Genomic DNA, 51,746 nt, shown 5'->3' with positions numbered 1-51,746 from the left:
CTCACGAGCGAGGAATCGGACAGGCTGGCGATGCGGATGGCCACGTCGATGCCTTCGCCGATCAGGTCGACGAGGCGGTCGTTCAGGTTCAGCGACACCGTCACGTCGCGGTGCTCGGCGACAAACGAGGGGATCAATGGCGCCACGTGCTGGCGCCCGAAGCCGGCCGGTGCGGAAATGAGCAAATGGCCGCTGGCCTTCACGCTGCGCTCGGCCACGGCCGCTTCCGCCTCTTCCAGTTCTCCCAGGATGCGCTGGCAATCTTCCAGGAAGGCGGCGCCTTCATTCGTCAAGGCCAGCTTGCGCGTCGTGCGCTGCAGTAATTTGACGCCCAGGCGCTGCTCCAGCGCATCGAGGCGCCTGCCTATCATGGCCGGGGCGATGCCTTCCGCGCGCGCGGCCGCCGACAGGCTGCCCTTGGCCACCACTTCCACGAAGGTCGATATTTGTCTGAACTGGCCCATATGCTGTGCTCGCTATCTCGTCACTTGTGATAAAAACGCATAGATGAAGTGATTTTTAATCTCGTTTCCATGCCTTATAGTGCAATACTATAGAACAAACGCGCCGCCCGGCAGAGTGTTTTTACGCCTTTGTCCCGCTTGTCCGCGCAGTCATTCAGCTTATACTTGGATCACCAGATACCCTTTGCTACTATTTATTAAAAACCGGAGAACTTCATGACGCAGAACACGATCGCACTTCCCGAAGGCATGCAAATCACGGGTGACATCCAGCCCGGCTACGAACAGATTTTGACGCCGGCAGCGCTGGCGCTGGTGGCCAAGCTGACGCGCGCATTCGAGCCGCGCCGCCAGGAGTTGCTGGCCGTGCGCGTGGAACGCGCCAAGCGCCTCGACGCGGGTGAACGTCCTGATTTCCTGCCAGAAACCGCGCATATCCGCGATGGCGACTGGAAGATCGCGCCGATTCCGAAGGCGCTGGAATGCCGCCGCGTGGAAATCACCGGTCCCGTCGAGCGCAAGATGGTCATCAACGCCTTCAATTCCGGCGCGGACAGCTACATGACGGACTTCGAAGATTCGAACACGCCGAACTGGGATAATCAGCTGACGGGCCAGATCAATATGTTCGACGCCGTGCGCAAGACGATTTCGCTGGAGCAAAATGGCAAGTCGTACAAGCTGAACGACAAGATCGCGACCTTGGTTGTGCGTCCGCGCGGCTGGCACCTCGATGAAAAACACGTGCTGGTCGACGGCAAGCGCATTTCCGGCGGCATTTTCGATTTCGCCCTGTTCATGTTCCATAACGCCAAGGAACAGCTGGCGCGTGGCGCCGGCCCGTATTTCTACCTGCCGAAGATGGAATCGCACCTGGAAGCGCGCTTGTGGAACGACATCTTCGTCATGACGCAAAACGAGCTGGGCTTGCCACAAGGCACGATCAAGGCGACTGTCCTGATCGAAACCATCCTGGCAGCGTTTGAAATGGATGAAATCCTGTACGAACTGAAAGAACACAGCTCGGGCTTGAACGCGGGCCGCTGGGATTACATCTTCTCGTGCATCAAGAAATTCAAGCTGGACAAGGATTTCTGCCTGGCCGACCGCGCGAAAGTCACCATGACGGCGCCGTTCATGCGCGCCTACGCCTTGCTGCTGCTGAAAACCTGCCACAAACGCGGTGCGCCAGCGATTGGCGGCATGGCAGCCTTGATCCCGATCAAGAACGATCCTGAAAAGAACGACATCGCTATGGGCGGCGTGCGCAACGACAAGGCGCGCGACGCCACCGACGGCTACGACGGCGGCTGGGTTGCCCATCCGAGCCTGGTCGAGCTGGCCATGGGCGAGTTCACCAAAGTGCTCGGTGACAAGCCGAACCAGATCGAGAAACAGCGTCCCGACATCGATGTGAAAGCGTCGGATCTGCTGAACTTCCAGCCGGAAGCACCGATCACGGAAGCGGGCTTGCGTTACAACATCAACGTGGGCATCCACTACCTGGGTAGCTGGCTGGCTGGCAACGGTTGCGTGCCTATCCATAACTTGATGGAAGATGCGGCCACGGCCGAGATCAGCCGCTCGCAAGTGTGGCAATGGATTCGTTCCAGCAAGGGCGTGCTGGAAGACGGCCGCAAGGTCACGGCCGACATGGTGCGCGCCATGATTCCGGAAGAACTGGCCAAGGTGCAGCGCGATGCGCCAGGCGGCAACGGTCCGACCTATGTGCGCGCGGGCCAGATTTTCGAGGAAATGTCGACGTCGGAATCGTTCGCTGAATTCCTGACCTTGCCGCTGTATGAAGAAATCTGATCCTGATCAAATAGATTGATAAAAAATCCCGGCGATACCTGATGGTATCGCCGGGATTTTTCTTTTTAGAAACAGAAGTTTAAAAGCTGTTTTTCCACATACGCAGTGCGGCAAATGCTTCCACGGGCGAAGCGTCGCTGGCCAGTTTGCCTTCCACCTTCAGGCTGGTCAAGATGGCCGGTTCGCGGTAGCGCAGGAAGGGGTTGGTGGCCTTTTCCATGGCTATGGTCGACGGCACGGTCGATAAGCCTTGCTGGCGCTTTTCCGTGTCGATGGCGATGCGTTCCTGCAGGGCAAGGTTGCCCGGTTCGACGGCGTTGGCGAAGCGCAGATTGGACAAGGTGTACTCATGCGCGCAAAATACCTCGGTATCGTCGGGCAGGGCGGCCAGCTTGCCCAGCGAGTCGGCCATCTGGCCCGGCGTGCCTTCGAACAGGCGGCCGCAGCCGCCGGCAAACAGGGTGTCGCCGGAAAACAGCCACGGCGCATCGCCTTGCTCCGAGCGCTGGCGTACATAGGCGATATGCCCCTTGGTATGGCCGGGCACGTCGATGACGGTCATCTGCAAACCCAGCTCTGGCACATAGGCGACATCGCCTTCGCCAAGCGCTTGCGTGATGGTTGTGATAGCCTCATTGCGCGGGCCGAAGACGGGCACGGCGAAATGCTGCAACAATTCAGGTACGCCACCCGTGTGGTCGGCGTGGTGGTGCGTGAGTAAAATGGCGGACAAGGTCAGCTGATGTGCTTGCAGCGCATCGAGGATGGCCATCGCATCACCAGGGTCGACCACGGCGGCGTGGCGGCCGTCATGGATCAGCCACAGATAATTGTCGGCAAAGGCGGGCACGGCAAGTACCGATAAAGCGTGTTCAGGGGAGTGTGTCATGAGCAAAAGAGAAAACTGAATGGACAGTGTAGCATCCGAAAAATCCATTATAGCGCTTGACGGCTGGCTGCAGACCCCAGCCGGTCTGTATGTGCGCGCCTGGGAGCAGCAATGCCTCGACAGTCTGACCGTCGACATCTTCGGATTTAACGCCGTGCAGATCGGCTTGCCCCAGCTCGACGCGCTGGCGGCCAGCCGCATGCCGAACAAATGGCTGCTCGATGCACGCCTGCCGTCGCGCCCGCCGCAAGAGAGCCGTTTGACCCTGGTGTCGGCCTTCGACGAGTTGCCGTTCGATTCGCAAAGCCTGGATCTGGTGGTCTTGCCGCACGTACTCGAATTTGCCGCCGAGCCGCACCAGGTCTTGCGCGAAGTCGAGCGCGTGCTGATTCCCGAGGGGCGCGTGATCGTCTGCGGCTTCAATCCGGCCAGCCTGTGGGGCATGCGCCAGGGCCTCGGAAGAGTCACGGGGCGCCATTACCTGCCGCGGGCAGGCGAGCTGATCTCTATGCCGCGCATGAAAGACTGGTTAAAATTGCTGAACATGGGCGTCAGCGAAAGCCACTTCGGCTGCTACGCACCTGCCTGCAGGACAGAAAAATGGCTGCGCCGCAACGCCTTCATGGACAAGGCCGGTGCGCGCTGGTGGCCATATCTGGGCGCAGTGTATATAGTGCAGGCGATCAAGCGTGTCAAAGGGATGCGTTTGATCGGTCCGGCGTGGACCAAGAAACCGGCGACGGCGCCCGCAGGCGCACCGGTCACGAATAAAAGGCGGGAACAGCAAGATGGATAAGGTTGAGATTTACGCCGATGGCGCATGCAAGGGCAATCCCGGCACGGGCGGCTGGGGCGCACTGATGGTGGCCGATGGTGCCAAGAAAGAAATTTACGGCGGGGAACTCAATACGACGAATAACCGCATGGAATTGAAGGCCGTGATCGAAGCCTTGACGGCGCTCAAACGGCCTTGCCAGGTGGTGTTGTATACCGATAGCCAGTACGTGCAAAAGGGCATCAGCGAATGGATCCACGGCTGGAAGGCACGCGGCTGGAAAACGGCGGCCAAGGCGCCCGTAAAAAATGTCGACCTGTGGCAGGCCCTCGACACAGCCCAGGCCGTCCATGAAGTGGAATGGCGCTGGGTGCGCGGCCACAATGGCCATCCGGGTAACGAGCGGGCCGATGAGCTAGCCAACCTGGGCGTGGAAACCGTGCGCGCGTAAGAATACCCAAGGTTGCCAGTAGTCATCGCAGGGTACAGGTTTGCTATACTGTGCCCTTCGCTTTTTGCTTTTACGAATGAATCCGCCATGCGTCAAATTGTTCTCGATACTGAAACCACCGGCCTGAACCCGCGCACGGGCGACCGCATCCTGGAGATCGGGGCGGTCGAATTGAACAACCGCATGTTGACGGGGAATAATTTTCACCATTACATCAATCCCGAGCGCGATTCGGAAGAGGGCGCGCTGGCCGTCCACGGTTTGACGACGGAATTCCTCAGCGACAAGCCGAAATTCGCGGAAATCGCGGAAGAATTCCGCACGTTTATCGCCGGCGCCGAATTGATCATCCACAACGCCCCGTTCGATATCGGCTTCCTCAACGCTGAATTCAAGCGCCTGAACCTGCCGCCCGTGCATGAGCAAGTGCATGGCGTGATCGACACCCTGGTGCAGGCGAAGGAAATGCATCCGGGCAAGCGCAATTCGCTCGACGCCCTGTGCGACCGCTACGGCGTCTCGAACGCCCACCGCAAGCTGCACGGCGCGCTGCTCGACTCGGAATTGCTGGCCGACGTCTACCTGGCCATGACGCGCGGTCAAAACAGCCTGAGCATGGAAGAAGAAGTGGAAGTGGCCGCCGACGGCGCCGCCCTGGAAATCGTGCCGCTCGCCGACGTCATCTTCCAGACTGCCACGGCCGACGAGCTCGCCGCCCACGAAGCCACCATCGCCGGCCTCGACAAGGCTGCCAAAGGCCAGTGCATCTGGAGTGTCGTCACCGCGCCACCAGCGGCCGCCTGAGAAAAAAAGCGGGGCATGCTAAATTTCCTGTCGCCAGCCCTTGCAGATGCCGCAACACCTATGCGATAATTCGCCTCGCTTCGGGAGGTTAGCTCAGGGGTAGAGCACTGCATTCACACTGCAGGGGTCGCAAGTTCGAAACTTGCACTTCCCACCAAGAATACGCAATACAATCAAGTACTTATATTAAAGCCGACACATTTATGTGGTCGGCTTTTTTATTGGGTGTAAATTTTGGGTGTAATTTACTTCGCCACCACCAGTGCCGATAACTTATCCAGCGCCAGGCGCTGAGCATCAACCTGCAAGTGTGCGTAGCGCTGGGTTGTTTGCACATTGGCATGGCCGAGAATTTTGCTGATGGTGTACAGGTCCACGCCCAGGCCCAGCATGATGCTTGCGCAAGAATGGCGCAGGTCATGGAAATTCACATGAGGCATGCCAGCCTTCACGCGCGCGCGGCGCCAGGACGATTGCACGCCGTACAACGTCATTTCCAATGGAAAATATTTCAGCCATGGCCGCAAGGCCGGGATGATCGGCACCACGCGCATGCGAAGTGTTTTAGTATTGCTGGCGGGGAAGGTGATCGAATCTTTTCCAATATGCTCACGCTGAATCTGGAACAGTTCACCGCGGCGCGCCCCAGTCAGCAGTGCTGCCCATATCGCGGCCTGCGCAATCGGCGTGCAGAAGGATGCGATCTTCCTTACTTGCTCAACCGTGAGAAACACCTCGCGTTTGTTATTGACTGCCACGTTATCGATCCGCAAGCCATAGTTTTCAGGAATGAGGCGCTGGCGCCATGCCAGCTGCAATCCTTTTTTTGCACAGGCCAATGACCGGTTCACCGTTGCTGGCGCATAGGCAGGCTCCAGTTTGCCGGATTTCTTATTTGGTATGAGCTTGCTCATGTCACGGATGACATGATCGGCAAACTCCTGGGCCTGGCTTGCTTTGTAGCGCTCCGCCCAAGGTCCAAGCCGTTTCGCATGATGCTTCGACGTGTCGCTACTACGCAAACTGGCGGCGTGCTCGACGTAGAGTGCGAGGATGAAGGCCATGGGCGGGTCGCCGGGAATGTGCACCTGCTGGCTTTTCGGAGCTCGCGCAACCGCTGCGCGCAGCTCTGCCTCAGCTAACTTGGCATCACTCGTAGTTGCGCCTTCCGGCAGCTTTCTGTGAATTCTTTTGCCATCGACCATGATGCCGACGTGCTTCCTGCCTTTTTTGTCGTCCCAGATGGACATTGGTTGTTCTCCTTTAACCAGTTCTTGCATTCTTCAAGGTCGTAGCGCTTGGAGCGCGCGCCGACCGGTGTATATGGCAATCCTGCCTGCTCGAGGCGGCGGATCGTAGATTCGCTGACGCCGAGCGCAGCGCAGATCTGTTGCCTGTTCAGTTCGCCGGCCGTGTTGGCAGTACGCTTGCCGCCAGCCTTGCCCAGCGCCGCCACAATTTCGGCGATGTGGCGCATTTCAACATCGCTCATGTTCATGGTGCGCTCCCGGCCGCCACGTCAGCAGCGTGTTCCAGGGCGGCTTGCTCGCGGCCAGCAGCGACCAGCACGCGGAACACGTCGCTGTTGCGCAGCAGCGCGCCCGGCTCATTTAAACCCCACAGGACAGGCAGCGCCGAGATTTGATCCATCAGCCGCCCGATGATCGGCTGAGGCGCAGCAGCTGGCAGCGGCGAATGCTTCGGCTTGGCCGCCTGCTTGGCGCGGATCGCCTCGACCTGCGTCCAGACCCTGGCCAGCTCCGTCTCGCCGGCGGCGTGCATGTCCAAGCCCTGGGCAAGGCACAGCGCGGCCAGGGTGACCGTGACGCCGCCGACTTCCTGCGCTCGCTCGCCGACCGGGCGGCCGAAAACGTAATCGACCAGCTGGTGCGCCTCGCTGGCCGTACAGCCGCACGCTTGCACCAGTTCCAGCGATTCTTCCAGGAAGCGGTGATTGCGCTCGGCGCCATCGGCCGAAATTTCGGCGCCGAAGCACGCCATCATCCAAGGCTGTACGCGGCCCTGGAATGAATCGATGGGCGTTGCACGGACAGGCGGATTGCGTTGCTCGTTGTTGATCATTCTGCATGCTCCAAAAAAGTTATTTCGTTGGGCTGGCGCGGCGTCGCGTCGCCCATCAGGTAAATCACGGACGACACGCCGCCGCCCAGCACCTGGGCACCCATGGCGCGCAAGTGGTGCTGCTTGCCGTCGAACAGCACGGGCTGGCAGGTGTGGATCGCGCGCAGCACGGCGCGGTCCAACTTGTAGGCGGCCTCGGCCGGAGTTTCCGGCGCGGGCGCTGGGGTGCGGCTGCTCATTGCGCCGCCGACGCGCGGCGCGCGAACCATGCCACTGGGCCATCGTTCTCTTCGTCGTACAGCGCGAGCAGGAACCAGCCTGGGCCTGGCGCCGTGGGCTGCCAGTCGACTAATGCGCTCGGATCGCCATCACCTTCCAGGTAACGCTCTGCCAAGTCGGGTGCGTCGCCGTCCATCCAGACGCGTTGAACCTCCAGCCCCTGGACGTCTATCCATTCCTTGAATTTGGCGGCATCGCCTTCGTCAAAGGGTGGCAGATCAGGATGCTCATACCAGCCTTGAGCATCGCGTATGACTGGTGCTGCTTCAATTATCTTTTTCATATCCGCCTTTCAGGTTGTCGCGGCCAAGACGCCCGCAATGGTCGCCGCCACGTAAATTAGGATCAGGGCCGCCGCCACGCGCGCGGCGCCGTGGCTGCGTTCGCTGTTCGGCACTTCGTCGTTGTCGGTCATGGCTTCACCTTTACGGCTCGCCCACCGCGCCACCGCCAGCCTGGCGCAATCTGGCCGTAGCGCCACATGCCCATGCGATCGCTGGTGGTCATGCGCGGCCACGGCTTGCCGCCGCACTCCCATTCCGGCCCTTCCCAGTAATCCCCTGGCAAACGGGCGTGATCGTAATGGCGCTCCCAGCCGATGCGTGAATCATGGCCATCCCACTCGCCATCGAAGTCTTGCCAAGCAACCTCTGGAATGCCGCCAATGCGCTGCCAGAGGCCGTATTCGGCGGGGCGGTGCTGGCGCAGCCACTTGGAGCGCTTCCACGAGAATGGCTCGTCAGCCAGGCCTTGCTCGCCCGATGGGGCATATTTCGTCGTATCGCCATGGCTGCGCAGCAGCTGGACGGCGCGCTTTGCCTGCTTCTTATAGATGCGCGGGTTCATGGCGTCACTCGCTTGAAGGTGATGGCCCAGCACCACGGGTTCGCATCCCAGTCTCCGCCGGTCGATTCCCACAGATCGCGCCAGACCGTGCGCTCGGTTGCGCGACCGCTGGCGCCAGACCCTTTGCACACGATGTCGTAGCGATCCTGCGATTCCGCCAGTGCTTCCATATCAATGCCCTCGGCAACTATGTCGGCATCACTGATATCCTGCAGGCGCTCGACGCGCACCGACACGATTTCCAGCTGGATCCGGCTGGCCCAGCGCGGCATGTGTATCGATGGCCGCCATTTGTTCGGCTTGCGCGTGGCCGGCAGTACGGGCAGCGCCACCTGGTCCGCGCGATACACGGCCGATTCGAAGTAGCCGTCATCGTCAATGGCGAATGTCTCGCGCACCCAGATACGATCTCCTGGCACGCCGTGCGGGCAAGCATCATCGAAAATGCCAGGATGCTTCTGGAAGCTATCCTCGACGCGCATCATCGACTGCGCTGCATTCGAAGGCCACCAGTGCTTGCCAGGCTCCCCAGGAATCGGCACTGGCTGCGGCTTCATGACTCGCCGCGTCTGCGTCTTGCTGCCGTCGAGTACGGCGCGCACCATGGCGCCGTTCATGAGAATAGGGCGCTCTTTGCTCATGCTAATATTGCTCCATGATAAAAATTACTAGACAAAATTGGTATGGTTGGCTCACTGCTTTGCTCCTCTTGGCAACTTTGCTTTGTGGCTTTGCGCGCGCAGTTGAATGTAAAGGTTTTGGTTCGGGCGAGGCTGCCGGGTGGATGCAGGCAATTGGGGCAGTCGTCTCCATATGGGCTGCTATCTGGCTTGCTGGCAAAGGCGAGCGGGAGCGCCATAGAAAAGAGCGCATCGTTGCTATATTGGCTGCAGCCGAACACTGGACCCTTCTGAGGAAACTTTCCGACGAAATTCAACGATTCAATGAATATTTTGTCATTACAGTTGGCGGCGGCAGTATTACAGAGGGTGCTCTCCGAGAGCTTGTGGCTTGGAGCAAAAGCTGCCACAAGCTTTCCTCCGAAGATATTTTGAAACTGTCTGGCTTGGGAAGCGACTGCGCTGAGAATATTGCAAGGGTCAACGCTGACATCTTTGCCGTCGGTGTGGCGACTCAAGGAATCTTGGATACCTTCAATCCTGAACCAGATATCATGCAGCATGAGTTCCGCTTGCTCAAGCTTCACGTAATTATCAGCAGAGCCAATACTCATATGACTGCAGCAATGAGCGAAATCAGCGCTGCGGTTAGGCCCAAGCTGTCGGTGGAGCCAGAGTGAGATCATTTCACGTCACTTTCCGCCAGCACCTCGCGTGCGCCGTTCGACGCTTGCGCGCTGACCACGCAGGCACCTTCCATTGTCTCCAGCAGCCGAGCGACCCGGTTGTAGCCGATCCGCAGGTGGCGCTGCACTAGCGAGATCGACGCGCGCTGGTGCGTGCGCACGACCTCGACGGCCTGGTCGTACAGCGGATCGGTCGCGCTGCCGTCGCCAGGCGGCACGGCTGCTGCTTCGCCATTCAGCTGCAGCGCCGGACGCTGCTGGCGGACAGGGGCATCGCCCGCTGCCGCCCGTGGGCTCGGTTCCATGATCTCAGCGGCGGCTACCAGGAACAGGTCGGCGGATTGTGAGCCGCCAGGAAGTTCCTTGGCCAGCGTCAGCGCCGATTTAATCGCGCCTTCGGCGGTTTGCTCCATTTGCTCGCGCACGCGGGCAACGGCCGGCTGCACGGTGCTTTCATACAGCTCGTTGAGCACATCGCGATAACGGTTGCGCAGCTTGTACAGATCGGCAGTCAAGTTCACGGCGCGCTCGGTCTTCTGCTGGCCGGCAGCAGCCGGGCCCGACGCCTGCGTCTCCACGTCGGCCTCGCCACCCAGCGCCTCGACCAAGTCGGCCAGCATCTTGGCCAGCTCGCCCGCCATCAGGGCGAAATCGCTGTCGAAGCGCTCGTCGTCGTTGCGCGTGGTACTTTCTTTGATAATTTCCAGCGGCTTGACTGACTTGATGGCCAGGCTCTCGTCCAGCACGAAGCTGATCTTGTCGCTCCAGGTCATGGCCAGGCGGGTGCACTGCTTGCCGGCGGCGATGTGGCGACGGATATCGTCCGCTTCCAGTGTGTGGCGCTTGTATGCCACCTGGGCCTTGCTTTCGCCTGTGGCGCGCATGATCGCGTCCTGGTCGACCGTGAAGCCAGCCGGATCATCGCCCGTTTGCAGCCATTCCGTCATGGCACCGACCGGCGAGCGCTGCACGCGCAGGCTTTCCAGCGGCAGCTTGTCGACGGATTTGAGCAGCAGCTTGATCACTTCATCGGCCTTGGCCGGGCTGGCCGCGTCCACCACCAGCCAGCCGTTGACCGAGTCGATCCACACGGCCGTGGTGCTGAGAATGGCGAACGCGCGCGGTAGCAGCTCGTCGGTGACGCGCTCTTTCAGTTCCTTCATGGCTTTCTTGCCGGGCGCGAAGCCTTGGGCTTCTTCCATTTCCAGTGCGCGGGCGGCGGCCACCTGGTTGATCACTGTCGATGGCAGCAGCTTCTTCTCGGTTTTAAGTTGCAGCAGGAACTGGCCGCTCACGGCGTGCACCAGCGGCGCGCCGGCGCCGCGAGGTGCGGCCCAGCCCTGGCGTACCAGGTCCATGCTGGTGGCCGGCGTGAACTGGTGCGGCGCCAGCGCCTGCTCGAGCAGGGCGGCCGTCATGGCCCAAGCGGCGGGCAAGCGGTAAATCTGCAAATTCTTGAAAAACATGGCGGCTGCTCGCTTAATCGTTGTAAGGGAATGTAGTGTCGAAGTCTTCGGCTTCCGCGTTTGCGTCGATGATCAGGCGGGTCTTGGCCGTGTACATCTGGAACAGGCGCTTTTCGAAATTGAAGAGCGGTCCGACGAAAATCTTGTTCTTGATGTCGGTGCCACCGAGGCTGAGCGCCCACACCTCACCGTCTCCCCGGATGCGCAGGTGGATGGCGCAGGACGAGTGCCGCCTTTGGTTTGGGTCTTCATCGATTGAAACATCCAGGTAGTCATCACAGTTTTCGCTGCGGTTGATGTTCAGTGTGAATTTCTCGCCGCGCAGCTCATGCGCGTTCCACGCGTCTTTCTTGCTTTCGATGAACTCATCCAGCAGCGCTTGCAGCGTGATGGAGTCCGGCACCGGCTCCAGCAGTTCGGCAATATCCTTGTCCAGTTTCTCGGTGAATTCCGTGGACATGACAGCGCCGACGCGTTTCTTAATAATGTCGCCTACCAGTTGGCGATATGACGGCAGGTCGATTGTGTCCAGGTCGATTTCGATCAGGGTGCCAATCTTGGCCTTGAGCGCTTTGCCGAAGTCGCTGTAATCACGCAGGTGCTCGTTGATGCCGGCGGTGACGGCCGCGCCGATTTGCTTATGAATTGCTTCCTCGATGGCGCCGGATGCGACCACCTTGTCAAACGCTGCCGCTACCGCCTCTTTCAACTGATCCATGATCTTCTCCGTTGCTGCTGCTGGCTTTCATGTGAATGCCAGCAGCTGGTTAATTACGTTTTCCAGGTCCTGCCTGGTGTATTTGGTCAAAATCCGGGACAAGATCACGTCGATGGTCGCGCTATACAGCGCCTCGAACTCGATCTCGTCCATCTGCGAAAACGAAATGCTTTTCGCCTCCAGACGTACTTCGCCCTTGAGGTTCACCGTCGATTCGAAGAAGCCGGCCAGGATCGCTATGTCTTTCCGGAAGCGCTCCTTGTTCTTCGCCACTGGCTGGCCCTGGTAGGTCAGGCCGCCGCGGGGTTCCCACTGATCAAAGGCGAAAGTCACCAGGGCGAAGTATTTTTTGTGAAACTGGTAGTTCCGCACCTTCTTGAAGTCGGCGTGCATCAGCGCGCCGGCCTTCATCTTCTGGATGAAATCGGCCGCCGCCTCGTCGTGCGGCACGAGGATGTTGGCCATTTTCATGAGCACGATTTCTGTCAAGGCGGTGCTCCCGCGTGGTGCCGGGCCATCACACCGCTGGCGCCAGGTCAGCCGCGTCGATCACGATGCCGCGGCAATACGGCTCGCCGTCTTCTACGATTTCGAACGTGGCGTGCGGCACGTCGGTGCGGTAAGTCCAGCTGTAGCCGTCTTCCTTGGCCCACAGGGCATCCACGGCGCGCACCTGCGGCGCCCGGGCGAAATAATCCTTGAGTGCATCGTCGTCGTGCTGGATATCCTCGCGGAACGGCAGCAAGCCCTTGGCGTCGATCAGCGCGATGGTCGGGGCTTCGCGCTCGTCGTTCACGAAGCCACGGAACTCCATCAGGTCGTCGCTGGCGCCAAAGATCACGATCAGGCCGGCGGCCTTGGCCTGCTGCTCTTCTTCCTTGACCATTTCGCGGCCGTATTCGCGGCCCGTCAGCAGGCCGGCCAGCAGTTCCTTGCTCAGCTTGACCGGCGCCAGCTCGACGGCCGGCGTGCCCTTGTTCGTGTACGGGTGCTTGTCGGTATGCGGCTTGATGTGCGCGTAAAAGTGCTTGCCGATGGATTCGGCGCCGGCGAAGGCGGCATAGTCGGTTGCCGTGACGTTGGCGTAGTGGTACACGTCCGCCGGCGCGCCCTTGCGGAAGAACTGCACGGCCAGGGTCTCGGTCGCCGGGCAGTGGCCGATGGCGGCAATCTGCGAGGATTGAATGGCTTGCAGGGTGATTTGTGGTGCTGCGACTGCTGTATTCATTGGTTTCTCCTGGTGGTGGGCGAGGTGGTGTTTATGCTGCTTTGGTGTTCAGGGCAGCGTACTCAGCGGCAAAGTCGAACTTGGCCAGGCGTTCGATGGCCTCGGCTGCCGTCAGGCCGAACTGCTCGAACATCACATCGAGGATGTCGCTGTCGGATGGGTAGAGGTCATCGGCAGCGGCGTCGAGCAGGTCAGGTGCTGGCGCTGGGCGGCTCGGGGCTGGGACAGGTGCGGCGGCGGCCGGCGCGCGGCGGGCGACAATAGGGGCGGTAGGTTTGGACGCTGCAACTTGGGCGACCGGCTCGGCGGCGCGCTCGGCAGCGATCAGCGAGGCTTGCTCTGCCAGCCGGCGCTGCGTGTCGGCTGCCGCGCGTTCGCGCTCGACCTGCGCTGCCTCAGCTGCCAGGCGGTCCGATTCGACCTGGGCCAGCCGGATCGTCTCGGCGGCTGCCTTTTCTGCCTTGACGCGCTCCTCTTCCCGGATCCGTGCCCGCTCGGCTTCGGCCTTCGCTTCCTCCGCGCGCTTGTGGTCCGCGATGCGGGTGGTGATGACGAGCTGGAAGTCTTCCATGGGCTTGCCGATGATGTTGGCCATGTCCATGAACAGGAAACCGTAGGTAGCGGCGTGTTCGCGGCACCAGGCCTGCTTGGCGCGGTAGTCGGCGGCTTGTGTGTTGGCGGCGATCTTGGCATTGGCCAGCGTGGTGCTGACGGCATCGCGCAGGCTGCCCAAGGTGCGCTTGTTTTTCATGGCGCCTGCAAAATCCGGCTGGGGCTGCTGCAGGCGCAGCGGCGTGATTTCGGTTTCGAGCGCGGCGATGTGGGCGGTGAAGGCGTGCCGGCCTTCGTTCAGGATGGTTTCTTTGATCTGTTCCTTGCGGGTCTTGACCAGCTTTTCCAGCTCCAGGCGTTTGGCGCGGAACTGCGCTTTGATGTGGTCGACCGTGCGCATTACTTCGTCAATGGTCGCGGTCTGTGCCAGGGCAGCAGCCTTGGCCAGTTCCAGCTTATCTTCAGCCTCGCCGCAATACTTGACGGTGTTTTCGGCATTGGCGAAGTCTTCGTCGGTTTCCAGTTTGGTGTTGATTTTGGCAATGAACTTTTCGGCGGCGGCCTTGTACGCCACCAAGTTGCTGCTGACGACTTTACCTTCGGTCTGGACGACCAGGGCGGGCAGGGCGGCGATAGGCTCGGCCGCTGGCTTCTCGGCAATGTCCACCTGTGTGTAATTGGCGACGTCGATATCGAACTGCTCCCAGCCGGCGACGATACGCGCGAACCAGGCGGTGTCCGGATACACCCACATCCAGACCATGTTTTCATCGGTGCCGTCGGACGTCATGAACAGCCACTTCTCGGCGCCGGTCACCATCAGCTGCTGTTGGACCTGCGGCTGGTGCTCTTCTGGCAGCACGTTGGCGCGAACCGATGCCGCCAGCTCGGTATTCCATTGCTTATGCTCAAAGCCGATGGTCTCGGCCATGTTCAGGCCGTCGCACGAGGCGCTTTCGCGGCCCAGCGACAGGGTGGCTGGATAGAGTTCGTCGCCGATGATGCGTTCGGCGAACGGGCGTGCCAGCGCTTCGACCTCGTGGCCATAGTCCAGGATGTTTTCCTGCACCCAGTCGCTAAATTCCTTGGCCAAGCCGGTGGCCTTCATGCGCACCAGTTCGCTGCGGGTGACTTTTTTTGACAGGCCGAGCATCGCGGCCGCCTCGCTGGCGCCGTGGTGGTCGAAGCGGAAAGCGTGCCAGTCGTCGCTGCCCTGGAGCAGGTTGTGGATTTCGCGGGTGAGTGTGTTTTCGCGTTGCATGATGTGTCCTCGGTGGTTTTATTGTTGGTTGTGGCGATTAGTCGTTTTCGTGCGCCCAGCTGTCGATTGTCATTTTTTGCGCCTCGGTGAAGGTCGCCCGGGTGCTGAGCATGGCAATCAGCTGCGCCGGCGTTTTCTTCTTGCTGTGGATGGTCTGGCGCCATTCCGGCGTTTTTTGCTTGAACAGTTCGTCAGTGCATTCCGGTAGCTGATCGATGGTGCGGTCATCTGCAGCTGGCGCTGCCGGCGTGATGTCGCGCATTTCGCGGTTCGTTTCTTCAAGCTCGTCGGGCGTATAGACGCCCAAGATCACGTCAGGGGCGTACAGCCGGCTCCAGCGCTTCACAGCGAGGTAGGCCAATTGCTGGCGCGGGTCGGTCGCCCAGAGCGGCGAATTGCGCACGGTGGCCTGGACCAGCAGCAGTTCGAGATAGCGCGGCTCGCTTTCGCCGCGCAGCGTCGCCCAAATGCGCACGCCGCAGCCTTCTTCGTCTTGCATGGGATAATCCGGAACGCGGTATTGATAAGCTTTTTTGTAGTCTTTATCGCCTGGCTTGCCCTTGGCAGCCGCCTCGCAGACGCGCGTTTTGCCAATGATTTTTTCCCACGTCCCGAACCATTCGTAATTGAACCGGTCGCGGGTGACGCCGCTGGACTGGATGGCCGCGTTCACCAACTGCCCTTCGTATCCGAGCGTGCCGTTCACCAGGTGCGTCTTTTGCGCCACTGCGAAGGGATTCATCTTCCACTGCATGGCCTGCATGACGACAGCAGCGCAGTCGGCCGAACTTCCCTTGAGGTGATCCGGGATGGTTGAGCGGCCCTTGGCCATGATGTCGGCCAGGCGCATGATGCTGTCCATGCTCGCAACATCAAGGATCAGGGAGGCGCTGCTGGTGCTTGCGACGGACAGGTCACCCTGACCGTACTGCGCTGTTTGCAGGGCCGTTTGACCCTCTTGGGTTGCTGCATTCATGACTTTTTCCTTGTGAGTTTTATGATTTCTGCCTTCAACAGCGCCAGGCGGACGGCGTAGACGATGGCGTGGCCGGCATGCCAGTTGCGCAGGGCCTGGCTGGCCACGTCGATCACGGCTTGGCTGACGACGTCCACTGCGCCTCCCGGCGGGCGCGGCCCAGGCGCTGCACGCGCGCGGCGGATGCGTCCAGGTCGATCAGCGCTTCGATCTGTGCAGTGATCAATTCCTTGCGCATTTCTTCGAGGCCGGCCAGTTCGCGGCGCACGCCGGCCAGGCGCATCTTGTTCATGCTGTGCTGGTGCTGCGCCTGGTAGTGGCGGTGGGCGGCCAGCAGGCGATGGAAGAGGGCGATCATGGCGCGACTCCATCCGAGTAAAAGCCGCTTGCGCAGGTTTCCAAAAACTTGCGGCCATTTGCGGAGACTCGCGGCGCGCCAGATTCGGCGCTATCGAGAATGTCTTCGAGCCAGTCGTCCTGTTTGCTCGTCAGGCACAGTTCAAAATTCCGCTGCATCTGGCGCACCTTCGCGATAAGGGCCAGCAGATCGTCGGTGGCCACGGTTTGCTTTCCGCTTCCATCGGGATCGCAAACCGCAACTGCCCGGGCGCACATCGCAACATCGAACCAGCCGATGTGGCACTCGTTCACGTCGCCAATCCCCAGCGAGGCGGCCAGCCATGCGTAAGCAGCATCCCGCGTCATTTCGCCGCTTTGCCACATGGGGTTAAACGCGTCCTTTGCTTGTTTCCGCGCTCGACGCAAGCGCGCATCGGCGAGCGTGCCCAGCGGGATTGCCGTAAAAGGATGCAGGCCCACGTAGCTGTCGCATTCCTTGCACGTGCATTTGTAGACCCAGGGCCACTCGCCAAACTGGCGGCCGGCGTAAATCGCGCTGTTATTGATTAACTCGACGGGTGCCCCGCAGTTCGGGCATTCGGTCGGTGCTGGCAATGGGTTCTTGACACGCGCCACGGCGCGGCGCGATGGGTTTTGTGGCGTGACCGGGCCACTGCGAGGTTTGAGCATGCCAATCTCGATCAGCGCCTTTTGCATGGCGCCGATCATGGCCGCACCATTGCCGTGACGCCCAGGGCGCCGTCGTCGTAGGCGGCATCGATCAGCGCGGCCAGATTGCCGATGGCGGCGAAGCTGTGCACCGTGCTGGCGGTGCGGATGGTGATGATGTAGCTCATGCTGCACCTGCTGGGTGCATTGCAGCTGCGATGCCGGCGTCCTCGCCGACCACGTAGCGCCCGGTCGTGCGGCCGCAGAACGGGCAATGACTGGCGACGCAAGGCATTTCTTTGCCCTTGGCGCTTGTGAAACCCTTGCCTGTGCCACGGATGCGGAACGGGATGTTGATCGTGCTGAGCAGCCCCATGTCGTCCGTCATGGCAAAGCCGGTGGCTTGGCATTCGACTTGGATGTCGCTGCCGGCCTTGGCCACGATGAATGGCGAGCTGGCCAGGTTCGTTTCGATTCTTTTGACGCAGTCGCAATTCATTGTTCTGCTCCTCTGGTTAATTGGTTGCTGGCGACCCGAGAAAATCCGTCGGGCGTGTGATTCCTGCGGCTGGTGGGCCGCCAACACATGACCATCGAGAATCCCTCGTGGGACGCCGACACCAGGTGATTAATCTGGCCGTACCTGCTCGGCAATCACCCCGGCAGATTCGATGGTCATGTCTTGGCCGCCGGTTACGCCGGCGAAACGGGCCAGGGCGACTGGCCGGGGTGAAATTAGGCTGCCGACACCTGCGAAGGGCGGAAGCGCTGGCTTTGCGTCGAGCCGTCCAGCAGCACTTCCAGGAAGTCGCCGCGCGCGCCTGGGTGCGTCTGCACGAACTTGCCAGGGCGCGCTGCCGGGTCGGTCTTCGTGCCTTTCACATTCACCTTCTGGTTTTCATTGAAATTCGACATGCTGTATTTCCTTCAAGGTTGGTTGCGGCGCCGGGCTTCCCCGGGCGCCTGATCCTCACGAAGATCAATCGGGGCATGCTGATCCCACAGGGCATTTATCCGGCCCGCCGGCCTGTCCCGCCTTGAACTACGGCGCGGGCGACCGCTAAACCTTTGCCAACTCGGCAGACCAGCCCAGCTCGCGGCCATAAAACGTGCCGGTGCAAGACGCCATACGCGCATCTACTCGCGCCAGCTCATGCGCCTGATTCGGACTTCCTGCCCAGGCTGTTGCCTTAAAATTCCCATCCTCAAACTTGATCGACACGTTGTACTTGCGCAGCGTTGCGCGCGCCGGTGGGGCGGTGAACAGGCCGGGCAGGGCGTCACGGGCGCTCATGGCGATTAGCCGCGCGCTGGGATTGCGATTGCCGGGATCACTTCGCCGTGGGCGACGAGGACCGCTTCGAGTGCTGCGAGTTCGGCGGGGCTCATGCTGCACTCCGGGCTGCATCACGCTTTGCAACAAATTCACCCAGCGAGCGACCGTCGGCCACAGCTTGGTCATACACAGCACGGCTGATGCGGTTTTCCACGAAGAGGCGCGTGCATGCCTTGATGTCACCTTTGGCGGCATTGGCCTTGATCAGTGCGATTGCTTGGGTGCGGGACATGTCGTACTCCTGTGTTTGCTTTCGATGAATGAAGTATTACACATATTGTGTATTCATAGCAAACAGTTTGTGTAATTATTTTTTGTGTCGGGAGACGATAGGATTTGACGGACGAAAAAAAGCCTCGAAACGTCGAGGCTGGTATGTTTGCTTAGAAGGGCAGTTCGGGTGGCGGTGGCGGCCGGTAGGTTTGCCATTCGATCTCGTCAGCGTTGATCTGGTTGATCAGCGGCCCAATATCGAAGGTGGCGTAGCTGCGGGAGAAGCCGCCGACACGTTGCGATAGCAGCAGGATGGGGAGGGTAGGGAAGAACAGTTGCGCACGCACCAGCGCGGCCGGTCCAGTGCTGGGCCAGGTGTGTTCTGGCTCGACCTGGACCACGGCCAACTGGATTTGCTTAATCTTGATGATGGCGGCGCATAGTTGCATTTATGCATTATGCTTTGAATATTGCCAATTTGGAAGTTATTGGGAATGCGAGGGCATTAATGAGCCCGCGCACGGCGGCTGCCTTAAAGAAAATTCGACAGAAAGTTATCGCACGCCGCCATGAGAGGAACATGCACCTTGCTTATCTTTTGAATGGGAAATCCATCCATCTTTGCAGGTAACGGTGTCGCTGTCATCAATGCCGCCACCGCCGCAGCCGCTCAATGCGACAGAGGCGGCCAAGGCGAAGCTAAGGAAAAGGGCGTTCATTTCGTCCCGGCCTTGCCAGTCTCGGGATTGGTATTGCCCTTCGTCGACCAGTTATTTGCCGAGGTGTCATCCTTGGTCGAGCGGTCATGTCCTTTGACGACCGTGCCATCTTTCTTTGTATAGCCGCCGACATGTTCGTGCGATGCTTTTGCACCCGTTCCAGTTGCGGCTTTGGCGCTGTGGCCAGATGGACTTGCGTGGCCGGCCGAATGTCCACCCCGTGCGAAGGCTGGCAAGGAAAGAGTTAGGGAAACTGCCAGTGCTGCAACCAATATTGCTTTCATTTTTATTCCTGGTGCGGCATAGAGGCGTGCCGTTTCGCTCATCAAGTATATGTGAAATTAGCAATAGGAAATATATTCAATAATTGCGGTGACAGGCGGAAAAAAGCCCGCGCGAGGCGGGCTGATATTCAGGGCTTGGCAGCAGGCGCCGGAAGCACTTGAGGCGGGGCGGTAGTCGTCGGCGGCGCTGGCTGTGCGTAGATCACGACCGGCGCTGGCGCAACTGACGCGGGCTTCGGCGCCATATTGTTAATTACCAGCACTATTACGGCAATCCCAACACCAACCAGGCCAGACACGATGGCGATGACTCTTGAGAGAGTATCCGTGGTGGCCTTATGTATATCCGCCGTCGTTTTGTGAAGTAGTGACTCAAAGCGCGCGAAATTTGCATCGAACTTGGCATCCATGGCCGCCATGCCAGTGGTAAGTTTCACGTCCAGAGAAGCGATTCGGGCATCCATCCGAGTCTCAATGACTTCCAGTCTTCCATCCGACTTGGCCGCAGCCGTCTCCAGCCGCTGATCGAGGCTGTCGCTCATCGCTTTCAGTCGGGCGTCAATGTAATCCTTATCTGTTGTCGCGCTCATAGTGTCTTTCTTCTCATGATTCGCGGTTGCCTCAATGTCAATCAGTCGGAACCCTGTTTCTTCGAAGTGTACATCATTTGAAGAAGGATTCTGGTATATGGTTCGAAGGATCTCATCTGTCCGTACAGTGTATGTCATGTGGCGACTTTCTTGGCGGCCTTCCACTGAACGATGATGCCCAATGCATGCTGACGAATGTAGCCACAGTTGTTGCAAGCAACCCCCATAGTGGGAATGTTTGGAGGCGGGATTGAAAACGCCCCACTCTTCGAAAGAGCGATCAATCCAAAATTCATATTTGGCGCTGATAAAATTCCCCAGCCATTTGTGCCACAAGAAGGACAAGCGTGGCTTTTAACTCTTTCTTGTAAAAATAATTTGAAGTCATCTTCAGTAACATCTGCAAAATTGAGCTTTCCAGATTCTGCTGGCCCACTTTTTTCTTCGCTCATATAAGTTCCGATCCATTTCCTCAACGCGAAATTGAGAATTGTTAAATTTCTTGAAATCGCGATTACACTATTGTTAGATGCTCATACCTACGAATTTAATGCAATTTTTAAGAGATCATTTAATCAGCCTCACACCCGACGCCGGCGAAGCAATCCCTATCAGCCTACCTTTGCGGTAGAACATGATCTCCCGCGCAGCGCCACCGAGGCACGCATCCATATCCGCATAGGTCGTGACCATCTGCAGGCGCTTCGCCTCAGGCTGCTTCTCGATTGCGTAGACCCAATGCACGGCAAGGTGATCGCCTTCGATGTGCCACTTGGCAAATTCTCGGATGCCGAACTGTACGTCCTGAGCCGCTTCTTTGTTGCAGGACTGTTGCGTACGCATGGATACAGGAACTGGCTGCTCACTGACTGCTGGGCCTGTGAAGTGCGGATTCTTCGTACTGCTGACCAGCTTGCAGGCGTCGGCCGGCACGGCCTGGCTGACGGTGTAGACGCGACCAGATGCTACGTTCGTGCATTGCCAAGTCTCAGCGTGGGCCACCGGCGCAAGCATTGCGCCGAGGACGAATATCAAGACCTTCATTTATAGCCGATCCTTGAAATTGCGCGCCTCGAAGCGCACGACGCGACCGATGACGTCGCAATCACCAGGGCGACAAGGCTCTTGCGGGAAGTCTGGATTTTCAGATGTTAGATACCACTCGCGGCGCTCATATTTGAGGCGCTTCACGACCGGCTCTCCCTTGAAATTCAGCGCAAATACGCTGCCGTTCACCCGATTCTTGTCAGTGACGTTCACGACAACTACGTCCCCCTCGAACATCAGCGGTCGCATGCTGTCGCCCCTAACTTTGATTGCCAGCAATGCGCCTGGTGCCAAGTCTCGCTCTTCCAGCCAAAGGCGCGGGATATGGAAGTGGCCGCCGTCCTCGAATATGTGATCTGCTCCGAAGCCCGTAATTCCGGCGCGCACATGCTCTGGCACCATGCGAATGGCGACCGTGGAAGGTGCCATGCTTTCATCATCGGTTACGGGACTGCCGTCGGCAATATGGGATGAGCTGTCGAGGCCCAAGAGCTGATCTGTGGTCAGACCCAAGGCGCGTGCCACCGGCACAGCTTTGCCAACAGGCGCTCCGCGTGATTTCCAGTTCGTCAATACAGCGGGCGCAATGCCCAGCGTTTCGCGCAGCCATTGCTGGTCTTTTTGGAGTTCCACCAGTCGCGCTTCAATGCGCTCCCAAGGAATATTGTTTGCCTTTTTGTTCATCATCAAAGAATAGCTAAACATTCACAGAGTGTGTTACACAAAATGTTTGATCGAAATACACAAGTCGTGTAATATGATCTTCATGAATCCACTAGATAAAGCAATCCAGTTGTGCGGCGGCCTTTCAGCCTTGGCCAAGGAGATCGACGTCAGCTCCGCACGGCTCGGCAATTGGCGCTTGCGCAGTGTGCCCATCGAATACTGCCTCGCTATCGAAACGGCAACCGCAGGGGAGGTTTCCCGCAAAGATCTGCGCCCTGACGACTGGCACAAGATTTGGCCTGACTTGGCTGCTGCGTCCACACCTCGCCGCGCCACTGACTCGGTCCCAGCGCCAGGCCACGTCGGCCGCCAGCCTCCGACTACCAACGCCATCTCCGACACCGTGCCTGCGCGGGCCGCCGTCGGCATCGACGTGGGCGCCAAGCCATGATCCGCGTGATCCCAATTCCCCCGCCGCGCCCGGCGGATGACTTCGTGCGCATCCCTCTGCTCGAACCGCACCAGTTGCCGCGCGGCGTACAGCTTGAGGAGTGCGCATTGCCAGCCTGCGAGCGCCCACCGTAAAACAGCACCAAGTACCAACCTGTATTTCGCTGCACCCAAACCCTGTAACACCGACCACCAGGAGAAAACCATGAAACAGAAGCAAAAACGCACTGCGCTCGTCAAGGGCTACATCACGGACGACAACAAGGATGCCTTGCAAGCCGCGTGCACTGCGATGCGCAAGAGCGTCAGCGATGTGCTGAACGAATGCACGATCGTAATCATCCGCAATCACCTGGACGCCAGGCCGAAACGGAATGATACGCCGCCGTTTTCCAGCGGAGCTAGGCCCAAATCAATAAATAACAGGGCCCAGATTGTGCCGGCACCGCGCCCGTGCTTTGGCGTCGTCCCGCGCGTCGTGCGGATGCGGGTTTAACGGCATGGAGGCAGCTATTGAATAAACAAGCCGAGGTCACAGCCGAGGAGAAGGAGCTGATCTTCCAGCGTTCGATGATCTACCGCCAGGCCGAGAAGGACCTGCAGGGTGCCAAGGACGGGGAGGGCGAGAGCGCGGCGAAGGCCGCGCACAAGGAGGCGCGCCAGAAATGGCGCGATGCCACCGACAGGGTGGCGAAGAAATATGAGGTGCCGCGGCGCGAGCCGCCATAACGAACCCGCACCCGACAGCTACAGCATCGCATGGCCGGAATCGGCCACTTTAATCACCATCAATTAGGAATATGACATGACGCAAACAACTGCAATCAAGCCGTACCGTTCGCTGGACGACGCCCACGGCAACAACGAATTGCTCGACATGCTGCTGGCCAAGGGCCCAAAGAACGACGCCGCCCTGGCCCGCGCGCTGGAAGTGGCGCCGCCGGTGATCTCCAAGATTCGCCACGGCCGCCTGCCGGTCGGCGCCTCGCTGTTGATCCGCATGCACGAGGTGTTCGACGTGTCGATCAGCGAGCTCAAGCGCATCGCGCGCTCTGAGGTGACGGTTTGACCTGGACGACCATGCAGCGGGAAGGCGGCGCGCCGGCGCAGGCCGAGCAGGGCGCCCAGCAGCAAGAGCACGTCGAGCGCGAATTGCCGGTCGACCCAGGCCATGTCCGCACGCGCCAGCACTACGAAGCAATGCTGCGGGAACTGCAAGGCCAGAAATGAAAAAAGCCCGCTTGCAGGCGGGCTTCCTTGAAACGCTATAAATCCGCGAAAGAATTTATGGACCAAATTGTACAACAGAAAAGCATCAACATCGCAGACACGGTGATCACTACCGATCAGGCTGGGCGCTTTTGTCTCAACGACCTTCACAAGGCCGCAATGGCAAGCGGCAAGGCAACCGATTCGCACCGCCCAGGGAATTTCCTCAAAAGCCCAGGTGTCGAGGCGTTTGCACAAATTTTGAGCGATGCTACGAATATAGCATCGGTCGAAACGATTCGTGGCGGCCCAAGGCAGGGGAGCTATGGCGTGGAATTAATTGTGCTGCGCTATGCGGCATGGATCGATCCTGAGTTTGAAGTTCAGGTATATAAATCGTTCCATTCCGTTGCCACGGGCCAGGCGCCGACCGCGCCCAAGGCCAGCGCAATTTCGCCCGCCAAGGAATTCCGCGCCATCTTCGGCATCGCTCGCCTGATCGGCCTCGACAAGAACGCTGCGGCCATCAGCGCAAACCAGGGCACGGCCGCCCTGACCGGCGTCAACATGCTGCAGCTGATGGAGCGCACGCACCTGGCCACGCCCAGCCAGGAGATTTACTACACACCTACGGAACTGGGCAGCCGCTTCGTCAAGAGCGCAAAGGCCTTCAACCAGCTGCTGGTGCAGGCCGGTTTGCAAGAGAACATCGCCGGGCACTGGGTGCCGACGAAGAAGGGCCGGGAGCACGCCTACGTGATGGACACGGGCAAGGCGCACTCCAGCGGCACGCCCATTCAGCAAGTGAAATGGCGCGATTCTGTCCTGGCGGAGGTGGCATTGTGACTGGCCAAGCTGACGATCGCGCGCGCCCGACTTTTGGCGTAAATAAGACGAAGCGCCGCCGTTCTGGCATCACGCTCCCTAAACAGGGCTCCCGCTCGTATGTATTGCTGCAGGCGATGCTGGCCGGGCCCGGCACCTTCTACCAAATCTGCGAGCGCGCGGGCTTCGATATCGAAGAGGCGGGCATAGAGCACCGCTTGCGCATGATCTTCTCGCGCTTCATCCAGGGGAATGTGCGCCTGGCGGGCATTCGCTACGTACTGAAAGACGCCTCGCGGGCGGCGCTGCTGGGCGCCGAGCCGGAACAGCCTGGCCAGGCGGCCACTCCACACTTTCGCGGTACTGTGGGCGCAATGCCTGTCGTGGTCGTTCGCCGGCCTGCGGCCGAGGTGCGCCCATGAAGCCAATAATGTTTGCTTGTTTCTCAAAAGCCCGTACCGAGAAAAAATATGCCGCTAACGGAAAAAACGTGGCAATTGTCGAATGGGAAAAGTTGCTAACCGGTGATTTCGTCAACACCTTGATTGAAAACAGAGAGCGCTTTAGCGCCGCTATTTCGATGGCTTTCGCAAAATTGAATTTGGAACATGGGATCGTGCAAAGGAGAGGGTATCGTTTCCCAATCTTCACCCAGCACCAAAAAGTAATCAAGTGCCTCAATCATGGAATGGAGCCCGCTTACCATTTTGAAGGCACCCAGCTCATGCGCAGGCACCATTTCCAAGGCGCTTCGACATTGCCTAAGCACTGGAATAATAACAATCCAAGTGACGTGAAATTTAGTTTGGTCGCCATCCCGCGCGGCTTCTTTGAGATTTTTAGTTGCTTCTATCAGTTGCTCATTGGCGCGGACAAGAAGGGCAGAAACTGCAGAAGCTCGGCGGGTCATCACGCGATTATCAGATTCGGCGAGAAGGCGAGCGGAATGTGCATTCTGCCTGCTCATCACGAATATCGCCACTCCCAATGCAGCGATGGAGCCGATCGCCTGAACCCAGCCAGGCCAGCTATCTTTCGTCAGGCCTGCATAGTTGCCAATGAACCCGGTAACTACCGCTCCCGCCACCAGTCCGATACCAAGAAGTACATGGGATTTCTTCACGAGTGCATTCAAAGTTGTTTGAAAGGAATCTTAGCATGAAGCGCGACGCCTTCACTATGCCCATTACCTTCGGCTCCGTATGCAGCGGCCTTGAGGCTGCCAGCGTCGCCTGGGGCCCGCTCGGCTGGCGCGCGGCCTGGTTGGCTGAGATCGAGCCTTTCCCTTGCGCCGTGCTGGCGCACCACTATCCGGACGTACCAAACCTGGGCGACATGACCAAGGTCGCCGCCCTGGTTCGCGATGGCTTCGTGCCAGCGCCCGATGTCTTTTGCGGCGGTACGCCTTGCCAGGCATTCTCGATTGCGGGCCTGCGCAATTCGCTCGACGATGAGCGCGGCAACCTTTCCCTTGTTTTTTGTGAGATTGCAGATGAAATTGACGCACGACGCGCAGCAACTGGACTTCTTCCAGCCGTTGTCTTCTGGGAAAACGTCCCTGGCGTTCTCTCCACAAAAGACAATGCCTTCGGCTGCTTCCTTGCTGGCCTTGCCGGCGAAGATGATCCAATCGAGCCGCCAGGGGGTAAGTGGGCGTACGCTGGTTGTGTGTATGGTCCCGCGCGAACAGTCGCGTGGCGGACCCTCGACGCCCAATATTTCGGAGTGGCCCAACGACGCCGTCGTGTGTTCGTTGTCGCAAGTGCTGGAGAGGGGTTCGATCCCGCATCGGTACTTTTTGAGTTCGACGGCGTGCGCCGGGATTCTCCGCCGAGCCGAGAATCGCCGCAAGACATTGCCGGCACAGTTAGAGCGAGCGCTGCGCGCCGTGGCGGAGTGCAGGACGAATGCGGCCTCGGGTTGCAGCCAGTCAGTACCGAGGATATTGGCGGAGCACGACAGGTCGACGGGAAAGACATTGCTTTCGCTGCTTCCGTAGCCGCTCCAGTGGCGCGCAGCGTTGAGCGCCCACGTGGCGATGGTTTGGACACGCTGATTGCCGGTACGCTGCGGGCGAACGGAAAAGCTGCGGGTAGCGCCACGCAGCAAGATGCCGAAGCCGGCATGCTTATCCCTATGGCTTTCGGCGGCAATAACCAGGCAGGCGAAATACATGTTGCCACCGCCTGCCGCGCGCATGCCGGGCCACATTTCGATTTTGAGAGCGAGACATTCCTGGTTCAGCAGGTGGCGTATCCAATCCAAAACGCTACCCGCGGCAAGGATCAAAACGGCCTGGGTATCGGCAACGCCGGCGCACCGATGTACACGCTAGACAACGGGGCGCAACACGGCGTGGCGCTCGCGCCAATCGCCTTTAGCAGCAAGGACTACGGTGGCGACGCCTGCTACGACCTGTCACCGACGCTACGCGCTGGAAACCACGCTGGCAGTCATGCCAACGCCGGCATTCCACCGGCTATCGCCTTCGACGCGCGCCAGGACTGCGTGAGCAGTACCAGCGTCTTCGGCACTTTGAGTACATCCAGCCCCCAAGCGCAGGCTATCTGCATCACGGGCGACATCACGCACACCCTCAAAGCCGAAGGCTTCGATGCCAGCGAGGATGGCACTGGGCGCGGGCAGCCAATTGTGGCTGCATTCGCCGAGAATAGCCGCGCCGAAATCCGCCTGGAAGGTGGCGACGGCAGCCGCACTGGCGCGCTGTCGACCGGCGGCGGCAAGCCTGGCCAAGGCATGCCAATGGTGCTGGCGGGCATGGCAGTCCGTCGCCTGACGCCTCGCGAGTGCGAGCGCCTTCAGGCGTTCCCTGACGACTACACCCTCATACCCTTCGGCCGCACCATGCGCCCTGAAAAGCTTGACCAGGACTGGATCAAATACCTGCTCCGTGGTGGGGTGATGACGCGCGACCAGGTTGCTCGCGCAGCAGCGGACGGTCCGCGCTATAAGGCCATCGGCAACAGCTGGGCCGTGTCGAATGTGGCTTGGCTCGGCCGCCGCATTGATTCTGCTATGCGCGCCAACTTCGCGCATGAGCGCGAGATTGTGAGGGTGGCGTGACTACTTATTTAGTCAATTTTAGCAAGTTCGCTCGCGATCCTTTGAGTGCATGCCTTCAAATCAGGGGCAATGTTACTCAGATGCTCAACCACCGTGCTGGCAGACTCTTTGTGGTTATCTCGATTGGAACTATCCCCGATCACGGCCTCCATGTTGCGGAGCGCTGCTCCAGTCTGCGAGTGGATTCTCAGAACAATACTCAATACATCGGCATCAACATTGTTTTTAAACAGAATCTCGATATTCGCGTGGATGCGCTCAACTCGGTCTTTGGCAGATGTGAGCTTCAATCCGCTATGAAAAATGATTGCACTTCTCGCATGTTGCGCCGCATTCATGGCCTCTTCGCGAAAGCGGTCTGCGAGCAGAAGAGTGGCCATTGCTGTCTCAAGATGCGCTCTTTTCCGGTCAATTCGTGCTGTGTGAGTCTGCCTACTTGCAATGCGTGCAGCCCAGTAGATCGCTGCTATCGAACCGATCGCCTGCACCCAGTACGCAGTAACCGTCGCATCCACACAAGACCAAGGAGTCGTTCGGTAGCCGTAGTAGCCGGCTGCGCCCAAAGCAATTACAAGCATCGCCCATCTAAACCAAGTCAACATATATCCTCTTGTCAAAAGGCAATTTTATCATGAGCCTGATCCACTTGATTTCACTTTCGGGCGGCAAGGACAGCACGGCTACCGCCATTCTTGCCCTAGAACAGCACGGTACGGCCGCATGCCGCTTCGTCATGGCCGATACGGGCAACGAGCACGAGAGCACGCTGGAATATGCGCTGGACTACTTGCCGGCGGCCCTGGGCATCAAGGTTTACGTGGTGCGAGCCGATTTCGCTGATGAGTTCGCTACCAAGCGAGCCAACCTGGCACGCATCGCGGCCGGCGAGCCTGAATCAGCTGTATATGGAAAACGCAAGTTTATGTACCACTGGACGGCAGAGGCCGCCCAGCGTGCCCTTGACCTGCTTCACCCAACTGGAAACCCATACCTGGACCTTTGCATGGTGCGCGGCGGCTTCCCGTCGCGCAAACGGCAGTTTTGCACGGAATACCTCAAGACTAAACCCTTGACGGAGTTCGCCATGGAATTGATTGATCATGAGTGCGACGCGATCTGGTCCTGGCAGGGCGTCCGTATCGATGAAAGCCAATCACGTCGCGAGCGGCTGCAAGGTACTGGCGCGTGCGTCAAGCACTTTGAGGTGGTGGGCGGCGGCCTGTTCACCTACCGGCCCATCTTGCGCTGGAACGTCGGTGACGTGTTCGAGGCCCATCGCTTGGCTGGCATCGAGCCAAATCCGCTCTACAAGCAAGGCATGTCGCGCGTCGGCTGCATGCCTTGCGTCAACTGCAGCAAAGGGGAGCTGCACGAAGTGTCTCGCCGGTTCCCTGAGCACATCGTTCGAATCGCGGAATGGGAAGCCCTGGTATCTGAGGTATGCCGACCGCGCTCACCTGTGTCGTTCTTCCATATGGGCACTAAGGCGCACTCGGGCCAGGCTTCGACCATCGAAGCAGTTGTCGAATGGTCGAAGACCAGCCGCGGCGGCAAGCAATTTTCGTTGCTCACAGCGTTGGACGAGCCAACGGCGTGCAGCTCTGCTTACGGACTTTGCGAATGATGAAGAATTTAACCAGCGACAAGCGGCGTAGCTACCGCGACGAACCTATCGCCACGACCGTTATGGATTCCATATACGCCAATGGCGCTGCGCAGCCGCGTTTGTTTTCGGAGGGCGAGCTTTGAACTATGGCGATTTAAAAAATGCTGCAATCGCAACAATAAGCGCAGCGAACGAAACGAAGGCGGCAAATATTGATGCTCGTGCTGACATTTGCGCAGCCGCGGAAGACTTAACAGACTCCTCCGCTGACAACACGGCAGCATCCGCACTTCGCTTGGCTTGCACGGCTTGTTCAATTGCTGCTGCTGTGACGGCAGGATCAGTAGGCTCGAACATTGGTGGAAAGGACACTGTTGATGCTCCTCGCTTGGTTTTGATTGTCAATCATACACGTTGGAGCGTGGCCCCATGAAGCGCTCGCCCATGAAGCCAGGCAAACCCTTGGCGCGCACGCCATTCAAGCGCACCTCGCCCATGCCCAGCACCGGCATGCTCTCCGTGCAGTCGCACCAGCGCACGGCGCCGAAGCGCAAGGCCGGCATGAAGTCAAAAGGCCCGATCTCGACACCGATCCGGCGTGCAGCGCGGGGCCAGGACTGCACGCTGCGCCTGGCCGTCTGCAACTTCGACCCTGACACCACCGTGCTCTGCCACAGCAATTTCCTGGCTGACGGGAAGGGCATGGGATTGAAAGCGCCAGACACGGCCGCAGCGTTCGGCTGCAGCGCCTGCCACGACATGCTCGACGGCAGGCGCCCGCGCCCGGCTGATCTGTCGCTGGCCGGCCTGGAGGCTGCGTTTCGCGCGGCTGTCAGCACCACGCACGAAATTTTACGGTCGATGGGCCTGCTCGATGCAGCGCCCGTCGCCATTCAACCTACATCGGAACACACATGAGCGCCTTTAGCCCGCAAGAGCAAAAACACCTGAAAGAAGCCGAATACAGCGAATTCCTGCGCGCTAAGATCAAGCTGGCGCAGCGCAAGGGCTTCGACGTCCCACTGGCCGATATCCATCCTGGTCTCAAGCCGCACACCCGTGACATCGTGCGTTGGGCCTTGGCCGGCGGGCAGCGCGCCATCTTCGCCTCGTTCGGCCTGCACAAGACCAGTACCAACCTGGAGGTCATGCGCCAGATCGGTATTCACCGGCCAGGCCTGCGCCTGATCGTGCTGCCGCTGGGCGTGCGCCAGGAGTTCATCCGCGAGGCGGCGAAGCGCTTCACGGGCGAATATGAGGTGCAAGTGCGCTTCATCCGGACGGACGCCGAGATCGATAGCCAGGACGTCGTCTACCTGACGAACTACGAATCGGTGCGCGAGGGCAAGATCGACGTGCGCAAGTTCCGCGCCGTCGGCCTGGACGAGGCCAGCGTGCTGCGCAGCTACGGCAGCAAGACGTATCAAGAATTCCTGCCGCTGTTCGAGCAAGTCGAGTTCAAGTTCGTCTACACGGCCACGCCCTCGCCGAACCGCTTCAAGGAATTGATCCACTATGCCGGCTTCCTGGGCGTGATGGACACCGGCCAGGCCCTGACCCGGTTCTTCCAACGCGACAGCGAGAAGGCGGGCAACTTGACGCTGTACCCGCATAAGGAACAGGAATTCTGGCTGTGGGTGGCCAGTTGGGCCGTCTTCATCCAACGCCCGAGCGACTTGGGCCATTCTGATGAGGGCTACGATCTGCCGGCGCTGGACGTGCGCTTTCATGAGGTGCCGAGCAATTACAGCACGGCCGGCGCCGAAAAGAACGGCCAGGGCCTGCTTATCCCGAACGTGGCCATGGGCCTGTCGGCCGCTGCTGGCGAGAAGCGCGACAGCATGGCCGCGCGCATCGCCAAGGTGGCCGAGATCATAGCTGCAGATCCTGATGATCATTTCCTGATCTGGCACGACCTGGAAGATGAGCGCCACGCCATTCAGGCGGCCGTGCCGGGCGTGGTCAGCGTGTGGGGCACGCAGGACCTGGACCAGCGCGAGCAGCGCATCGCCGATTTCAGCGACGGCAAGATCAAGTATCTGTCGACCAAGCCGATCATCGCCGGCAGCGGCTGCAACTTCCAGGTGCACTGCCATCGCGAGATTTTCGCGGGGATCGGCTTCAAGTTCAACGATTTTATCCAGGCCATCCACCGCGTCCAGCGCTTCCAGCAGCAGCACGCCGTCCGCATCGACATCATCCATACGGAGGTCGAACGCAAGGTGCTGGCCGACCTGATGGAGAAATGGCGTCGCCACGACGAAATGCAGGCCAAGATGGGCCAGATCATCCGCGCCTATGGCCTGGATCAGCTGTCCATGCAGGATTCGCTGGCGCGCACCATCGGCGTCGAGCGCGCCGTGGTGGCCGGCGAGCGTTTTTCGGTGGCCAATAACGATTGCGTGCTGGAAGCCATGCAGCAACCGGATAACTCGGTGGGCATGATCATCACCAGCGTTCCATTCGCCAACCATTACGAATACACACCCAGCTACAACGATTTCGGCCACACCCAAGACAACGACCACTTCTGGGCGCAGATGGACTTCCTGACTCCCGAGCTGCTGCGCATCCTGCAGCCTGGCCGCATTTACGCCTGCCACGTAAAGGACCGCATCAACTTCGGCAACGTCACCGGCGCGGGCGTGCCAACGGTCAGCCCGTTTCATGCCGAGGCGCTGTTCCACGGCATAAAGCATGGCTTCGACTATATGGGCATGATCACGGTAGTGACCGACGTGGTGCGCGAAAACAACCAGACCTACCGCCTGGGCTATTCCGAGGTGTGCAAGGACGGCACGAAGATGGGCGTCGGCTCGCCGGAATACATCCTGCTGTTCCACAAGCCGCAGACGGACCGCAGCCGTGGCTATGCCGATACGCCTGTGACCAAGGCCAAGCCAATGTGCCTGGACGATGCCGGCGACCGGATCCCGTTTGACCGCAAGGCCGCGCCGATTCCTGGTACTGGCTACAGCGTGGCGCGCTGGCAGGTCGACGCGCATGCGTTCTGGCGCTCCAGTGGCGATCGCCTGCTGGGCGCGGCCGAGCTGGCCAGTTTCGGCCCGGGCAAGCTGGCTAAGCTGTTCACCAGCATGTCGATGGGCAACGTCTACAACTATGAATACCACGTCGAGGTCGGCGAGGCGCTGCTGGCCAATAAGGCACTGCCTGCCGATTATCTCAGCCTGGCGCCGGGCAGCGCCGATCCGGCCGTGTGGCACGACATCGTGCGCATGCGCACCCTGAACGGCGAGCAGTCGGCGCGCGCTGTCGAAAAGCACGTTTGCCCCTTCCAGATCGATATCGTTGACCGCCTTATCGGCCGCTACAGCAACCCGGGCGAAGTGATTTATGACCCGTTCTGTGGCCTGGGTACCGTGCCAGTGCGCGCGATGAAGCTGGGCCGCTGCGGCGCCGGCAGTGAGTTGAACCCGGCGTATTTCACTGACCAGGTGCATTACTGCCAGGCAATGGAGCGCGAGGTGAGCATGCCCACGCTGTTCGATATGGAATTGATGGACGAGGAGAATGCAAAGTGACGCGCGCAAATTTCAGTGAATTCGTGCTGGGCGCGATGCCCGGTACCAAAGCCGAGATTGTCATCAAGTCGGGCGTCAGTCAAGCGGCCGTGCTGCGGTGGGTGCACCTGCTGCATGCCGACCGCAAGATTTACATTTCCAGTTGGAAGCCGCACCCGCGCGCCGGCGCCGCCATGGCGGTTTATGCCGTGGGTGATCTGCCGGACGCGCCATGCAAACTGCAGCACCTGACCAAGCGCCAGATTCGCCTGCGCTTCGAGGCCAAGGCCAAGCAGGACGGCCGCTGGGACTCGATGAAGGCGCGCTGGCGCAGCAAGTACTGGATCCGCAAGGCGGGCGCCGTGGGCGATCCGCTGGTGGCTGCGCTTTTCGGCGCGGCGCGCGTGCAGGAGGCGCGCCCATGATCCATTATCACGGATTACCCATCACGCCGGCCACGGCCGCCGTGCGCGCCGTCAGCGGCGGGCACGCCTTCGTTTCATTCCGCCATCCAGAGCAGTTGACCATTGCCCTGGAGGTGGCACAGTCCTTCGCCGTCGACAACGGGGCGTTTTCAGCCTGGCGCAGCGGCCAGCCCATCACCGACTGGTCGCTCTTCTACGAATGGGTAAGTGAGCTGCACCGTTACCCGAACTTCGATTTCGCGGTGATCCCCGACGTCATTGATGGCGGTGAGGCCGACAACGACGCGCTGCTGGCCGATTGGCCATGGCGCACATCGGCGCCGCATGTCGGCGCGCCGGTGTGGCATTTGCACGAATCGATGGGCCGCCTGGATCGCCTCGTCAGCGAATGGCCGCGCATCTGCCTGGGCAGCTCTGGCGAGTTTGCGCAGATCGGCACACCTGCCTGGTGGACGCGCATGGCGCAGGCTATGGACGTCATCTGCGATAAATCTGGCAGACCTGCCTGCAAGCTGCACGGCCTGCGTATGCTCGACCCAGCTATCTTCTCGCGCTTCCCGTTCGCCAGTGCCGACAGCACGAACATCGGGCAAAACGTGGGTATTGATTCGGCCTGGCGCGGCACCTACACGCCGCCAACCAAGGAGGCGAGGGCGGCGATCATGCGCGAGCGGATCGAGTCGCACCAGGCGCTCACTTTCTGGAACCGCAAGACGGCACCGATTCAAGAATCACTGTTTATGGAGGCCCGGCCTTGAATTATTACCCCTTCCACATCGGCGACTTTCGCTCTGGGACAGTGAACATGTCTCGCCAGGCGCGCTGGATATATCGCGACATGATGGACGTCTACTACGACGTCGAGGCACCACTCCCGCTCGACATAGATGTGCTGTGCGACGCCTTGGGCGTCGAGGCGGCGGACGAGCGCGCGATTGTCGAGCGACTGCTTCGCTTCAAGTTCCTCAAGACAGATGCGGGCTACCGGCACGACGTCTGCGAACAGGTGATTGCGGACTACCAAGTCAAGGCAGAGACAGCGAAAGCAAATGGCAAGCTGGGCGGTCGCCCGCGCAAGCAAACGGCAACCAATCAAGAACCCAGCGGGTTTCCATCCGGTTCTGATTCGGATGCTACCGGCAACCCAGCTGAAACCGGATCAAAAACTAACCAAGAACCAATAACCAATAACCATAAACCAGTAAAGACAAAAGACAAGTCGCCTCCGGCTCCCGATTCCCTGTTTCCCGACGTCGATCCGCAGATCGTCGCCGATTTCAAGGCCCTGCGAACGAAACACAAGGCGCCAATAACGCGGACGGCCATCCAGGGCATCGTGCGCGAAGCCGAGAAGGCAGGACTGGACCTGGAAGGCGCTTTGCGCATTTGCTGCGAACGTGGCTGGCGTGGGTTCAAAGCCGAATGGATCACCCAGCACGCCGTGCGAACAGGGCCGGGTTCCAGTACGGTCTACGCCCAAACGATGGCCGCCGCTGAGCGCGCCAAAGTCCGAATCTTCGGTAACGCAGCACCGCAGGGAGAAAAGCATGACGCAGGATGACTACGAGGAATTTGCGGGCATGGTGGGCGCAATCACCGAACTGTACGGCAGGGCCGCAAGCGAGTTCGCCATTACGATCTGGTGGGGCGCGCTGCGCCAGTACGACCTGACAGCTGTGCGCCAGGCATTTGATCGCCACGTCCGCAACCCCGATACCGGCCAGTTTGCGCCGAAGCCGGCCGACCTGATCCGGATGATGGGCGGAACCACGCAGGATTCGGCACTCGTGGCCTGGTCGAAGGTCGACCGCGCACTGCGCGTCGTCGGCCCATACCGAAGCGTCGTGTTCGATGACCCGCTGATCCACCGCGTGCTGGTTGAGATGGGCGGCTGGGTATCGCTGGGGGCAAAGACGGAACACGAATGGCCATTCGTCGGCAAGGAATTCGAAAACCGTTACCGCGGCTACCGCATGCGCAACGAACGGCCGGATTACACGCCGGTGATGGTGGGCTTGACGGAAGCGCAAAACCAGCGCGCCGGCTTTGGTGTGGAGCCGCCGATGATGATCGGCGATCAAAGGTTGGCCGCTCAGGTGATGGCGGGTGGAACGTCGCAGCAAATCATCGCCATGGCGCCAGTCGGCACACTCGCAGCGCCGCTGGCACGCATCAATGGGCGCGCTGCATAACGGAGAAAGCTGCTCAGGCTTGTGGAGCGGTTCGCTACAGCACGAACGTGGTGGGGCCGCCACCAAGCCTCATCCGATACGAAAAGAATTGAATACAGAGGCTCTATGCAAAATCAAGAAAACACAATCGCAGCAAACAAATGCCTGGCCGAGCTGCTGGGCTGGTCCAACATTGTCGAGGTGGGCGGCGCTCTGGTCGGCACGCCGCCGGCGGGCGCCGCCGAAAGCCGTGGCCAGGCACTGGTGCCCGACTGGGCTGGCGAATGGGCGGCGGCCGGGCCGTTGATCGGACAGTTCTCGATGAGCGTCGGCTTCACAGGGCTTGACGCGGTGGCGACCGCACGCGATTACGAAAAGGGCGCGGCATTTGAGGCGATCGCGGACCACGCTACAGCCGATGCGGCTGCGCGGGTCGCCATCGTGCGAGCAATTATCCGTGCGCTGGAGGCGGGCCAATGATGGCCCGTGGCTTGCAGGCGCTGGGTCGCCTCAAGGTCGGCGCCATGAACAAGACCGAAGCCGCGTATGCGCAGACGCTAGAACTGCGCAAGGCCGCCGGCGAGGTGGCCTGGTACAAGTTCGAAGGCCTGAAATTCCGCCTGGCGGACAACACGTTTTACACGCCGGATTTTGCCGTGCAGCTGGCCGACGGCGCGCTGGAGGCGCACGAAGTGAAAGGCTACTGGCAAGAGGATGCTCGAGCAAAGATCAAGATCGCAGCCGACATGTATCCGCTGCGCTTCGTCGCCGTGCAGGCGCTGCCGAAGAAGGCGGGCGGCGGTTGGAAAGTGGAGGAATTCTGATGGCCGCGAACAAGAAGCCGCGCAAGCGGTACACCCCGAAGCCGGCCGTGCTGCCACCAGGCGCCCGCCCGGCCATGGCATTCGAAATGCCAGGCTTCCAGGCCAGCGAGGCGATGGGGAAGGGGCACTTCCAGGAGCAGCACGTCTACGATCTGCTGAGCAACGCCGACATGGCGCGCCGCATTGCGCCAAACGGCCATGTCATCCTGCCGGTGGCTCAGGCCATGGTCGAAGCGATCGCAGAAATCCAGGCGCGCGCACAGCGCACGGGCACCTTCGGCGTCAACGGCGATGAAATGCGTGTGCTGCGCGAGGGCGTCGGCAAGACCATGGTCTTCCTGCGTGGCGCGTCGAACGTCGAGATTGCGCGTGCTGGACTGGCGGCCGTGCGCGAATTCAACCGAACCGGCGTGCTGCGGGTATGAGCGGCTCCGAGGAGTGGCAGGGCTGGCGCAGGGCTAAAAAGGGTGTTAACGTTGACGTACGGAACGAAAGGGAATTCATGGGCTTCGCAGAAAAGTATATCGCATCGATCAACTCGTCCAACCTGAAAGACGATGAGCGGCATCACCTCACGGAGGCGCTCGCGGCTGCGGCACTGGCTGATCGGTCGGGCGCTGGCCTGGGCGCCTTGCTGTCGCGCGTGAAGTACGCGGACGGTGCAGCGCGCCAGCTCTTCGAAAGTGGCTCGTCGAATTTGGCTCAGCTGCTGCGCATCTGGACTGCGGCTGTAGCAGAGAAAGGTCGCTCGCGTGGCTGGGTGAAGGCGAACACGGCATGGGACCAACAAGCCGCCCATGCCCTGTATCACCGCGTGGCGCACGCGTCGCTTGCGCATTGGCTCGATGGGAAATGTGTTGCTTGCCATGGAACGGGCGTGACGAGCAATCGGCAGTTCTGCGCGCCGTGCAAGGGAGGTGGCAAGGGGGAGGTGCAATGCGCTGGTGGGTTTGAGCGCGAGCGCATTCAGGATATGGTAAGTGATCTAGAGTGTCTGGTTCAGTCTCATAATAGCCGCGCTGCAAAGCGGCTATTATTGAACTTTGACTAAAATTATGGAGTGAAGGTATAAAATACTACCGCCGCCATCCTATTTCTCTCTTTGTATCTTATTGAGGTTTCTCCCGCTGGTAGCGGAGCGTTTATTTCGAGCCCATCGCCCAGAGTTCTCGAGTATGGCTCGACTGCTATTCCCACGCCTATATTGTGTCGGACTTTGTTTCCGCCCCTGGGCTTGAAGCCCCATATCAGACCTAATGAAACAGAGTCCAATAGTTTCTTATCTCCTAGTAGGCTTGTTCCCACGAAGACGCCCGCCATTCCACCTGCAAAGTCACTATCTTGTAGGTACCAATGCCTCTCAAGCATCAAACGAGGGACGACATCGCGTTCACTGGTGACCCTTACAATTCCGTTAACAAGTTGGGCCTCATCAAGGGCGCGCCCCTTTTTTCCAAGCTTCGTTGATACTGATAAGCCCACACCCCAATCGTTCCAGAACTCATTTTCATTTATAGGTGGAGGTGGCGGCGGAGGGGGCACTTCGCTTTTTTTTTCGATCGCTGCCGTTCCCGTTTCGATCTTGGCCTTTGCATTCGCTTTTCTTTGTGCCGCCGCCGCTTGCTCAGCTTTAGCCTCAGCTAACAATTTTTCAGCAGCTTTAACCTTCGCATCAGCGTCACTCTCTTCCGAATTTGTTGTAATTCCCGCTGGCGTATCTGTAATCTGTAATTGCTCGGCAACTGATAAATTTGATACGAAAAAAATCATGACTGCGGCGAAAGTTATACGCATGATATCCTCATTTTAATGTTTTCGTTATTAAAAAATAAAGAATACCAATAGTAGTTTCATATTATCTATAAGTCAACACAATAATTGATGCAGCATTAACGCAACAGTGAGAAAAGCATTGCGTCGGATAAAGATATGTCCTAAAATTCTGAGACATTTCCTGCACTCGTAATGCGCGCGATAGCGCCACCGATAGCAAGGTTCCGTTAAGCGCCCATCTTTTGATGGATTCGCTCGGGGTAAAATTGTGTAGCTCACCATGCAGATTGTCATGGGAGTAAAAACGAAACCACCCTTGAGGTGGTTTTTTCTATTGCGCGTTCACTTTCGAGGCAGGCATGGCTGCAGCCGAATTCCTCAAGTACCTCCGCTGGCGCCGTGCGCCGCATGAGGTGGCCGCCATCGTCGCTGACGTGGTGCTGCCCGAGCCTCCAACGCACCAAGATGTGATCGACCAACTCGACGTAGACGTGGTGCGCCAGTTCCAGCGCATGCTGGATGCCGATACCGATTTTTAGCAGATTTCGCGGGCGCAGCTCAAGTGGTAGAGCGCTGGCCTTCCAAGCCGCCGACGCGTGTTCGAGGCCCGTCACCCGCTCCAGGTCTCCTTGCCCGGCACGCCGGGTTTCGCCGCCAGCCGCATCACTGCGCTGGCGGCTTTCTTATTTGAGGTACGCAAATCATGAACGTCATTACCCCAGCAGCCTTAGTGAATCCAGGCGAGTTCGAGTACCAAGCAAACGGCAAGATCGTACGCGTCTTCGACACCAACGGCTCCGGGGAGCTTCTGCCTATCGAATACAAGCAGCACGCAGATGATGACAAGTTCATATTGCAATTCCAGCCATTCGGCACGGTCTATGCGGAAGTGGTGCGTTAAATCTACGATATTGACTTCGCCGGATGATTATCACCTTCGTTCTGGCGGGCGCCGTGATCGACGGCGCCATCGTCGCCATCGTGCTGCTGGCCTGGCCCTGGTTGTGGGCGATGGCCAAGCCGGCGCTGCACACGTTCACTGCATAAGGAGATCCCATGCGCATCACAGTAGGCGACCCGGATGCAAACCGGGCAACGGTATTTTTCAACGGCGCCCCGATCAGCATGTGCACGATGGCCGATGAAGAGCTCGGCGAGGTCATCATCTACGCGACGGATCGCGCCGGGCACATTCTCATCAGCGAGGCAACCGGCGATGCGCTGGCTGAGACCGCGCACGGAAGCGTGTCGGTGTTTATCGCCCAATGCCACGCTGACGACGGCTTCGATGCCTGGATGCGCGAGCGCACCGAGGCTGCGCACCAGGCCATGATGAAGCATGCCCGGCGCGGCGGCATCAACTACGAAGCGAAAAAATGCGCGCTACGGTTAGCGATTCCCGGCACTCAAGTTGTGCTGAATTCCGGCGGACCTGTAATGACGGTGATCGGTATGACGTATGACGGAAGGGCAGTCGCCTGCACATGGCATATTGACGGCTTGGCTATGGGTGATTCATTCCCCATGGAATGCCTGCTTCGCTGCGACGTCTCGCAAGCAGAGTAACGACGCGACCTGCCAGCGCGCTCCAGTGGCAGAGCTTGAAGAAACGGGCGCAGCTCACCGACGTAGCAAAGATCCAGAGGACTCCAGCCGCGATGCACTGCGGCGCCTGCTGGGGGGGGGGCGGGCGGTGGCACAACGAAAGCAGCCATGCAGAAAATCCAACACCCATCGAATAACGGCGTGCTCGGCGCACCTGCAGGCTGGGACCAGTCCGAACTGCCGTGCAACGCGCTGCCGATCACGCGCACGCACGTAGGCGACCTGCCTGCCGTGCTGTCGTACTGGCGGCCGGATGCCGGCGAACTGGCCGCGCTGAACGCCGGCGGCGCCGTGCGGCTGTGGGTGGTGGGCGCAACGATGCCGCCCGTGATGCTCGACGTGGAGCCATCCCCGTAGCAAAGAAATGGAATATACATGGGGCGCAAATCAGCACTGACCGAAAAGCAGTGGGCATCGATAGGGCAGCGCCTCCTCAAGGGGGAGGCAGCCAGAGCGCTTGCCAGAGAGTTCGGCGTATCCGAAGCCGCGATCAGAAAACGCTTTGGTGCGCAGACGAAACAAATAAAAGATGTTGCAAATCAATTGGTTGCAGCAGAGTCTGCATTTAGTGCGCTACCGATTGGTGCGCAGATAAGTGCGCGCACTTTGGCCGATGAGTTGAAAGAAATCTCGATGCACCTGGCTGGAGCCGCACGATATGGCGCTGCCACCGCGCACCGGCTGTCCGGCATTGCGCACAACAAGGCTGGCGAGATCGATGACGCCGAGCCGCTGGACGACAAGAGCCGCTTGGCCTTGGGTGATATCGCCGTGCTGACCAGGATGGCCAACGGCGCCGCCGAGATCGGCATGAACCTGCTGAAAGCCAGCAAGGACGTGAAGCCGGACGACGACGCACCAACACCTGTCGCCATCACCTTCGGCGTGAAAGACGCCAAGCGCCATGACGACAATCCAGTTTGACCTGAACGTCCCGCAATCGAGCTTCCTGCAGCTGCCGCACAAGTTCAAGGCCTACGTGGCCGGGTTCGGCTCCGGCAAGACGTTTGTGGGCTGCGCTGGCATCTGTGCTCACTTCTGGCAGTGGCCGGGCATCAACCAGGGCTACTTCGCGCCAACCTATCCGCAGATCCGCGACATCTTTTATCCGACGATGGAGGAGGTGGCCTACGCGATGGGCCTGCGCATCAAGGTGAAGCAGGGCGACCACGAAGTCGAGGTGTACGAGGGTCGGCGCTATCGGGGCACGGTTATTTGCCGCTCGATGGAAAAGCCGGAAACCATCGTCGGCTTCAAGATCGGCCACGCGCTGATCGATGAGCTGGACGTGATGCCCTTGAAAAAGGCGCAGATGGCCTGGCGCAAGATCATCGCCCGGATGCGCTACAAGGTGCCGGGGCTGATGAACGGCATCGACGTGACGACGACGCCCGAGGGCTTCAAGTTCGTCTACCAGCAGTTCGTGAAGGCCATCCGCGACAAGCCTGAGCTGGCCAGCCTGTACGGTCTGATTCAGGCGAGCACGTTCGACAACGAGTTGAATTTGCCAGACGACTATATCCCGTCGCTGATGGCTAGCTACCCGCCAGCGCTGATCGACGCCTACCTGCGCGGCAAGTTCACCAACCTGACCAGCGGCAGCGTGTATGCCGATTTCGACCGCGCGCTGAACCACACGAACGAGATCATCCTGCCGGGCGAGCCGTTGATGGTGGGCCTCGATTTCAACGTCCAGAACATGACGGCCTGCGTCAACGTGGTGCGTGACGGCCTGCCGCGCACGCTGGCCGAGCGCGTGCAAGTCCGTGATACGCCAGCCATGGCCCGGATCCTGAAAGAAGACTTCAAGGACAAAGGCCACCAGGTGAAGATTTTCCCGGATGCCTCCGGCCAGAACACCAGCAGCAAGAATGCCAGCGAGTCCGACCTGTCCATTTTGCGCCAGGCGGGCTTCCTGCTTGAAGTGAACCACTCAAACCCTGCGGTCAAGGACCGGGTCAACGCCTATAACGGAATGATCCTGAATGCCCAGGGCGAGCGCCGCTGGAAGATCAACACCGACCAGTGCCCGACCACCACCGAGGCGCTGGAGCAGCAGGTATGGGGCTCCGACGGCCAGCCAGACAAGAAATCTGGCCATGACCACCCGAACGATGCAAATGGCTACTTCCTCGTGAAGCGCTATCCAATCGTGAAGAGCACGACGACGACCGCGCCGCTGCGCATGTAACAACAAGGATTTCCATGACCGATGTACGCACACAATCAGCCGAAGCGGCCAAGCTGAACGAGGATTGCGCGCTGATCGCCGCGCTGTTGGGCGGCACGAAGACCATGCGGGCCGCTGGCAAGAAGTATTTGCCGCAGTGGCCGGGCGAGGACGGCGAAAGCTATGATCTGCGCCTGGCCGTCGCCACGCTGTTCCCGGCCTATGCTCGTACCATCGACGTGCTGTCGGCCAAGCCATTCAGCAAACCGGTGACGCTGGGCGAGGACGTGCCGGAACGGCTCAAGCCTTGGTTGCAAAATGTCGACCTGTCCGGCCGAGACCTGCATAGCTTCTTGTCGGAGATCACCCAGGAGGCGATGGGCTACGGCTTCGCTGGCATCCTGGTCGACTTCCCCAAGGCTGGCAACTTGGTCACGAAGGCCGACGAGCAGGCAGCCGGCGTGCGGCCGTACTTCGTTCAGGTGCATGTGCAGAACGTGCTGGGCTGGCTACCGAAGAATGCGACCAGCCTTGACGGGCTGACCCAGTTGCGGCTGCTGGAGAGCGTGTCCGAGCCGAATGGTGACTTCGACACCAAGGAAATCGAGCAGGTACGCGTCTTGGGGCGGGGCACCTGGCAGACCTGGCGCCAGAGCGAAACCGGTAGCAAAAAGGAGTGGGTGCTGCATGAGGAGGGCGTCACCAGCCTGAAAATCATCCCATTCGTGCCCGTCTACGGCAAGCGCCTGGGCTACATGCAGGCCACGCCGCCGCTGCTCGAGCTGGCTCACAGCAACGTGGAGCATTGGCAGAGCAAGAGCGACCAGCAGAACATCCTGCACGTCGCGCGGGTTCCGATCCTGTTTGCCAAGATGCTGGGCGAGGGCGGCATCACGGTCGGCGCCGGCAGCGCGGTCAAGACGGAGAGCCCGGACGGTGACCTGAAATTCGTGGAACACGGCGGCAAGGCCATCGAGGCCGGCCGCTTGTCCATTCTCGACCTGGAAGATCGCATGCGCCAGGCTGGCGCCGAACTGCTGGTGATCAAGCCAGGCAACGTGACCGAGAGCCAGACCCTGGCCGACAACGAGCAGGGCGCATGCGCGTTGCAGAAGATCGCGGGCAACGTCGAGGACGCCGGCGACCAGGCGCTGCAGTTCATGGCTGAATGGGTGGGGGAGGGCGAAGGCGGTCACATCACCATTTTCAAAGACTTCGGCGCCGCATCGCTCGCCGAGGCCAGTGCCGAGCTGCTGTTCAAGAGCGCCGCCGGCGGGAAAATCTCGGGCGAGACGTACTTCAACGAGCTGCAGCGCCGCGGCATCTTGTCGCCGGACCTGGACTGGGAGACGGAGCAGGAGCGTATCCAGTCCGCTTTACCTGACTTGATGGGGGCATAGATGGGCGCGCTCGAAGAGTGGATTGCCGAGATGTTTCTCGTGCATTCGCTGAACCTGCTGCGCTTTTCATCCGGTGCGCAAGAGAAGATCCTGCTGCTGATGGCCGCCATGTCGAAGGAATTGACGGCCAAGCTGAACGAAGGCGAGATATCGACCTATGGCAAGCAGCGCCTGGGCGCGCTGCTGCGCGAGTCGAATGCGGTGATTTCGTCGCATTACACCGGCATGCAGGCGGAAATGTCCCGCAACCTGACCGGCATGGTGCGCATCGAGGCCGATTACACGGCCAAAGTGCTGACGCAGGCGCTCAAGATCGAGCTGGGCGCCAAACTGCCGCCGGCCACCTATCTGGAGAAGCTGGTCGGCGATACCCTGATCAAGGGCGCCTCGTCAGCGGACTGGTGGAAGCGCCAGGCACTTGACACGCAATTCCGCTTCGCCAGCCAGGTCCGGCTCGGTGCTGCGCAGGGTGAGACGACGTCGCAGATCGTGTCGCGCGTACTGGGTAAGAGCGCCAAAGCGGCCGATTCGCCGGCCAACAAGCCGGCATTGCCTGCCACGCCTCCAATGCCAGATTCGAAGGCGCCGCCCGCCGGGCCAGCAACGAAGCCGGGTGCGCCGCCAGCTGATCCAGCCGCCAAGCCGCCTGGCGCCGCGCCGGATCCTGTAGCGCCGGGCGAGCAGGGCATCTTGAAAACGTCAGCCGCAAATGCCCGCGCGCTGGTGCACAGCTCGGTGCAGGCCGTGGCCAATGCTGCGCGCCTGGCCTCGTTCAAGCAGAACGCGGACCTGATCGAGTGCCTGGTGTGGCTGGCCACGCTGGATTCGCACACATGCCTGTTGTGCGCCATGCGTGACCTGCACGAGTACTCGCTGGACGACCAGGAGCCGATCAATCACACCCACGAGTGGGCAGGTGGCCCTGGCGCCATTCATTTCAGCTGCCGCTGTGTGCTCAGCACGCGCACCAAGTCCTTTGCGGACCTGGGCATCGAGTTGGACGAACCGGGCGAAAGCACGCGCCCCAGCGACGGCGGCCCGGTCAGTAGCAAGATGAACTTTGCCAGCTTCTTGGCGAGCAAGGACGCGGCCTGGCGGGCTGAGTACCTGGGCCCAGGCCGCGCTGAGATGTACGAGGCGGGCAAGATTACGCTGAACGACCTGATGAACCTCAAGGGGCGAAAGCTTACGCTGGAGGAACTGCAGGCGAAGTACAGATAGCAAAAGTGAGGGCGAATGGAAATTGCACTGCAAGTCGCTGCTGGCGTATGGGGCGCGTGGGTCGTCCTCAACCTGCTGATGGTCGCTCTCGCGGCGACTGTTCTGCCGGTTCACCAGGTGCACTTCGACGGATTCCGGGCGCGCCTACCGGCCTTGCTCCCAACACTGCTGGCGCCGACCGAGATCGCCGCCGTCGTAGCTCATGAGCATGGCCACGGCCACCACCTGCATATCTGGACCAACCTGCTGTTGCGATGCCTGCTTTTGACGCCTGGGCCGCAGCGCCGGCGCCGACAAGAACTCGAAGCCGATGACTACGCCGTCGCGCGCGGGCACGGTGCACACCTGGCCAGCGCGCTGCGCAAGCTGTCGAGCCATCCCGACGATGTGTCGAGAGCCGAGCGCTTGGAGCGCATGTAGCACGAACGATTTCACACGCCGCCCTTGAGGCGGTTTTTTATTGCCGCCAGCGGACGCGACGCGGTGCACGGCCGGAAGGCCATTGAGCCCAGAAAGAAACAACCATGCCATTCAAATTCAACGCAGACGGAACCATTGCAATCGACGGCGAGAAGAAGCTGCCGATCTTTATTCATCCCAACGGTACCGAAGCGCCATTCGACGCGGATACCACGCTGGGCACAATCACCCGCCTGAACGGCGAGGCCAAGACCCACCGCGAGGCGAAGGAGGTTGCAGAGGCCAAGCTGAAGACCTTTGAAGGCATCGAAGACGGCGTGGCTGCACTGGCCGCCCTGAATACGGTGAAGAGCCTCAGCTCCGGCGAACTGAAGACGGCCGCCCAGGTAAAGGAAATCCAAGATGCGGCAGCCAAGACCGCGCAAGAGCAAGTCGCCGCCCAAGCCAAGGCGAGCGCCACGCAGTTGCAGGAATTGACCGCGCAGCTGGATAAGCGCACCAACGAATTGAACACCCACATGATCGGCGGCGGCTTCGCCAGTTCGAAGCTGCTGACCGACGACAAGCACCCGAGCCGCCTGGCGATCCCGACCGAGATGGCAAAAGCCTATTTCGGCAGCCATTTCAAGGTCGAGGACGGCAAGATGGTGCCGTACGACGCCGCCGGCAACAAGATTTTCTCGCCGACCCGCCCGGGTGAAGTGGCCGACTTCGATGAAGGTCTGGCGCAGCTGGTCGCCGCCTGCCCATTCAAAGATCAGATCCTGAAGGGCTCTGGCGCATCTGGCGGCGGCGCGCAAGGCGGTGGCTCGGGCGGCAGCGGAAACGCCAAGCAGGTCACGCGCGCCCAGTACGAAGCGGCCGACCCATCGGCACGCGCCGGTCTGCTGAGCGGCGGCGCCGTGCTGGTCGACTGATCCCGATTTCCCTGTTCCACCGAATGGCCTGCCGTGCGCGGGCTTTTTCATATCGGCATTACCGCAACATCGCAATACATTTGCCGGCGCCTGGATGGGCTAAGTCGGTGCTTTGGGCCGGATGGCCTGCTGCTGGAAATCCCAAACCACTTACCTTTAAGGCAATCAACATGAAAAAAATGTTCGCTTTTGCCGTGGCGCTCGCCGCCATGGCATTGTCCACGGCCACCTCGGCCGCAACCGCCAGCGCCCAGGCTGTGCGGGGCTTCGCTGCGCCAGCCATCAGCAAGGCAGTCTTCTGCGCACGCGTGGCGCGCGAGCTGGCGTATGGATACGTCTGGAACTACGCCGCCAAGACCGGCCTGGTACTCGGCGCCAACAACCTGACAGGCCTCATCAATACGCTGTATAACGCGATGGATGTGGTTTCCCGCGAACAGATCGGTATGATCCCGGCCGTGTCGAGTGACATGACCTTCGCGCGTGCCGCCGTTGGTCAGACCGTCACTTCGCCAGTTGCGCCAGCAGCAACTGCGACTGATATTGTGCCAGCCGTTACGCCGCCAGATGACGGCAACCAGAACATCGGCAACAAGGGCGTCACGCTGACGAAAGCGCGCCGCGTCCCAATCCGCTGGAACGGTGAAGAGAAACTGGCGCTGGATAACAGTGGCAATAGCTACAACATCATCTTGCGCGACCAGTTCGCGCAAGCGATGCGCACGCTGGCCAATGAGGTCGAAAGCGACCTGACGGCGCTGCACGTCAAGGCCTCGCGCGCATACGGCACCCCAGGCACTGCTCCGTTTGGCGTCGCCAACGAGCTGAATGACACTGCCGGCGCGCTGCGCATTCTGGAAGACAACGGCGCCCAAGGCCTGGACTTCCAGCTGGTCCTGGGCAGTGCCGCCATGCAAAACATGCGCAGCAAGCAATCGGGCCTGTTCAAGGTCAATGAGGCTGGCCGCGAAGACATGCTGCGCAACGGTATCACAGACCGCTTGCAGAATCTGGCGCTGCGCCAGTCGTCCCAGATCAAGCGCCCAGCCAAGGGCACCGCTGTCGGCGCCACAACCAATGCCGCAGGCTATGCTTTCGGCGCCACGGTTATCACGATGGCGGCAGCTGGTACCGGCACGTTTGTTGCTGGTGATGTAGTCAGCATTGCTGGCGACCCGGAAAACAAATACGTGGTTGCCTCCGGCGATGCGGACGCCTCGAACGGCGGCACCATCACCCTGGCTGCTCCCGGCCTGATGCAGGCAATCCCTGCTGCCGCAACGGCGATCACCGTTGCCAACGTTGGCTTCCGCAACCTGTTCTTCGCCCGTTCGGCGATCGTGCTGGCCACCCGCGTGCCTGCGCTGCCAGCGCAAGGCGACTCGGCTGTTGACCGCACCATCATCACCGATCCGGTGTCGGGCCTGTCGTTCGAGGTGAGCATGTACATGCAGTACCGTCAGGTGCAGTACGAGATCGCACTGGTATGGGGCTGCGGCACCGCCAAGGACGAGCACTTCGGCATCCTGCTGGGATAATTATCAACCTGGCCCGTCCAGCACTGCGGTGCTGCCGGGCCTCACCTGGAATTCACCATGGATACCCTCAAAATCGTATCGACGGACCCGCACACGCAGGGCCCATTCGTCGTCATCAATAAATCCGACTTCAACCCCGACGTGCACGAGCTGTACGGCGACCAGGATCTGGGCGCGCCATCCGAGCGCGCGCCGACCATGGCCGAACTGCTGGCGGCCCGCGATCAGCTGCTGGAACGCGAGCGCGAACTGGGGGCCGAGAAAGAGCACGTTGCCGAGCAGGCGCGGGCCAACGAGGCCGAAGCGCAGCGCCTGCGCGACGAAGCGGCAAGCCTCCAGGCTGCCAAGGACGCTGCTGCCGCACAGTCGCAAGTTGCACCAGCCACGGCCACGGCCGAAAAGCCAGCAAAAGTCGCCAAGGCGTAATCCCTGTCCAGCACCACCCCGCGCGCCGGGGTATTCCATAAACCGCATTCCCGAAAGCCACTATGCCAACCATCACCGCCGGCGGCACGCCGCAAACCATCAACTTGTCCGAGGGTCAAGTTCTGAATGTCAGCGGTTCTGCCGGCGCGGCTGGCGTGGTGTATCGCCTCGATCCAGTGCTGGGTGGCACGAATTCACTGCAATCGTGGGCCATCGGCGCTGGTGCGTTGGCGCAGATCGGGCCTTATGCCGGCCTGCAGCGCTTCCTAGTGACGTGCTCTGTGGGACGTGTGGATGTGAGTGCGTCAAATGCGGTGTTGAGCCTATCGAGCGGTGGCGCCGCTGGATCGATCCCATTTGTGACTGCTGTTCCGCTTGGTGGTAGCGTCGTGATGGAAAAGAAGGCGGTGAACGGGGCGCTGACATTCGTGCCTTCAGGCGCTACCTCTGGTGGCGTATGCGTTGCAGAGCTGCTGGCCGATGGCGTGAATGCGCCTTCTTTCGCGGCTTTTGAAGAGCATTCCTCGTCGTCCGGCTGGCTGAATACGGCAGGATTTACGAACCTTGTGCAGTTTTTCTGCATCGGCACCCGCAATTATTTTTCGGTCTCGCAGCCCCTTGTACAAGTGACCCCAGATTTGACGCCGCCGACCGTGGCGTCAGCTATCGTCGCGGCAGCTTCGCCGGGAGTGCTCTCCATCGGCTTCAGCGAGGCGCTGGCCAGCGGCTTTGTTCCAACCGCAGGCGCATTCACGGTCGACGGCCACACCGTGACTGCGGTGGCCTTGCGCGCAGCCTTCGCAGACTTGACAGTTGCCCCGGCGTTTGTGAGCGGCGAGGCCGCGCGCACTGCGGCGTATGCCCAGCCCGGTAGTGGCGGCTTGCGTGACGCGGCCAGCAATCTGGTGGCGTCGTTTAGCGGCCGCGCGATTGCCAATAATGCCGGCGTGGTCGTGACCGTGCCAGCTGCGCCCACAGCGGTTGCAGCGGTGGCCGGCAATGGCCAGGCCACTGTAACCTATGCGCCCGGTGCCGATGGTGGCTCGACCATCACCGGTTACGTGGCGACATCAACGCCAGGCGGATTTACTGGCAGCGGCACATCGGGCCCGATTGCGGTGCCTGGCCTGACGAACGGGTTCGCCTATACGTTCACCGTGCACGCCGTGAACAATATCGGCAACAGCGCCGAGTCGGCACCATCGGCCGCTGTTACGCCAGCAGTGCCGGCCGCAGGATATGCTCGGTTCGCAAGCCTGGTCAACACGACCGAGAGCGGTAGCGCCGATCCATACGCCTACACAGGTAATGGCACAGCATTTGGTACTGCAATGGGCGGCATAGCAACAAAATCTCGCGTGGTTGGGACTGATGGCTCTTGCGCCGTGGTGCTTGGCGCGGCCACCGACGCGACGCACGAGGCAATGCTCGGGCTGGATAATTCTGCCACCCCTGTCGGCTACACTTCGCTGGACTATGCGGTGTTCGCGCCAAGCACGGGAACCTATCGTGTAGTCGTTGGGGGAGTTAGCACGGCCGCAACAGTGGCTGTTTCCTGCGCCGTGGGCGATATCATGCGCCTCAGTATCACAGGGGCGAATCTTGACGCACAGGTGTCGAAGGACGGCGGCATGACGTGGACGACCATCTACTCATGGAGCGGCATCTCCGCATCGGCAGTTAAATATCATATCCAGGCTGCGAAATCTGCTGTACTTACCGCCAGCCAGATTGTCGGTGCCGCATGATGATCATCCCGACCGGAACGGCGCGCACGATCTATGACCCGTCCCGTACAGCCATCACCTACGACGGCAACAGCATTATTGATCCGACGTTGCCCGGCGATCTGGTACTGCAGCTGGCAGCCATGGCGCCCATCAGCAATGCCCTGACGATTTCCAATATCGGCAAGTCGGGCCAGACCATCCGGCAAATGATCGCGACGCGAAGCGATGTATTGGCATCCTTTGTGCCCGGTCGCCGCAATATCCTGATCGCGTTCGAGATCACCAACAGTATTTTCAACGGAGTGTCCCGAACTGGCCTGCAAGCTATTGCCGATCTGGCCGAGTACATCGCCGCGGCGCAGGCTGACGTCGCTGCTGCTTACCCAGGTCAGCGGTGGACTGTGATTGTGCAGACGGCCATTCCGCGCGGCGACTACCTGGGCGCCGTCTATACCGCGCAGACCGGGGAGGTGGAGCTGCAGGCCGCCAACGCGGCACTGCGGGCGGACTACCGCTCGATGGGCGCAACAGCCCTCGTAGAGTCGCGGCGCCCAGGCGGCATTTTCGATTTCACTGACTCGCACAACGGCGTTCGATTCCCGTCGACCTATTGGCGCGATCGCACGCACCCGAATGCGGCCGGCGACGCCGTGTTGGCCGGTTATGTAGCTGATGTCCTGAAGACGCTGCCTGCCCGCTGAAATTTTAAGGATCCACATGCTCACAATCGAAACCGGCGCAGGCCTGTCTGACGCCGAATCCTACGCCAGCATTGCCGCAGCAGACGTGCGCTGTGTCAGCCTGGGCCTGACTGCCTGGGCGGCGCTGGCCGAAGCTGATAAGGAAATCGCGCTGCGCAAGGCCATGATCTTCATGGCCACCTACCGCACGCGCTGGGCCGGCCGACGGGTGTATCACCACCAGGCGCTGGACTGGCCGCGCTACAACGTGGCCGTCGACGGCTTCATCGTGCCCAGTACCATCGTGCCGGCGGACGTGGTCCACGCCTGCATCGACCTCGCCGTGCGCGCCGGCCGCGGCGAGGAGCTGCTGCCCGACCTCGATACAGGCTCGAACGCTATCAAGAAGGACAAGACCGGCCCACTGGAAACGGAGTACTTCCAGAACACCACGGATGCGCGCGAGCGCTTCGTTGCCGTGGACGCGCTGCTGGCGCCTTACTTCGGCTCGACCGGTGGCGGCAATTCGATCAAGGTGATACGAGGATGAGCGCATATCCAGCAGTGAAGATCGACGGTTGTTTCGTCGCAGACAACACCTACCGCGAGGGCGACAAGGTGTGGATCGTCACCAACCTGATCGCACGCGCTAAGGACTTGGTGCCGTTCGACCTGCCGCTGGCCGCGATCTACAGCGGGTCGGAAGTCTGGCCTGCAGTGGGATCGGCTTACGGCATTGCGCATCATGTGCGCCGCGCGCTGGACGTCAACACCGAGTATCCGATCATTCTGTGCCAGCAGGGCTTCATCATGGATGGCTGGCATCGCGTGCTGCGCGCCCTGATCGACGGCAAGACCACGATCAAGGCCGTGCGCTTCGTGGAGACGCCGCCGTATGACTACTTGAAAGCGCCATAGGCTATGACCGATTACAGCAAAACCGCCGCGCGCGCCGACCAGTCCCTGCGTCGCAAGGGCGGCATTGTGGTGCTGCGCCAGGTCGTGACCGGCGCGTACGATCCGGACTTGGGCATGGCGCCCACCATCACCACCGACTACGAAGGAACGGGCGTGAAGATCGCCTACGAGGCCGAGAACATCGACGGCACGCTGATCCAGGCGGGCGACCAGAAGCTGCTGCTGTCGCCGCTGCAGCGCAACGTCGCGTCGATGCCGGCGCCGACTACGGCCGATCTGGTGCTGTTCGGCGGCGCCAGCTACACAGTGAAGGCCGTCGAAACCACAGCACCGGTCGATGTGGCCGTGCTGCACACGCTGCAACTGCGGGGGCTTTGATGGCGAACATATCGTTTTCGATGCAGATTGCCGAGTTCATCGCCAAGACGAAGGCCAACCAGGATCTGGTGGTGCGCGCCATCACCATGAAGATCGACAACAAGCTGGTGCAGCGCTCGCCGGTCGGTGACGCCAAATACTGGAAGCACAAACCGCCACCAGGCTACACAGGCGGCCGCTTCCGCGCCAACTGGCAACTTTCCATCGGCTCGCCGACCGCTGGCGTGCGCGACCTGATCGACAAGGACGGCAGCGCCACAATCGCCGCCCACGGCAGCACGATCAGTGCGGCGAAGGCGGGCGACGTGATCTATCTCGTGAACAACCTGCCCTATGCGAAGCGCATCGAGGAGGGCTGGTCCCGCCAGGCGCCCGTCGGCGTGGTGATGCTGACGGTCGTGGAATTCCGCACCATTGTGGACAATGCTGTGAACGGCGTGCGCGATGGCACTACCGCAAGCGAGTTCGCCCAAGGCTATTCGAGCTATAAATTATGAGCCAACCAACAATACGAGCGGCGCTGGAGGCGGCCCTGGCCAGCCTCGCGCCAGCCATCGACACCGCTTGGCAGAACGTGCCGTACACGCCAGTCACCGGCCGAGCGTATCAAGCGGCCTATTTGCTGCCGGCGGAACCGGACAATCATTCCTTGGGCGACGGCTCGCGCCAGGAGCGTGGCA

Annotated in this window: 78 protein-coding genes, 1 tRNA gene and 1 pseudogene (2 of these 80 running past the window's edge); 45 read left to right on the top strand and 35 right to left on the bottom strand. The window is 60.4% G+C overall.

The features are described 5' to 3' along the window. Positions 1-464 carry the 5' portion of a LysR family transcriptional regulator gene (locus C8C92_RS17255; RefSeq protein WP_099763520.1) on the bottom strand. Its footprint begins 448 nt before the window's first position, so only the first 464 of its 912 coding nucleotides appear in the window; the start codon lies at positions 462-464; its stop codon lies beyond the left edge, outside the window. 216 nt (positions 465-680) lie between these two features. On the opposite strand from C8C92_RS17255, the gene aceB reads away from it, so the two are divergent. Continuing rightward, on the top strand, positions 681-2,279 hold the full coding sequence (aceB, locus tag C8C92_RS17250) for a malate synthase A (protein WP_116744728.1): 1,599 nt from the start codon (positions 681-683) through the stop codon (positions 2,277-2,279). Positions 2,280-2,358: 79 nt separating this feature from the next. Here aceB and gloB read toward each other — a convergent pair whose 3' ends face one another. Further along, positions 2,359-3,168, bottom strand: a complete 810-nt coding sequence (gene gloB, locus C8C92_RS17245) for a hydroxyacylglutathione hydrolase (RefSeq protein WP_099763522.1) — start codon at positions 3,166-3,168, stop codon at positions 2,359-2,361. A 19-nt stretch (positions 3,169-3,187) separates the two neighbouring features. Between gloB and C8C92_RS17240 the strand changes: the two genes are divergently transcribed. From C8C92_RS17240 to C8C92_RS17225, 4 genes are all read left to right on the top strand, one after another. Then, a complete protein-coding gene (locus tag C8C92_RS17240) occupies positions 3,188-3,964 on the top strand; it encodes a class I SAM-dependent methyltransferase (protein ID WP_099763523.1) in 777 nt (258 codons plus the stop codon). Then, the gene (rnhA, locus tag C8C92_RS17235; RefSeq protein WP_071076881.1) at positions 3,957-4,394 is read left to right on the top strand and encodes a ribonuclease HI; all 438 of its coding nucleotides are present in this window, start codon (positions 3,957-3,959) and stop codon (positions 4,392-4,394) included. The genes C8C92_RS17240 and rnhA overlap by 8 nt, the downstream gene beginning before the upstream one ends. 87 nt (positions 4,395-4,481) lie before the next feature. Further along, positions 4,482-5,198 (top strand): DNA polymerase III subunit epsilon, encoded by a 717-nt coding sequence (gene dnaQ / locus C8C92_RS17230; protein ID WP_099763524.1) that lies wholly within the window; start codon positions 4,482-4,484, stop codon positions 5,196-5,198. A gap of 82 nt (positions 5,199-5,280) precedes the next feature. Further along, positions 5,281-5,355: transfer RNA gene (locus tag C8C92_RS17225), tRNA-Val, on the top strand. An 88-nt stretch (positions 5,356-5,443) separates the two neighbouring features. Here the strand turns inward: C8C92_RS17225 and C8C92_RS17220 are convergent. From C8C92_RS17220 to C8C92_RS17195, 8 genes are read right to left on the bottom strand one after another with little or no spacing between them, the layout of a single operon-like run. After that, on the bottom strand, positions 5,444-6,448 hold the full coding sequence (locus tag C8C92_RS17220) for a site-specific integrase (protein WP_116744727.1): 1,005 nt from the start codon (positions 6,446-6,448) through the stop codon (positions 5,444-5,446). After that, positions 6,337-6,696, bottom strand: coding sequence for a hypothetical protein (locus C8C92_RS27290; protein ID WP_133250786.1), 360 nt, complete (start codon positions 6,694-6,696; stop codon positions 6,337-6,339). The genes C8C92_RS17220 and C8C92_RS27290 overlap by 112 nt, the downstream gene beginning before the upstream one ends. After that, a complete protein-coding gene (locus C8C92_RS17215) occupies positions 6,693-7,280 on the bottom strand; it encodes a hypothetical protein (protein WP_243420258.1) in 588 nt (195 codons plus the stop codon). Before C8C92_RS17215 ends, C8C92_RS27290 begins: the two co-directional genes overlap by 4 nt. Continuing rightward, positions 7,277-7,519 (bottom strand): hypothetical protein, encoded by a 243-nt coding sequence (locus C8C92_RS17210; protein WP_116744726.1) that lies wholly within the window; start codon positions 7,517-7,519, stop codon positions 7,277-7,279. Before C8C92_RS17210 ends, C8C92_RS17215 begins: the two co-directional genes overlap by 4 nt. Next, entirely contained in the window at positions 7,516-7,842 is a 327-nt protein-coding gene (locus C8C92_RS17205) for a hypothetical protein (protein ID WP_116744725.1), read from the bottom strand. The genes C8C92_RS17210 and C8C92_RS17205 overlap by 4 nt, the downstream gene beginning before the upstream one ends. Positions 7,843-7,851: 9 nt before the next feature. Next, entirely contained in the window at positions 7,852-7,974 is a 123-nt protein-coding gene (locus tag C8C92_RS27975; protein WP_279340931.1) for a hypothetical protein, read from the bottom strand. Next, complete coding sequence (locus tag C8C92_RS17200) at positions 7,971-8,405, bottom strand: hypothetical protein (protein ID WP_116744724.1); 435 nt, start codon at positions 8,403-8,405, stop codon at positions 7,971-7,973. Before C8C92_RS17200 ends, C8C92_RS27975 begins: the two co-directional genes overlap by 4 nt. Further along, on the bottom strand, positions 8,402-9,046 hold the full coding sequence (locus C8C92_RS17195) for a hypothetical protein (RefSeq protein WP_116744723.1): 645 nt from the start codon (positions 9,044-9,046) through the stop codon (positions 8,402-8,404). The genes C8C92_RS17200 and C8C92_RS17195 overlap by 4 nt, the downstream gene beginning before the upstream one ends. 14 nt (positions 9,047-9,060) lie before the next feature. On the opposite strand from C8C92_RS17195, the gene C8C92_RS17190 reads away from it, so the two are divergent. Then, positions 9,061-9,705, top strand: a complete 645-nt coding sequence (locus C8C92_RS17190) for a hypothetical protein (protein ID WP_116744722.1) — start codon at positions 9,061-9,063, stop codon at positions 9,703-9,705. Positions 9,706-9,707: 2 nt separating this feature from the next. Here the strand turns inward: C8C92_RS17190 and C8C92_RS27970 are convergent, their stop codons facing one another. From C8C92_RS27970 to C8C92_RS17095, 21 genes and pseudogenes are all read right to left on the bottom strand, one after another. Continuing rightward, entirely contained in the window at positions 9,708-10,016 is a 309-nt protein-coding gene (locus tag C8C92_RS27970; RefSeq protein WP_279340961.1) for a DNA translocase FtsK, read from the bottom strand. Between the two features lie 264 nt (positions 10,017-10,280). Further along, positions 10,281-11,177: pseudogene (locus C8C92_RS17185) on the bottom strand (recombination-associated protein RdgC); the annotation flags it as partial. 13 nt (positions 11,178-11,190) lie between these two features. Next, complete coding sequence (locus C8C92_RS17180) at positions 11,191-11,895, bottom strand: hypothetical protein (protein ID WP_116744721.1); 705 nt, start codon at positions 11,893-11,895, stop codon at positions 11,191-11,193. A 27-nt stretch (positions 11,896-11,922) separates the two neighbouring features. After that, on the bottom strand, positions 11,923-12,372 hold the full coding sequence (locus tag C8C92_RS17175) for a DUF1367 family protein (RefSeq protein ID WP_279340960.1): 450 nt from the start codon (positions 12,370-12,372) through the stop codon (positions 11,923-11,925). Positions 12,373-12,412: 40 nt separating this feature from the next. Continuing rightward, the gene (locus C8C92_RS28055) at positions 12,413-13,123 is read right to left on the bottom strand and encodes a KTSC domain-containing protein (protein WP_207781022.1); all 711 of its coding nucleotides are present in this window, start codon (positions 13,121-13,123) and stop codon (positions 12,413-12,415) included. A gap of 31 nt (positions 13,124-13,154) precedes the next feature. Then, a complete protein-coding gene (locus C8C92_RS17160; RefSeq protein ID WP_116744719.1) occupies positions 13,155-14,936 on the bottom strand; it encodes a YqaJ viral recombinase family protein in 1,782 nt (593 codons plus the stop codon). A 37-nt stretch (positions 14,937-14,973) separates the two neighbouring features. After that, a complete protein-coding gene (locus C8C92_RS17155) occupies positions 14,974-15,912 on the bottom strand; it encodes a RecT family recombinase (RefSeq protein WP_116744718.1) in 939 nt (312 codons plus the stop codon). After that, positions 15,909-16,049, bottom strand: a complete 141-nt coding sequence (locus C8C92_RS27530; RefSeq protein WP_165829471.1) for a hypothetical protein — start codon at positions 16,047-16,049, stop codon at positions 15,909-15,911. Before C8C92_RS27530 ends, C8C92_RS17155 begins: the two co-directional genes overlap by 4 nt. Further along, positions 16,025-16,270: a hypothetical protein gene (locus tag C8C92_RS17150; protein ID WP_116744717.1), complete on the bottom strand. Its 246-nt coding sequence runs from the start codon at positions 16,268-16,270 to the stop codon at positions 16,025-16,027. Before C8C92_RS17150 ends, C8C92_RS27530 begins: the two co-directional genes overlap by 25 nt. After that, a complete protein-coding gene (locus C8C92_RS17145) occupies positions 16,267-16,980 on the bottom strand; it encodes a zinc-finger-containing protein (protein ID WP_243420257.1) in 714 nt (237 codons plus the stop codon). The genes C8C92_RS17150 and C8C92_RS17145 overlap by 4 nt, the downstream gene beginning before the upstream one ends. Next, entirely contained in the window at positions 16,977-17,108 is a 132-nt protein-coding gene (locus C8C92_RS27965; protein ID WP_256267347.1) for a hypothetical protein, read from the bottom strand. Before C8C92_RS27965 ends, C8C92_RS17145 begins: the two co-directional genes overlap by 4 nt. Further along, positions 17,105-17,419, bottom strand: coding sequence for a hypothetical protein (locus C8C92_RS17140; RefSeq protein WP_116744716.1), 315 nt, complete (start codon positions 17,417-17,419; stop codon positions 17,105-17,107). Before C8C92_RS17140 ends, C8C92_RS27965 begins: the two co-directional genes overlap by 4 nt. A 236-nt stretch (positions 17,420-17,655) precedes the next feature. Continuing rightward, positions 17,656-17,835, bottom strand: a complete 180-nt coding sequence (locus tag C8C92_RS17135; RefSeq protein WP_116744715.1) for a hypothetical protein — start codon at positions 17,833-17,835, stop codon at positions 17,656-17,658. 145 nt (positions 17,836-17,980) lie between these two features. Continuing rightward, positions 17,981-18,214: a hypothetical protein gene (locus tag C8C92_RS17130; protein WP_116744714.1), complete on the bottom strand. Its 234-nt coding sequence runs from the start codon at positions 18,212-18,214 to the stop codon at positions 17,981-17,983. Between the two features lie 91 nt (positions 18,215-18,305). Continuing rightward, positions 18,306-18,488, bottom strand: a complete 183-nt coding sequence (locus C8C92_RS17125) for a hypothetical protein (protein ID WP_116744713.1) — start codon at positions 18,486-18,488, stop codon at positions 18,306-18,308. A gap of 151 nt (positions 18,489-18,639) precedes the next feature. After that, complete coding sequence (locus C8C92_RS17120) at positions 18,640-18,918, bottom strand: hypothetical protein (protein ID WP_116744712.1); 279 nt, start codon at positions 18,916-18,918, stop codon at positions 18,640-18,642. Positions 18,919-19,184: 266 nt separating this feature from the next. Next, complete coding sequence (locus tag C8C92_RS17110; protein ID WP_243420256.1) at positions 19,185-19,472, bottom strand: hypothetical protein; 288 nt, start codon at positions 19,470-19,472, stop codon at positions 19,185-19,187. Positions 19,473-19,600: 128 nt separating this feature from the next. Further along, on the bottom strand, positions 19,601-20,200 hold the full coding sequence (locus C8C92_RS17105; RefSeq protein WP_116744710.1) for a hypothetical protein: 600 nt from the start codon (positions 20,198-20,200) through the stop codon (positions 19,601-19,603). Next, the gene (locus tag C8C92_RS27285; RefSeq protein ID WP_133250785.1) at positions 20,197-20,514 is read right to left on the bottom strand and encodes a hypothetical protein; all 318 of its coding nucleotides are present in this window, start codon (positions 20,512-20,514) and stop codon (positions 20,197-20,199) included. The genes C8C92_RS17105 and C8C92_RS27285 overlap by 4 nt, the downstream gene beginning before the upstream one ends. Positions 20,515-20,629: 115 nt before the next feature. After that, the gene (locus C8C92_RS17100) at positions 20,630-21,106 is read right to left on the bottom strand and encodes a hypothetical protein (protein ID WP_116744709.1); all 477 of its coding nucleotides are present in this window, start codon (positions 21,104-21,106) and stop codon (positions 20,630-20,632) included. After that, entirely contained in the window at positions 21,107-21,796 is a 690-nt protein-coding gene (locus tag C8C92_RS17095) for a S24 family peptidase (RefSeq protein WP_165829470.1), read from the bottom strand. Positions 21,797-21,839: 43 nt separating this feature from the next. On the opposite strand from C8C92_RS17095, the gene C8C92_RS17090 reads away from it, so the two are divergent. The 7 genes from C8C92_RS17090 (at position 21,840) to C8C92_RS17065 (ending at position 24,681) form a co-directional block, all read left to right on the top strand. Next, on the top strand, positions 21,840-22,226 hold the full coding sequence (locus tag C8C92_RS17090) for a YdaS family helix-turn-helix protein (RefSeq protein WP_243420255.1): 387 nt from the start codon (positions 21,840-21,842) through the stop codon (positions 22,224-22,226). 204 nt (positions 22,227-22,430) lie between these two features. After that, the gene (locus tag C8C92_RS17085; protein WP_116744707.1) at positions 22,431-22,721 is read left to right on the top strand and encodes a hypothetical protein; all 291 of its coding nucleotides are present in this window, start codon (positions 22,431-22,433) and stop codon (positions 22,719-22,721) included. A 17-nt stretch (positions 22,722-22,738) separates the two neighbouring features. Next, complete coding sequence (locus tag C8C92_RS17080; RefSeq protein ID WP_071077715.1) at positions 22,739-22,954, top strand: hypothetical protein; 216 nt, start codon at positions 22,739-22,741, stop codon at positions 22,952-22,954. Positions 22,955-23,030: 76 nt separating this feature from the next. Then, positions 23,031-23,294 (top strand): helix-turn-helix transcriptional regulator, encoded by a 264-nt coding sequence (locus C8C92_RS17075; protein ID WP_116744706.1) that lies wholly within the window; start codon positions 23,031-23,033, stop codon positions 23,292-23,294. Further along, positions 23,291-23,455: a hypothetical protein gene (locus C8C92_RS27525; RefSeq protein ID WP_165829469.1), complete on the top strand. Its 165-nt coding sequence runs from the start codon at positions 23,291-23,293 to the stop codon at positions 23,453-23,455. Before C8C92_RS17075 ends, C8C92_RS27525 begins: the two co-directional genes overlap by 4 nt. A 27-nt stretch (positions 23,456-23,482) precedes the next feature. Further along, on the top strand, positions 23,483-24,280 hold the full coding sequence (locus C8C92_RS17070) for a KilA-N domain-containing protein (protein ID WP_207781021.1): 798 nt from the start codon (positions 23,483-23,485) through the stop codon (positions 24,278-24,280). Next, positions 24,277-24,681: a hypothetical protein gene (locus C8C92_RS17065; RefSeq protein ID WP_133250784.1), complete on the top strand. Its 405-nt coding sequence runs from the start codon at positions 24,277-24,279 to the stop codon at positions 24,679-24,681. The genes C8C92_RS17070 and C8C92_RS17065 overlap by 4 nt, the downstream gene beginning before the upstream one ends. Before the next feature lie 95 nt (positions 24,682-24,776). On the opposite strand, the gene C8C92_RS27280 is transcribed toward C8C92_RS17065, so the two are convergent. Continuing rightward, positions 24,777-25,382 (bottom strand): hypothetical protein, encoded by a 606-nt coding sequence (locus C8C92_RS27280; protein ID WP_133250783.1) that lies wholly within the window; start codon positions 25,380-25,382, stop codon positions 24,777-24,779. A gap of 35 nt (positions 25,383-25,417) precedes the next feature. On the opposite strand from C8C92_RS27280, the gene C8C92_RS27795 reads away from it, so the two are divergent. Then, positions 25,418-27,343: a DNA cytosine methyltransferase gene (locus C8C92_RS27795; protein ID WP_243420254.1), complete on the top strand. Its 1,926-nt coding sequence runs from the start codon at positions 25,418-25,420 to the stop codon at positions 27,341-27,343. An 8-nt stretch (positions 27,344-27,351) separates the two neighbouring features. Here the strand turns inward: C8C92_RS27795 and C8C92_RS27275 are convergent, their stop codons facing one another. After that, positions 27,352-27,945, bottom strand: coding sequence for a hypothetical protein (locus C8C92_RS27275; RefSeq protein ID WP_133250782.1), 594 nt, complete (start codon positions 27,943-27,945; stop codon positions 27,352-27,354). A 29-nt stretch (positions 27,946-27,974) separates the two neighbouring features. Here C8C92_RS27275 and C8C92_RS17045 point away from each other — a divergent pair, with 29 nt between their 5' ends. Beyond that, complete coding sequence (locus C8C92_RS17045; RefSeq protein WP_116744702.1) at positions 27,975-28,967, top strand: phosphoadenosine phosphosulfate reductase family protein; 993 nt, start codon at positions 27,975-27,977, stop codon at positions 28,965-28,967. Between the two features lie 126 nt (positions 28,968-29,093). Here the strand turns inward: C8C92_RS17045 and C8C92_RS27520 are convergent, their stop codons facing one another. Beyond that, entirely contained in the window at positions 29,094-29,354 is a 261-nt protein-coding gene (locus C8C92_RS27520; RefSeq protein WP_165829468.1) for a hypothetical protein, read from the bottom strand. Positions 29,355-29,378: 24 nt separating this feature from the next. On the opposite strand from C8C92_RS27520, the gene C8C92_RS17040 reads away from it, so the two are divergent. The 10 genes from C8C92_RS17040 (at position 29,379) to C8C92_RS16995 (ending at position 36,941) form a co-directional block, all read left to right on the top strand. Then, positions 29,379-29,867, top strand: a complete 489-nt coding sequence (locus C8C92_RS17040; protein WP_207781020.1) for a nuclease domain-containing protein — start codon at positions 29,379-29,381, stop codon at positions 29,865-29,867. Beyond that, positions 29,864-32,491 (top strand): DNA methyltransferase, encoded by a 2,628-nt coding sequence (locus tag C8C92_RS17035; RefSeq protein ID WP_116744701.1) that lies wholly within the window; start codon positions 29,864-29,866, stop codon positions 32,489-32,491. Before C8C92_RS17040 ends, C8C92_RS17035 begins: the two co-directional genes overlap by 4 nt. Next, entirely contained in the window at positions 32,488-32,895 is a 408-nt protein-coding gene (locus C8C92_RS17030; protein WP_116744700.1) for a hypothetical protein, read from the top strand. The genes C8C92_RS17035 and C8C92_RS17030 overlap by 4 nt, the downstream gene beginning before the upstream one ends. Then, a complete protein-coding gene (locus tag C8C92_RS17025; protein WP_116744699.1) occupies positions 32,892-33,653 on the top strand; it encodes a hypothetical protein in 762 nt (253 codons plus the stop codon). The genes C8C92_RS17030 and C8C92_RS17025 overlap by 4 nt, the downstream gene beginning before the upstream one ends. Next, positions 33,650-34,456 carry a YdaU family protein gene (locus tag C8C92_RS27640; protein WP_207781019.1) on the top strand — a complete coding sequence of 269 codons (807 nt, stop codon included), beginning with the start codon at positions 33,650-33,652 and terminating at the stop codon, positions 34,454-34,456. Before C8C92_RS17025 ends, C8C92_RS27640 begins: the two co-directional genes overlap by 4 nt. After that, on the top strand, positions 34,443-35,087 hold the full coding sequence (locus tag C8C92_RS17015) for a DUF6475 domain-containing protein (RefSeq protein WP_116744698.1): 645 nt from the start codon (positions 34,443-34,445) through the stop codon (positions 35,085-35,087). Before C8C92_RS27640 ends, C8C92_RS17015 begins: the two co-directional genes overlap by 14 nt. A 105-nt stretch (positions 35,088-35,192) precedes the next feature. Further along, on the top strand, positions 35,193-35,546 hold the full coding sequence (locus C8C92_RS17010; protein ID WP_116744697.1) for a hypothetical protein: 354 nt from the start codon (positions 35,193-35,195) through the stop codon (positions 35,544-35,546). After that, a complete protein-coding gene (locus tag C8C92_RS17005) occupies positions 35,543-35,890 on the top strand; it encodes a DUF1064 domain-containing protein (protein WP_243420253.1) in 348 nt (115 codons plus the stop codon). Before C8C92_RS17010 ends, C8C92_RS17005 begins: the two co-directional genes overlap by 4 nt. Further along, a complete protein-coding gene (locus C8C92_RS17000; protein WP_116744696.1) occupies positions 35,890-36,315 on the top strand; it encodes a hypothetical protein in 426 nt (141 codons plus the stop codon). The genes C8C92_RS17005 and C8C92_RS17000 overlap by 1 nt, the downstream gene beginning before the upstream one ends. Positions 36,316-36,392: 77 nt before the next feature. After that, positions 36,393-36,941, top strand: coding sequence for a hypothetical protein (locus C8C92_RS16995; RefSeq protein ID WP_116746003.1), 549 nt, complete (start codon positions 36,393-36,395; stop codon positions 36,939-36,941). Between the two features lie 2 nt (positions 36,942-36,943). Here C8C92_RS16995 and C8C92_RS27270 read toward each other — a convergent pair whose 3' ends face one another. Further along, positions 36,944-37,684 carry a hypothetical protein gene (locus C8C92_RS27270; RefSeq protein WP_133250781.1) on the bottom strand — a complete coding sequence of 247 codons (741 nt, stop codon included), beginning with the start codon at positions 37,682-37,684 and terminating at the stop codon, positions 36,944-36,946. 338 nt (positions 37,685-38,022) lie between these two features. Between C8C92_RS27270 and C8C92_RS16990 the strand changes: the two genes are divergently transcribed. The 20 genes from C8C92_RS16990 to C8C92_RS16900 all read left to right on the top strand — a co-directional run. After that, the gene (locus C8C92_RS16990; protein WP_116744695.1) at positions 38,023-38,202 is read left to right on the top strand and encodes a hypothetical protein; all 180 of its coding nucleotides are present in this window, start codon (positions 38,023-38,025) and stop codon (positions 38,200-38,202) included. Positions 38,203-38,366: 164 nt separating this feature from the next. Next, positions 38,367-38,564, top strand: a complete 198-nt coding sequence (locus tag C8C92_RS16985) for a hypothetical protein (RefSeq protein WP_116744694.1) — start codon at positions 38,367-38,369, stop codon at positions 38,562-38,564. 23 nt (positions 38,565-38,587) lie between these two features. Then, positions 38,588-38,710 (top strand): hypothetical protein, encoded by a 123-nt coding sequence (locus C8C92_RS27960; RefSeq protein ID WP_279340930.1) that lies wholly within the window; start codon positions 38,588-38,590, stop codon positions 38,708-38,710. 9 nt (positions 38,711-38,719) lie between these two features. Further along, positions 38,720-39,229 (top strand): hypothetical protein, encoded by a 510-nt coding sequence (locus C8C92_RS16980; RefSeq protein WP_116744693.1) that lies wholly within the window; start codon positions 38,720-38,722, stop codon positions 39,227-39,229. A 147-nt stretch (positions 39,230-39,376) separates the two neighbouring features. Next, a complete protein-coding gene (locus C8C92_RS16975; RefSeq protein WP_116744692.1) occupies positions 39,377-39,625 on the top strand; it encodes a hypothetical protein in 249 nt (82 codons plus the stop codon). 18 nt (positions 39,626-39,643) lie between these two features. Beyond that, positions 39,644-40,192, top strand: a complete 549-nt coding sequence (locus C8C92_RS16970) for a helix-turn-helix domain-containing protein (protein WP_116744691.1) — start codon at positions 39,644-39,646, stop codon at positions 40,190-40,192. Continuing rightward, positions 40,173-41,459, top strand: a complete 1,287-nt coding sequence (locus C8C92_RS16965; RefSeq protein WP_116744690.1) for a terminase family protein — start codon at positions 40,173-40,175, stop codon at positions 41,457-41,459. Before C8C92_RS16970 ends, C8C92_RS16965 begins: the two co-directional genes overlap by 20 nt. 14 nt (positions 41,460-41,473) lie before the next feature. After that, positions 41,474-42,838 (top strand): DUF4055 domain-containing protein, encoded by a 1,365-nt coding sequence (locus tag C8C92_RS16960; RefSeq protein ID WP_116744689.1) that lies wholly within the window; start codon positions 41,474-41,476, stop codon positions 42,836-42,838. Further along, entirely contained in the window at positions 42,839-44,059 is a 1,221-nt protein-coding gene (locus C8C92_RS16955; RefSeq protein ID WP_116744688.1) for a hypothetical protein, read from the top strand. A 15-nt stretch (positions 44,060-44,074) separates the two neighbouring features. Further along, a complete protein-coding gene (locus tag C8C92_RS16950) occupies positions 44,075-44,479 on the top strand; it encodes a hypothetical protein (RefSeq protein WP_116744687.1) in 405 nt (134 codons plus the stop codon). A 104-nt stretch (positions 44,480-44,583) separates the two neighbouring features. Next, on the top strand, positions 44,584-45,396 hold the full coding sequence (locus C8C92_RS16945) for a DUF6651 domain-containing protein (protein WP_116744686.1): 813 nt from the start codon (positions 44,584-44,586) through the stop codon (positions 45,394-45,396). A gap of 170 nt (positions 45,397-45,566) precedes the next feature. Beyond that, the gene (locus tag C8C92_RS16940; protein ID WP_116744685.1) at positions 45,567-46,934 is read left to right on the top strand and encodes a P22 phage major capsid protein family protein; all 1,368 of its coding nucleotides are present in this window, start codon (positions 45,567-45,569) and stop codon (positions 46,932-46,934) included. Between the two features lie 57 nt (positions 46,935-46,991). Beyond that, on the top strand, positions 46,992-47,360 hold the full coding sequence (locus C8C92_RS16935) for a hypothetical protein (RefSeq protein WP_116744684.1): 369 nt from the start codon (positions 46,992-46,994) through the stop codon (positions 47,358-47,360). Between the two features lie 62 nt (positions 47,361-47,422). Beyond that, a complete protein-coding gene (locus tag C8C92_RS16930) occupies positions 47,423-49,108 on the top strand; it encodes a hypothetical protein (protein WP_116744683.1) in 1,686 nt (561 codons plus the stop codon). Further along, complete coding sequence (locus C8C92_RS16925; protein WP_116744682.1) at positions 49,105-49,791, top strand: hypothetical protein; 687 nt, start codon at positions 49,105-49,107, stop codon at positions 49,789-49,791. Before C8C92_RS16930 ends, C8C92_RS16925 begins: the two co-directional genes overlap by 4 nt. Before the next feature lie 16 nt (positions 49,792-49,807). Continuing rightward, positions 49,808-50,320, top strand: a complete 513-nt coding sequence (locus tag C8C92_RS16920) for a DnaT-like ssDNA-binding protein (protein ID WP_116744681.1) — start codon at positions 49,808-49,810, stop codon at positions 50,318-50,320. Beyond that, positions 50,317-50,688, top strand: a complete 372-nt coding sequence (locus C8C92_RS16915; protein WP_116744680.1) for a hypothetical protein — start codon at positions 50,317-50,319, stop codon at positions 50,686-50,688. Before C8C92_RS16920 ends, C8C92_RS16915 begins: the two co-directional genes overlap by 4 nt. Positions 50,689-50,691: 3 nt before the next feature. After that, the gene (locus C8C92_RS16910; RefSeq protein WP_116744679.1) at positions 50,692-51,066 is read left to right on the top strand and encodes a hypothetical protein; all 375 of its coding nucleotides are present in this window, start codon (positions 50,692-50,694) and stop codon (positions 51,064-51,066) included. Beyond that, positions 51,066-51,563, top strand: coding sequence for a hypothetical protein (locus tag C8C92_RS16905; RefSeq protein ID WP_116744678.1), 498 nt, complete (start codon positions 51,066-51,068; stop codon positions 51,561-51,563). Before C8C92_RS16910 ends, C8C92_RS16905 begins: the two co-directional genes overlap by 1 nt. Further along, a protein-coding gene (locus C8C92_RS16900; protein WP_116744677.1) for a DUF4128 domain-containing protein crosses the window boundary here: on the top strand, positions 51,560-51,746 show its start. The gene runs 215 nt beyond the window's last position; 187 of the gene's 402 nt are visible here — the first part of the coding sequence; the start codon lies at positions 51,560-51,562; its stop codon lies off the right edge, out of view. Before C8C92_RS16905 ends, C8C92_RS16900 begins: the two co-directional genes overlap by 4 nt.

This window comes from Janthinobacterium sp. 78, assembly GCF_003096775.1.
Lineage (GTDB): Bacteria > Pseudomonadota > Gammaproteobacteria > Burkholderiales > Burkholderiaceae_D > Janthinobacterium > Janthinobacterium tructae.
Note: the sequence above shows the minus strand (reverse complement) of the source record. Positions and strands in the feature narration are given on the sequence as shown.

Excerpts from the sequence above, each read along its gene's own strand:
- C8C92_RS17140 (WP_116744716.1), bottom strand. The coding sequence starts at position 17,419 with ATGAATTGCGACTGCGTCAAAAGAATCGAAACGAACCTGGCCAGCTCG.
- C8C92_RS16920 (WP_116744681.1), top strand. The coding sequence starts at position 49,808 with ATGCTCACAATCGAAACCGGCGCAGGCCTGTCTGACGCCGAATCCTAC.
- C8C92_RS27275 (WP_133250782.1), bottom strand. The coding sequence starts at position 27,945 with ATGTTGACTTGGTTTAGATGGGCGATGCTTGTAATTGCTTTGGGCGCA.
- C8C92_RS16925 (WP_116744682.1), top strand. The coding sequence starts at position 49,105 with ATGATGATCATCCCGACCGGAACGGCGCGCACGATCTATGACCCGTCC.
- rnhA (WP_071076881.1), top strand. The coding sequence starts at position 3,957 with ATGGATAAGGTTGAGATTTACGCCGATGGCGCATGCAAGGGCAATCCC.
- C8C92_RS28055 (WP_207781022.1), bottom strand. The coding sequence starts at position 13,123 with ATGAATACAGCAGTCGCAGCACCACAAATCACCCTGCAAGCCATTCAA.
- C8C92_RS16995 (WP_116746003.1), top strand. The coding sequence starts at position 36,393 with ATGGGCTTCGCAGAAAAGTATATCGCATCGATCAACTCGTCCAACCTG.
- C8C92_RS16930 (WP_116744683.1), top strand. The coding sequence starts at position 47,423 with ATGCCAACCATCACCGCCGGCGGCACGCCGCAAACCATCAACTTGTCC.
- C8C92_RS16990 (WP_116744695.1), top strand. The coding sequence starts at position 38,023 with ATGGCTGCAGCCGAATTCCTCAAGTACCTCCGCTGGCGCCGTGCGCCG.
- C8C92_RS16980 (WP_116744693.1), top strand. The coding sequence starts at position 38,720 with ATGCGCATCACAGTAGGCGACCCGGATGCAAACCGGGCAACGGTATTT.
- C8C92_RS17075 (WP_116744706.1), top strand. The coding sequence starts at position 23,031 with ATGACGCAAACAACTGCAATCAAGCCGTACCGTTCGCTGGACGACGCC.
- C8C92_RS17150 (WP_116744717.1), bottom strand. The coding sequence starts at position 16,270 with ATGATCGCCCTCTTCCATCGCCTGCTGGCCGCCCACCGCCACTACCAG.
- C8C92_RS27290 (WP_133250786.1), bottom strand. The coding sequence starts at position 6,696 with ATGAACATGAGCGATGTTGAAATGCGCCACATCGCCGAAATTGTGGCG.
- C8C92_RS17085 (WP_116744707.1), top strand. The coding sequence starts at position 22,431 with ATGAAACAGAAGCAAAAACGCACTGCGCTCGTCAAGGGCTACATCACG.
- C8C92_RS16940 (WP_116744685.1), top strand. The coding sequence starts at position 45,567 with ATGAAAAAAATGTTCGCTTTTGCCGTGGCGCTCGCCGCCATGGCATTG.
- C8C92_RS27965 (WP_256267347.1), bottom strand. The coding sequence starts at position 17,108 with ATGAGCTACATCATCACCATCCGCACCGCCAGCACGGTGCACAGCTTC.
- C8C92_RS27975 (WP_279340931.1), bottom strand. The coding sequence starts at position 7,974 with ATGACCGACAACGACGAAGTGCCGAACAGCGAACGCAGCCACGGCGCC.
- C8C92_RS16945 (WP_116744686.1), top strand. The coding sequence starts at position 44,584 with ATGCCATTCAAATTCAACGCAGACGGAACCATTGCAATCGACGGCGAG.
- C8C92_RS17040 (WP_207781020.1), top strand. The coding sequence starts at position 29,379 with ATGAAGCGCTCGCCCATGAAGCCAGGCAAACCCTTGGCGCGCACGCCA.
- C8C92_RS17215 (WP_243420258.1), bottom strand. The coding sequence starts at position 7,280 with ATGATCAACAACGAGCAACGCAATCCGCCTGTCCGTGCAACGCCCATC.
- C8C92_RS17045 (WP_116744702.1), top strand. The coding sequence starts at position 27,975 with ATGAGCCTGATCCACTTGATTTCACTTTCGGGCGGCAAGGACAGCACG.
- C8C92_RS17135 (WP_116744715.1), bottom strand. The coding sequence starts at position 17,835 with ATGTCGAATTTCAATGAAAACCAGAAGGTGAATGTGAAAGGCACGAAG.
- C8C92_RS17195 (WP_116744723.1), bottom strand. The coding sequence starts at position 9,046 with ATGAGCAAAGAGCGCCCTATTCTCATGAACGGCGCCATGGTGCGCGCC.
- C8C92_RS16915 (WP_116744680.1), top strand. The coding sequence starts at position 50,317 with ATGAGCGCATATCCAGCAGTGAAGATCGACGGTTGTTTCGTCGCAGAC.
- C8C92_RS27285 (WP_133250785.1), bottom strand. The coding sequence starts at position 20,514 with ATGAGCGAAGAAAAAAGTGGGCCAGCAGAATCTGGAAAGCTCAATTTT.
- C8C92_RS16910 (WP_116744679.1), top strand. The coding sequence starts at position 50,692 with ATGACCGATTACAGCAAAACCGCCGCGCGCGCCGACCAGTCCCTGCGT.
- C8C92_RS17205 (WP_116744725.1), bottom strand. The coding sequence starts at position 7,842 with ATGAAAAAGATAATTGAAGCAGCACCAGTCATACGCGATGCTCAAGGC.
- C8C92_RS17145 (WP_243420257.1), bottom strand. The coding sequence starts at position 16,980 with ATGATCGGCGCCATGCAAAAGGCGCTGATCGAGATTGGCATGCTCAAA.
- C8C92_RS16970 (WP_116744691.1), top strand. The coding sequence starts at position 39,644 with ATGGGGCGCAAATCAGCACTGACCGAAAAGCAGTGGGCATCGATAGGG.
- C8C92_RS16960 (WP_116744689.1), top strand. The coding sequence starts at position 41,474 with ATGACCGATGTACGCACACAATCAGCCGAAGCGGCCAAGCTGAACGAG.
- C8C92_RS16905 (WP_116744678.1), top strand. The coding sequence starts at position 51,066 with ATGGCGAACATATCGTTTTCGATGCAGATTGCCGAGTTCATCGCCAAG.
- C8C92_RS16975 (WP_116744692.1), top strand. The coding sequence starts at position 39,377 with ATGCAGAAAATCCAACACCCATCGAATAACGGCGTGCTCGGCGCACCT.
- C8C92_RS16950 (WP_116744687.1), top strand. The coding sequence starts at position 44,075 with ATGGAAATTGCACTGCAAGTCGCTGCTGGCGTATGGGGCGCGTGGGTC.
- C8C92_RS17025 (WP_116744699.1), top strand. The coding sequence starts at position 32,892 with ATGATCCATTATCACGGATTACCCATCACGCCGGCCACGGCCGCCGTG.
- C8C92_RS17005 (WP_243420253.1), top strand. The coding sequence starts at position 35,543 with ATGATGGCCCGTGGCTTGCAGGCGCTGGGTCGCCTCAAGGTCGGCGCC.
- C8C92_RS17120 (WP_116744712.1), bottom strand. The coding sequence starts at position 18,918 with ATGCAACTATGCGCCGCCATCATCAAGATTAAGCAAATCCAGTTGGCC.
- C8C92_RS17220 (WP_116744727.1), bottom strand. The coding sequence starts at position 6,448 with ATGTCCATCTGGGACGACAAAAAAGGCAGGAAGCACGTCGGCATCATG.
- C8C92_RS17180 (WP_116744721.1), bottom strand. The coding sequence starts at position 11,895 with ATGGATCAGTTGAAAGAGGCGGTAGCGGCAGCGTTTGACAAGGTGGTC.
- C8C92_RS27960 (WP_279340930.1), top strand. The coding sequence starts at position 38,588 with ATGATTATCACCTTCGTTCTGGCGGGCGCCGTGATCGACGGCGCCATC.
- C8C92_RS16965 (WP_116744690.1), top strand. The coding sequence starts at position 40,173 with ATGACGACAATCCAGTTTGACCTGAACGTCCCGCAATCGAGCTTCCTG.
- gloB (WP_099763522.1), bottom strand. The coding sequence starts at position 3,168 with ATGACACACTCCCCTGAACACGCTTTATCGGTACTTGCCGTGCCCGCC.
- C8C92_RS17190 (WP_116744722.1), top strand. The coding sequence starts at position 9,061 with ATGATAAAAATTACTAGACAAAATTGGTATGGTTGGCTCACTGCTTTG.
- C8C92_RS17015 (WP_116744698.1), top strand. The coding sequence starts at position 34,443 with ATGACGCAGGATGACTACGAGGAATTTGCGGGCATGGTGGGCGCAATC.
- C8C92_RS17000 (WP_116744696.1), top strand. The coding sequence starts at position 35,890 with ATGGCCGCGAACAAGAAGCCGCGCAAGCGGTACACCCCGAAGCCGGCC.
- C8C92_RS17160 (WP_116744719.1), bottom strand. The coding sequence starts at position 14,936 with ATGCAACGCGAAAACACACTCACCCGCGAAATCCACAACCTGCTCCAG.
- C8C92_RS27795 (WP_243420254.1), top strand. The coding sequence starts at position 25,418 with ATGAAGCGCGACGCCTTCACTATGCCCATTACCTTCGGCTCCGTATGC.
- C8C92_RS17105 (WP_116744710.1), bottom strand. The coding sequence starts at position 20,200 with ATGACATACACTGTACGGACAGATGAGATCCTTCGAACCATATACCAG.
- C8C92_RS17110 (WP_243420256.1), bottom strand. The coding sequence starts at position 19,472 with ATGAAAGCAATATTGGTTGCAGCACTGGCAGTTTCCCTAACTCTTTCC.
- C8C92_RS16985 (WP_116744694.1), top strand. The coding sequence starts at position 38,367 with ATGAACGTCATTACCCCAGCAGCCTTAGTGAATCCAGGCGAGTTCGAG.
- C8C92_RS16935 (WP_116744684.1), top strand. The coding sequence starts at position 46,992 with ATGGATACCCTCAAAATCGTATCGACGGACCCGCACACGCAGGGCCCA.
- dnaQ (WP_099763524.1), top strand. The coding sequence starts at position 4,482 with ATGCGTCAAATTGTTCTCGATACTGAAACCACCGGCCTGAACCCGCGC.
- C8C92_RS27270 (WP_133250781.1), bottom strand. The coding sequence starts at position 37,684 with ATGCGTATAACTTTCGCCGCAGTCATGATTTTTTTCGTATCAAATTTA.
- C8C92_RS17095 (WP_165829470.1), bottom strand. The coding sequence starts at position 21,796 with ATGATGAACAAAAAGGCAAACAATATTCCTTGGGAGCGCATTGAAGCG.
- C8C92_RS17200 (WP_116744724.1), bottom strand. The coding sequence starts at position 8,405 with ATGAACCCGCGCATCTATAAGAAGCAGGCAAAGCGCGCCGTCCAGCTG.
- C8C92_RS17155 (WP_116744718.1), bottom strand. The coding sequence starts at position 15,912 with ATGAATGCAGCAACCCAAGAGGGTCAAACGGCCCTGCAAACAGCGCAG.
- C8C92_RS17010 (WP_116744697.1), top strand. The coding sequence starts at position 35,193 with ATGCAAAATCAAGAAAACACAATCGCAGCAAACAAATGCCTGGCCGAG.
- aceB (WP_116744728.1), top strand. The coding sequence starts at position 681 with ATGACGCAGAACACGATCGCACTTCCCGAAGGCATGCAAATCACGGGT.
- C8C92_RS17100 (WP_116744709.1), bottom strand. The coding sequence starts at position 21,106 with ATGAAGGTCTTGATATTCGTCCTCGGCGCAATGCTTGCGCCGGTGGCC.
- C8C92_RS17125 (WP_116744713.1), bottom strand. The coding sequence starts at position 18,488 with ATGTCCCGCACCCAAGCAATCGCACTGATCAAGGCCAATGCCGCCAAA.
- C8C92_RS17240 (WP_099763523.1), top strand. The coding sequence starts at position 3,188 with ATGGACAGTGTAGCATCCGAAAAATCCATTATAGCGCTTGACGGCTGG.
- C8C92_RS27970 (WP_279340961.1), bottom strand. The coding sequence starts at position 10,016 with ATGGAACCGAGCCCACGGGCGGCAGCGGGCGATGCCCCTGTCCGCCAG.
- C8C92_RS17035 (WP_116744701.1), top strand. The coding sequence starts at position 29,864 with ATGAGCGCCTTTAGCCCGCAAGAGCAAAAACACCTGAAAGAAGCCGAA.
- C8C92_RS17210 (WP_116744726.1), bottom strand. The coding sequence starts at position 7,519 with ATGAGCAGCCGCACCCCAGCGCCCGCGCCGGAAACTCCGGCCGAGGCC.
- C8C92_RS16955 (WP_116744688.1), top strand. The coding sequence starts at position 42,839 with ATGGGCGCGCTCGAAGAGTGGATTGCCGAGATGTTTCTCGTGCATTCG.
- C8C92_RS17130 (WP_116744714.1), bottom strand. The coding sequence starts at position 18,214 with ATGAGCGCCCGTGACGCCCTGCCCGGCCTGTTCACCGCCCCACCGGCG.